Here is a 57,671-nt window from a genome sequence, read left to right on the forward strand (position 1 = left end):
CGGCGCCGGCGTCGTCACCAAGATCGTGAAGTGAGCGTGCGGACTGGCACCGAAGGTAGGAGATGTGGTATCATGGCAAAGAAAGCGAAGGCCGACCGGATCATCGTGACATTGGAGTGTACGGTCTGCCGAGAACGCAATTACGTGACCCAGAAAAATCGCCGGAACGATCCGGGCCGGCTGGAGCTTCGGAAGTTTTGCCCGCGATGCCGCCGACACCAGGTGCATCGCGAGACGCGGTGAGTAAGGGCCGGCCGGGGCGACATAGGGTCGTAGCTCAAGTGGCAGAGCAGCGGTCTCCAAAACCGCAGGTTGGGGGTTCGAGTCCCTCCGGCCCTGCCGAGCCACCTGGTGAGTCTTCCGCCCCGGCCGGTGTTGCTGAGGGGTCGAGTCAGGCGGCTCGCCCCTTTTCCATGTTGGAATGGGTGCCAGGTGTGATGACAGGACGGGCGAGATGACGACGAAAGCGCAGATCCCCGCCCGGGCAGGTGGAAAAGCTAAGGCCCAGGAACGTGCAGCTAGGCCGAAGTCTGGCAGACTGGCTGCGCTGCGGCGCTTGGTCGCTGATCTCCGATCGGAGTGGCGAAAGATTACCTGGCCCGATCGTGAGACGACGAGGAAGCTCACGCTTCTGGTGATCGGGCTGGCGACGGTGCTCGGTCTTATCCTTGGGGCGGTGGACGCACTCTTCGTTCGACTCTGGCATCTTCTTGGAGGGTTGTAAAGAATATGCCGCGGACACTTCGCGAACGACTGGCACAGAAGCGCGGTGCAGCACAGGAACCGGAGGCGCAAGGCGAGTGGTATGTGCTCCATACCTACTCGGGGTATGAGAACAAAGTGCGTCAGAACCTGCTGCACCGTGTTGAGACGATGGACGTCGCCGACAAGGTCTTCGAGGTGGTAATTCCTACTCAGGAGGAGATCGAGATCCGCGGCGGTCAACGGCATACCGTGCAGCGGAAGGTTTTCCCGGGGTATGTCCTGGTACGGATGATTCTCGACGACGAGTCCTGGCACGTTGTGCGGAATACTCCCGGCGTGACAGGTTTCGTCGGGGTTGGGAATCGCCCAGTGCCGTTGGATCGTGCCGAGGCAGAGACGATCATCCGTGGTACCAAGGTTGAACAGCCGAAGGTTCGGATGACGTTGCTGCCGGGAGACGTGGTGCGCATCATTGATGGTCCCTTTACGGATTTCCGTGGGGTTGTCGATGAAGTCGACAACGAGAAGGGGAAGGTTCGCGTCCTGGTGTCCTTCTTTGGGCGTGAGACGCCGGTGACGTTGGACTTCCTGCAGGTCGAGCGCGAAACGTGAAACTGAGCCGCAGCTCGAGCGCTATGCCGGCTGCGGTTCATTGTGTTCTGGACGTGGGAGGGTCGAGAGCGGTGGCAAAGAAGGTTAAAGCGGTGGTGAAACTCCAATTGCCGGCAGGGAAGGCAACCCCAGCTCCGCCAGTCGGACCGGCTCTCGGTCAGCATGGTGTGCCGATCATGAATTTTGTAAAGGAGTATAACGAGAAGACGGCGCATCTCGCGGGGCAGATTATTCCGGTCGTGGTGACGATTTACGAAGATCGTTCGTTCACGTTCGTCCTCAAGACACCGCCGGCTGCTGACCTCTTGCGCCGCGCGGCTGGTATCGAGAAGGGCGCCTCTGATCCGAAGCGACAAAAGGTTGGGCGGGTGACGCGCGAGCAGATTCGCGAGATCGCGCAGTTAAAGATGCCGGATCTCAACGCGCGAGATCTGGAAGCTGCGATGCGGATGATCGAGGGAACCGCGCGCAGCATGGGAATTGAAGTTGTTGGCTGAGTGGGAACAGTGGGAGGAGCTGATGCTCCGATAGGACCACGGGGGTTAGCGAGTATGCCGAAGCACGGAAAGAAATATCTCGAGGCACTGAAGCTCATTGATGTCACGCGACGGTATCCGCCGAAAGAGGCGGTTGCGTTGGTGAAACAGGTCGCACACGCTGACTTTGACGAGAGCATTGATCTTCATATCAAGCTCAACATCGATCCGCGACAGGCTGATCAGAATGTGCGTGGGACGGTGACACTGCCGCACGGGACCGGGCGGACGCCGCGTGTTCTGGTCTTTGCAGTTGGTGAGGCAGCGCGGATTGCGGCTGAAGCGGGTGCCGACTATGTAGGAGTCGACGATTTAATCCGGCAGATCGAAGGGGGATGGCTGGAGTTCGACGCGGCCATCGCGATGGCGGATCAGATGGGGAAGGTCGGCCCCTTAGGGCGTATCCTTGGGCGTCGGGGTCTCATGCCCAACCCTCGAACGGGAACCGTGGTGCGGAATCCTGAGGACCTTCCGGTCGTGATTCGAGAAATTAAAGGAGGACGCGTCGAATTCCGGAATGATCGTACCGGCAATATCCATATCCAGATCGGTCGGAAGAGCTTCACCGATCAACAACTCCTGGAAAACCTGTTTGTTGCCGCGGATGCGGTAGCGCGGGCCCGGCCCCCAGCCGTGAAGGGACAGTTCATTCGTACAATGACGCTTGCTCCAACGATGGGACCGGGTATTCCGCTGGATGTCGCGACGACGCTTGAGGAGGCACGTGCGTTTGTGAAGTGATACACTGTGAGGCAGTGAACGCCGCGCCGATGACCGCTGGGGCGCGCAGCGCTTAAAAATCCAGCCGAGGCGCGGGGAGGACGTGAGACGGCGAATAGTGCGGCCGTTTGCGCCCCCTGCGCATGCGCAGGGGGCGTTGCTGTGAAGGGAGGTGCTCGTGCCGACACCAGAAAAGGCTCGTCAAATCGAAGAAATTGGCGACATTCTGCGCACGGCAAGTGTCGCGATTCTCACTGATTATCGCGGTCTCAATGTGGCGGAGCTCGCGGCATTTCGTCGTCGGCTACAAGAGCAACAGGCCAACCTCCGCGTGGTCAAGAACACCTTAACGCGCATTGCGGCGGAGCGAACCGGCAATCAGGTCATCACGCCGCTGTTGGAGGGACCGACGGCACTGGTGTATACCACGGCGGATCCGGTCACCGCAGCGAAGCTTGCGGTCGAATTCGCACGCCAGTCGCGTATTTTGACAATTAAAGGGGCCTTGCTGGGTGGCCAACTGCTCGCTGCAGCGGACGTCGAGGCGTTGGCGACCTTGCCGCCGCGAGAAGAGTTGCTCGCGAAGGTGGTTGGCGGACTGCAGGCTCCCTTGTACGGTCTGGTCTCGGTCCTTAGTGGGCCGATTCGAGGGCTCCTCTACGTCCTTCAGGCACGGGCGCGGCAACTGGAGGGCGAAGGAGCAGCGGAAGCCGCTTGAGAGCGTGTGCGGTATACGTGGGTATCGATAGGAGGAAGGATCATCATGGCAGTTGGACAGGAAAAGCTTGAGGAAATTATCCAAGCGATTGAGCAGATGACAGTTCTCGAGTTGTCGCAGCTCGTGAAGGCGCTTGAGGAACGCTTCGGCGTCACGGCTGCACCGGTTGCCGTGGCCGCGGCTCCCGCGGGTGCTGCCGCTCCGGTTGCAGCAGCACCGGCCGAGGAAGAGAAGACGGAATTCGACGTCATCCTGAGTGACGTGGGACCGAACAAGATCCAAGTCATCAAAGTTGTACGCGAGCTGACGCAGCTTGGCCTGAAAGAGGCAAAGGATCTGGTGGAGGCAGCGCCGAAGCCTGTGAAACAAGGTGTCTCGAAGCAGGAAGCGGAGTCGATTAAGGCGAAGCTCGAGGCGGTGGGAGCCAAGGTCGAAATCAAGTAGATCCAGCCTTGGTAGAGGGCGTCAGTGCGAAGGCTGGCGCCCTCTTTGGCATCTGTGCTATACTCCGAGCGAACTTCGGGGCGTGGCGCAGCCCGGTAGCGCACCGGTATGGGGTACCGGAGGTCGGAGGTTCAAATCCTCTCGCCCCGACTCTCGGGGCCGCACCTCGAGGTGCGGCCCTCTCGCTACGGGGTACGATGGCGGTGTCATCGTCGACGCCAATTCGCATTTTGATCGCTGATGACGAGCCGATCATTCGGCTCGATCTGCGGGAACTCCTCACTTCCCTCGGCTATGACGTGGTTGGGGAGGCGGCCGATGGACGCACGGCCGTCGAGTTAGCCCGCAAGCTGAAGCCTGACCTCGTCATTCTTGACATTAAGATGCCCGAAGTCGATGGCATTGACGCTGCGGAGGCGCTACATCGCGAGCGTTTGGCTCCGGTCGTATTACTCACGGCGTACAGCGAGCGCGAGCTGGTCGAGCGTGCCCGCCGCGCTGGCGTCGCTGGTTATCTTGTCAAGCCGTTTCGGGAAAGTGAAATTATGCCGGTTATCGAACTGGCGCTCGCTCGTTTCCATGAAGTCCAGCGCCTTGAACGCCAAGTTGTAGAGCTCCAGGAAGCGCTTGAGGCTCGCAAGCTTATCGAGCGTGCAAAAGGGATTCTCATGCAAGTGCATGGTCTTAGCGAGGCCGAAGCGTTCCAGCGGATGCGGCGACTCAGCATGGACAGCCGAAAGTCGATGAGAGAGATCGCCGAGGCTATCCTTCTCGCGCATCAACTCGAAAGCGCTGGGCGTACGAACGAGCCGCGTTCCTAGTTGCCTCAACATGACTAGCTTGTGTCTCATTTGGTGATGCCCGGTTGTTGATCGTCGTACGCTGGCAAGTAGAAACCTGATCCCACACGAGCCATCAGCCAATAACAAGAAAACTAGCAACTGCTCAAATCCTGGCACCGATGGGTAGTGGGTAGATGTGCCGGTGGTGTCTCGCGTGGGTTCGGTACCGGCGAGACTCGACCGTTCCGCCTTTTGGATTTGCGCATGGTCGCTCGGTACCACGACTCAGTGTCCTCGACAAGAGGCTGGGGTTTCTCAGCTGCCTAAAATCTTTGGCGACGTTGCTCAAATCGCAATCAATAGCCACTTTCTCTTGCCGGACTGTACCTTCCCTGCCGATGATACTAACGGAAGCGGTGCGCAGTGGTCTACTACCAGCTTGTGCCGCTGGCTTCCTTGGCTCGTGTGAGCGTGTCAGGGGCTGTTCAGCGCGCGAGGTCTCATTGGACAGAACGGACGTGGCAGATCACCCGCTCCGTGTGGTTTTGAAGAAGCGATGAATGGGCTTGCGCAGGCACAAGGTGCAGAAGTCGATCCTCGGCGCCTTGGGGGATGAGTCATCAGCAGACGACGCTCATTCACTATCCGTTGCTGTGCGATCAGGTTGCTTAAACCGTGCGGAACACGGCTCAGGGAGTTGGAGATGGTACCGGTGTGGCAGGGGTACGAACCGTCACTTGGACGATCTCCGGTGTAACGCGTTCATATTGCACACCTGAGGGAAGCGTCACACGGACCGGCAACTGATAGATGCCAACGTCAGCATTCACCAGGTCGACAAATACAAGGATGTCACCAGGCTTCAGCGGCTCGAGGACTGTACTGGAGCCACGGAGTTCCAGGTCAGCAGTTGTTGGTGACAATTCGACGATGGTGCCTGGGCGCACATTGACTGCAAGGATCGGAATTCCTTGGAGTGTCCGTGTCTCTTCGGCACGACGGACCTGAATTGAGACGTTGACCGTTTTGGGATCGACAGTCACTCCAGCGGGGAGCCGCGAAGTATCGATTGGGATATCCCAAAGGATGCGTGACTCGCTCCAGCCTGTTACATCGATCGGGGTTGTGGTCAGGTACGGAATCGCTGCTAAGGCCGATTCGGGTCCCTCAACGACAATCTCGTCCGAAGGGAAGACGGTTGGCGGCCCCGCAAGTTCGTATCCTGCAGCCAAGCGATCTGCACCAACGATTGTCGGGATCACGCGACGAACTTGACCACGCACCCGGAGTTCCACGATGACGGTTGCAGTGGATGGCTCGACGGTGATGTCTGGTACGGCAATCCCGTTTGCGTCCACCGGGACGAGTGTCACAGTGTCTCGGAAGCTTTCGGTCTGGCCGCTAATCTGCACCGGTGCCGTCACTCGCGCCACCGTATTGACGCGCTGTTCCGGACCGCGGATCGTCACGGTCTGAGGCTCGGAGCGGCTCGAGAGAATCTGGAGATTGGGAGGAAGTTCGCTGGGGAGAATAATCTCGACGGGGACTCCAGAACGTTCCGCACGCCGATCGACCTGGATAGTTACCTCTGGAGGAATAACTTCACGAAGGCGGAGGCGGCTTGGGAGCTGGACCCGAACGCGCCGGCTGTAAATCCCGGGTGCGTCGACGTCGTGGAGATCCACAGTAGCCTGAATTGTACCGCTTTCCAACGCCTGCACCTGACTCTGAGCGCCCTGGATACGGACGGTCACTGTGGGCACATCGCTGGTGACGACCAGCGTCTCAGGGAGATTCTGAGGAATGACGGGAATATTGGAGATAGTCCGCTGAATTTCTGGATCGTTCGTCACTTCGACCCAGGCCCACAGACCGAAAGCCAGGGCGAGCGCGATCACAAAACGTGCCACGTTTTCGCGTCGCAGCGCCGGTCGGAGGCTATCCCAGGCGCGACGCAGACGCTCGCGCATCCTCGCGAGTCGAGCCACTCCCTGTCTCCTTGGTCGTTACCTCGATGGGCTCTGTTCGGCTTGGGACAGCCGGCAAACGCCGAGGCCCGGATTGATCGACGTGGAGCAGTGCCCGCAACGCACGGCGCAGACGTTCCGCATCGAGGTTCCGGTAGAGACGGCCGTTCACGGCGAGCGAAATCTGGCTAGTCTCTTCAGAGACAATGATCGCGATGGCATCCGACTCTTCTGTGATGCCGACCCCAGCACGGTGTCGTGTACCGAGTTGGAGATCGGTGAGGTTCTCGCTTAGCGGTAACACACAACCAGCAGCGAGGATGCGGTTCCCCCGGATAATGACTGCTCCGTCGTGCAGCGGCGAGTTGGGAAAGAAGATGTTGACAAGCAGCTGTTGCGTCAGCGTCGCATCGAGGGGTATGCCCCGATCAGCGTAATCTTGCAATCCTGTCTCGCGTTCGATCACAATCAAGGCACCGTAGCGGAGACGGGCGAGCTGAACGACAGCGCGAGTGATCTCCTCGATCGTCTCCTCGGTTTGCGGTTCGTGGCCACTGAGGGGTGTGCGCAACCAGGCCCCGGTATGTCCAAGTCGTTCCAGTGCGCGGCGAAGCTCCGGCTGGAAGACAACCGGAATCGCCACGATGAGCGCGGGAAGTGCCTGGCTGAGCAACCAGTTGAGTCCCTGCAGCTGCAAGAGGTGAGCAGCACCGACCACGGCAACAACGAAAATCGCAAGTCCACGGACGAGCTGGGCAGCGCGCGTTCCTTGAATTACCCATAAGAGCCAATAGAAAATTAAAGCGACCGACAGTATATCGACCATTGCCCGCAGGTCGATGCGGGTGAAGATCCATGGTAGTTCTGTCATGATGCCCGCCCCTGCAGCTCGCCACACAAGCGTGCTAGGTAAATTCTAACATTCCGCGCGGTTATGCCACTGTCAGAGTTCGGAGGACATTGTGGGGAGGGAGACCATCAGTTTGTCTCGGACGGGGTCATCACTGAACGCTGCTTTCCAATGTGGCGACGCAAAGCGCGTAGATCGTTGAGTTGTGCTGTAGCGGCCTCGTCATTCGGGTCGAGCGCTGCCAGCTGTTCAGCCGCTACGAGTGCCTCGTCTAATCGACGCTGCTCGAGAGCGAGTCGGATAGCTGCCCACAACTGGGCACGCGCGCGCTCTCCCTGACCGGCACGGAGCAAGGCAGTGGCTGCCGCCAAACGACGATCTACACTCCCCGCGTCGCTCTCTGCAAGCAATTCGGCAATCAACGCGAGTCGAGGGCGGTCATCAGCCAGTTCAGCGACTGTGGCAGCCCGCTCAAGCAATTCTCGCTGAAGCGATCGGTCACCGGTTTGTGCCGCGCGAGTTGCGCTAGCGAGCAAGGTGTCGATCGTTTGGGCGAATCGACCCGCGCGTGTGTCAGCACTTATCACGAACTCAAGCGCCGCACGTTCGCGTGGATCAAGTTGTACGAGCGCACGCAGGGCGCGCAAGAGACCAACGCGATCATGGCGTTGGCGACACTGCCGCGCGGCCATACGAAGAAGCTCGATCGCTGCTTCCGTCGAGCCAGCGATGTCCAACCGGGAAGCGAGGCTGAGGAATTCCGAAAGCGCTGGCTGGAGGTCGACAAGCACTGCGAGGGCTCGCTGGGTCAACAGTGGATTGCCAACGCGGAGAGCATATTCGCAAAGTGTCAGCGGGCGTACTCCCGTTTCCAGCTTCTGAACGACACGAGCGAACTCTTGACCGGCTTGGATACCTTTTAAAAGCTCCTCCAGCATCACTATAAGTGCTGGTGAAAGCTCGGCCGGATCGAGCCATCGGACTGCCAGTGCCGCGGCGAGGCCGCGTTCAACCGGTGACTCGAATGTTGAGAGTGAAAGGAGGTCCCACGTACGATTTGGTGCTTCGCCGAGTAGACCGGAAAGAAGAAGTGAGAGAAGAAGCGCCCTTGGATGCCGGAATACATCGGATGCGGAAACAGCCTGTTCGAGGAATGAACGCAGTTCTCGGGCGGAGAATCCTCCTTTCCGAACGTGGTCGATTACCTGATTGATGATGGTCCAGCAGTGTGGCTCTGGGGCACGCAGGGCGAGCTGGAGAGCGATTGTCCATTGCCACGTTGTTTCGGGCTCGTGCGGCAGAGATTGTGCGGTCACCAGTCGAGTAAGGAGCGCAAGGTCGTGAGTTTCGAGCGCGTGTGCGATGCCGCTCCACCAAGCGTCCGTTTCGGAGGGATACTCAGCAAGCCAGCGGACAACGAGATCGTGGGATGTGGCCGAGTGACCCGATACACGCAACTTTTGGAGAATGAGTGGCAAGAAGGCTCGTCGCAATGGGGCCGGGCCGGCAAGGAGCTCCTTCCCCAGTTCATCGAGCGGCGGAGCCTGATCCGAAGCGATCAACCACGCAAGCAAAGACGATTCCGTTTTGCTCATCCACGATGGATCAGTTGCTATTCGGCGTTCGATCGTCCTCCAGAGTAGACGCGCGTCAGCGTTTCGTTCTGCAAGGATGCTGAACTCGACGAGCGTCACATAAAGTGCCGGAAAATCCCGCAGTGTCGCAACGGTTTCCAACAGTGCATCGAGAACAGTTCCGTGTGCACCGCGGATCCCCAAGCTGTGAATCTCGGCCAGGGCCGGAAAGAGAGAGCGATCGAGTTCCCAGTGGCGGAGTATTGCCGATTTCAGTGGTGTCGCCATCTATCCATCCGCATCGCTCTTGTTCTCGACCAAGGGTTGGAGTGCTCTCGTGCACGCATCCTTCACTGAATAAAGAACGACAACAATGCCCTTGCGATCGAGGCCCTTCATGGCGAGAGTTTGGATCGTCGCAGGCGGTAGTCACTCGCGCGGATGAAGACAGCGCGGCAGATTGCACGGTCGCACAGACGGGAACGGATGCGTTCATCCAAATCATCGAGATCGCGGTTCGTGGTGATGACAGTCGGCTTGCGCTGATTGTAACGGTAATTGATGATCTGGAAGAGTTTCTCTGTGGCCCAGGGTGTTGTGTGCTCCGTGCCGAGATCGTCGAGTACAAGCAACCCTGCACTACGCACCTGTTCGAAACGATTATCGTAACTCTCTGTCCGGTCAGGAGCAAACGTCGCACGAAGATGGTCGAGGAGGTCTGGTACCACTGTGAACAGCGGGAAGAGACGCTGATGACGCAAAACGTAGTTCGCAATTGCGGCTGCAAGGTGCGTCTTCCCGCATCCGTACCCTCCCATTAGTAGTAACCATCCGTCCGGATTGCGCGCGTAATCGAGGGCGAGGCGATAAGCATCACCAACTCCGGGGACGGTTGGGTCAAAGGTCTCAAAGGTCCAATCCACAAGTTGCTCGAGGCCGCTCAACTCGAGGTATTGCCGCAACAGCTTTGCCTCACGTTCCCGAATCTTGCATTCACACGGAATAATGCGACCAAAATTGGGATGCCCCACCGGTACGTCGAGGCGAAGGTATCCTGCTCCCTTGCAAACGGGGCAAACGTCTCCCCTTCCCTGACCGAGCGCGGATCGAAGAGGTGTGTCATTCGGGGTTGCTGAAGAGCGGTGCATACTTTCCCCGGAGATATTTGTCTGGATCGAGTCGGCGAGCGCGTTGATCTCGCGGATGGGCTTCATGGTCCCGTCCTTCGGTCGCCCAACGCTCGAGGATCCGTTGGATGTATCGCCAATTCCGGCGCCCGTAGTGTACCGCTTCGACGATCGCAGCCTCAACCCAGCCCATGGGATACCGCTCGAGCGCCTCGGCCAACTGCTCGGCAATGAGTGGCGTCAGGGGGCCAATATTCTGCTCGTACAACGCGAAGATATTGGGGCGTTCGAGCGTGACCCGCTGCACCTGGCGCTGTGAGGCGGGAAAGAGCCCCATCGGATCACGCTGAGCCAGCGCGATCGTCTCCGGGGTCGCAAGGGCAACCCACTCAGTCATCGAACCAGAAGGCGCGGAGCTGCGAAGGCGAACAAGAAAGCCTCGCGCCACTGCAACATTGATTGCATGCGTAATCTCGTGCTCCGGATCCCGGTCTGTCCCGGCTGGACGCAGGCCATGTCGAAGTGCGGAATCGGCATACAACGCGGCGATTGGAACCGCCGTTGCGCCCTGCTGGCTGGCGAGCCGGGCGACGGTGAGCACAACTTTCACGGCGGGAAGGTCCCGTGCGTGGCTCACGAGCCTCTCAGCGAGATCGATGGGAAGACAGTACGGCAGGGCAGGTGCGCGTTCGCTCTCCATGCTGCTCCCTCGTTCAGGCACCTGGCTCGCGGTAGAGTTCAAGATCAGCGAAACGGGCTGTACGCTCGAAGAAGCGAAGATGAACTGTATCGGTTGGGCCGTTACGGTGCTTGGCGACGATGATTTCGGCAATACCGCGACGATCGGTGTCGGGATTGTAGATCTCGTCGCGATAAATGAAGATCACAACGTCCGCGTCTTGCTCGAGGCTCCCGCTTTCGCGAAGGTCACTGAGGAGTGGTCGGTGGTCAGTCCGTGTCTCCACCGCTCGAGAGAGCTGGGACAGAGCGAGAACTGGAACATTGAGCTCCCGAGCCAAGGCCTTGAGGCCACGCGAGATTTCCGAGATCTCCTGTACGCGATTCTCGGCGCGACGCGCATGCATCAGCTGTAAGTAGTCCACAATAACCAGGTCGAGGCCATGCTCGGCCATCAAGCGCCGTGCCTTGCTACGTAACTCCATGACACTGATACCTGGGGTGTCGTCGATGAAGATCTTTGCCTCGGCCAGCCGACCGAACGCGCGCGAGATAGCATCCCACTCCTGCTCATCGATGTAACCGAGGCGCAACCGGTGGGTATCCAAACCGGTTTCCATCGCGAGCAGCCGCTGGACCAGCTGCTCAGCCGACATCTCGAGACTGAAGATGGCGACGACCTTGCCGGCTTTGACCGCAGCATGGTGAGCGATACTAAGCTGGAAGGAGGTTTTGCCGACCGAAGGGCGAGCAGCCAGAATGATCAAATCGGATCGTTGGAGTCCTCCTGTGAGCTTGTCAAGGTCTGCAAACCCAGTCGGAACACCAATCACCTCGCCGCGGTGTTGCTGGATATAATCGAGTTTCTCGAAGAACTGCTCGAGAACCTGACCGACTGAAACGAAGTCGCGACTCGCCCGACGCTGTGAGACGTCGAAGATGAGGCGCTCGGCACGCTCGATTGCCTCCTCCGCATCGATCCGCTCGTCGAACCCGAGTCGGACAATCTCAGTACCAGCACCAATAAGGCGACGAAGCGTCGCGGTCCGTTCGACGATGCGGGCGTAGTACTCCACATGGACGGCACTTGGCACGACGCTTAAGAGCTCGGTGAGGTACGCAACCCCGCCCACATCGTCGAGTCGTCCATTGCGCTCGAGTTCGTCGACAACGGTCACGAAGTCGGCTGGTATGCGCCGATTGTAGAGATCGAGAATCGCTTGATAGAGAACACTATGGCTACCCCGATAAAAGTCGTCTGCCCGGAGAAACGATGCGACGCGGATAATCGCGTCGCGGTCAATTAATAAGCTTCCAAGCACGGCTTGCTCGGCCTCGATGTTGTGTGGCGGTAACCGTTCGATCGCCTCGGCAGCCGTGCTCGTCATCTTCCCCTCCGATTAGGCGGTAGTTTCGCCAGACCCCTCCGGGACGACCTCGACGATCACGGTTGGGCGCAGTCGCCCAACGAGGTGGACCGGAACGCGGTGCTCGCCCAGAGAGCGAATTGGTTCTTCGAGTTCCACCGCTCGACGGTCGATTTCTTGGCCCACAAGCTGGCTCAGCCGCTCGGCGATATCACGGCCGGTGATCGACCCGTAGAGGCGTCCACTCTCACCAACACGGGCTGGAATGACAACACGGAGCCCCTCCAGCCGCTGAGCGAGGTCCCGGAGTGCTTGTTCGGCCCGCTCCATCTTGCGCCGTTGCGCGGCAAGACGTGCTTCAGCAATCGCCAGGCGGTCGGGTGTCGCTGGCTCTGCCAGCCGCTGAGGGATCAGGTNCCGTGCGAACCCCTCCGAGACGACTTGAATCGTTCCTGCTTTCCCGAGATTGGGAACGTCGCGGAGCAGAATGACCTTCATCGCTTCTCCCCTGTGTCTCGATTCCAATCACGTGGGTGTCCGTACACCCAGTGTATCACGTCGTCGTCAACTATACCGAGCGGCGCACGGTCATCGCAATTTTGACGCACCGGCACAGGTACTGCCTCAGTACCGAACTGTGCTTTTCTGAACGCGAAGGGCGGCTCCATGCGAGGGGTTGCGGCGAGGGTGATTGTCGGTGCAGGAAAAGGGCGTTCTGGTACAGAGAGTGTATGCAGACCGGCAATTGTCTCAACGGCGTGGATCAGCTCCCTCATCGGTCGGAACGGCGAGCGTCGCTCCTACCGGTGCTGGTGTGCAATGGTGGAGTTACCGTCGAGATTTCGTTTTTTCACCTTCTTTTTCCTACAACAGCGCGCGTGGCGAGTGAGAACCGGGACAGAGGGGCACGATCAACTCAGACAAGCAGTGTGTAGGCAGATCGGCTGACCGCGGTTTGGAATCCGATGAGTTGACAGGTGTAGGAGGGACTGGTAGGATGGGCGACCACAGGTTACAAAGGGCGGTGCGGCGGCGTTCGGAAAGGAGGAGAGTCATCGCGAGCACGATGCTTCGACTCACTGAGCACGCCCAGCGGCGGTGTGCTGAACGTGCGATTCGCCGTGAATACCTGGAATTTGCCGTGACACACGGGCGCTTCTATCAAGGCCCGGGCTGCTTCGTAGTATTTTTTCGGTAGACACGAGGTCGCTAGGTATCGCCGTTTAGGAAGTTGGGTCGAGCATCTTCATGGACTCGTGATTGTCCTGGACCGCGATGGAACTCGGGTCCTCACCTCGTTCAAGAACCGGCGAGGACCGCGACGCGCCGGACGAAAGCGAGACTCGCTGCTCGACGAGGCTGCCTGATTCGATCGCCTTGAGGATGGGAAGCTGCACCGCCCTTTACCCTGTGCGTCTTTCTTCGCCGGACAATAGCCGTCGCACGACCTCGTACAGAGCGATCGAGCCTGCGACTGCTGCATTGAGCGAAGTGATACGTCCGAACATCGGAATGACGACTTGGACATCTGCCCGACGGACGAGAATCGGCGAAAGCCCACGTCCTTCTGAACCGACCAAGAGCACGAGCGGCGTTGGAAGGGGTGCGACAAAGAGTGACTGCGCGGCTGCACCGGGCTCCAGGGCGATGATCCAGTAGCCTCGTTCGCGGAGTTCATCGACGGTGCGAGCCAGATTCGTGACCAGGGCAATTTGAAGGTGCTCAACGGCGCCCGCAGAGGCGTTGACAACTGCAGGTGTTATACCCGCTGCTCGCCGTTCCGGCAGTACTACGCCGCGCACTCCAACAGCCTCTGCAGTTCGGAGCAGTGTTGCGACGTTCTGTGGGTCCTCTAAATGATCGAGCACAAGCACGATACTCTCTGGGGAGGGATCAGCGAGGGCATTGAGGTCGACATATGGATAAGGGCTCGTCTCGAGGACAACACCTTGGTGATTGACGGAACCGACCATCCGATCTAATTGGTCACGTGGGACAATGCTGACCGGAAGTCTGCTTTCGCGTGCGGCTTGAATGATCGCTGCCACACGGGCATGTTCTTCAATCCCTGCAGCCGCATAGAGGCGTCGATGACGGCGCCGACCGCGCAGTGCTTCGCTGACAGCATTGCGTCCGTAGAGATACTCGCTGATTCGACCACGCTGCAGCGACCTCATGCCCACCGCCAGGTGGTACCGGATGGCGTATCCTCGACGATGACACCGAGGTCACCCAATCGTCCGCGAATGAGGTCAGCTAACTCCCAGTTCCGTTCGGCACGGAGACGTGCACGAACTTCGAGGAGGAGTTCAATGAACGGTTCAGCGGCGCGTTGCTCCGTTCCTCCCTCATCGAAGCGAAAGCCGAGAACCGTTGTCAGTTCAAGCAACGTGGCCTGTGCATACCGAAGAGCAGCGGCTGGCTCCCCCGCGGCCCGCGCACGATTAATCGCTCGAGCGAGCTCGAAGAGGCGTGCTAAGGCTACCGGGGTATTGAAGTCATCATCCATCGCCTCGCGGAAGCTGTGGCGGGTGCTGTCGGCGAGTGCTGCCAGGTCGTGTTCGGGCCGAGGAGGAACGGTATCGATCTCTGCGCCGCGTACGGCTTGACGGAGACGATCAAAACCGCGCGACGCAGCCGCAAAAGCTTCCTCCGTGAAGGTGAGAGGACTTCGGTAGTGCGAACTCAGTACGAGGAGGCGGAAAGGTCCAGCTCCGTTGCGTTCCAGCAGCTCGCGGATCGTGATGAGATTGCCAATCGATTTGCTCATTTTCTCCCCACCGAGCTGCAGAAGACCGTTGTGCAGCCAGTAACGGACAAACGGCTTTTTGCCGATGAAAGCCTCGGACTGTGCAATCTCGTTCTCGTGGTGGGGGAAGATCAGGTCGGCTCCACCGCCGTGGATATCAATTTGCTCTCCGAGGTGCCGATAGATCATTGCGCTGCACTCGATATGCCAACCAGGACGGCCGGGCCCCCAGGGGCTGTCCCAAGCTGGTTCCCCGGGTTTCGCAGCCTTCCAGAGGGCGAAGTCCATCGGGTGCTCCTTGCGGGGGTCAATCTCGACCCGTGCACCGGCCAGCATCTCGTCGAGCGTGCGATGCGAGAGCTTGCCGTATTCTGGGAAGGATACGACGCGATAGTACACGTCACCGTCGATGACGTAGGCATGGCCTTTCGCGATCAATCCGCGAACCATCTCGATGATCGTGGGGATTTCCTGCGTGGCACGAGGGTAGATCGTGGCGGGTTTAATGTTCAGCGCGGCGGTTTCGTCGAGCCACGCATCGATGAGCTGTTCGGCGAGTTCGTTGGGAGGAATACCAAGCGTAGCAGCACGCTGAATGATTTTGTCATCAACATCGGTGAAATTCATCGCGAAGGTGACTCGGTACCCCAAGTATTCCAGGTAACGGCGGATCATATCGAAAACGATAGCTGACATAGCATGCCCGATGTGGGCATCCGAGTAGACGGTGGGACCGCAGACATACATCCGAACGTGGCCTGGTTCGAGAGTTTCGAAGGGCTCCTTTTCGCGAGTGAGCGTATTTGTCACACGCAATCCCATCAAGGCTGTCCTCTCTCGCGTCCACCCGCTCTCTTCAGCTCATTCGAGGATACCCGAAGAGGCCGAAAGGAGAAAAAACGCGGGCGATTGGAACGTCGCCCGCGTCCCACAGTGATCTCGCTCAGTCGTTCTTCGATGCGGACGAGGTCGTTTCAGACTTGGTCTCGCTCTTCCCGTTTGAGGAATTATTGCGCTTGTAATCAGTGATGTAGAAACCGGAACCCTTGAAGATGATTCCGGCCGGATAGAGTAATCGCCGAACTAAATTCCCACATTCTGGACAAGACGCCACTGGTTCATCGGAGAAACGTTGCTTTATTTCAAATCGGTGGCCACAACTCGTGCACTCATACTCGTAGATCGGCATCGACCACCCCTCCTGTGCGAACCGTCGTCAATTATCCGGGCGGAATTGTAGTCGATCTTCTGAGGTTGAGCAAGTTCTAGTGGGAGAGTTTTACACGGATCGGCTCAAGGTCGGCCCAGTTTGGTCCGGCCTTCGCTTCCACCTCGAGCGGAACCGTCAAAGCGACGACACTACTCATCAAGGATGTGACGAGTTCAGCTACCGAAGTCAACTCCGATTCGGGAACTTCCAAAACGAGTTCGTCGTGTACTTGGAGGAGCATGCGGGCGCGGAAGTGGCGCTCGGCAAGCGCTCGGTGGACACGGATCATTGCCAACTTCATGATATCGGCAGCAGTGCCCTGCAACGGCATATTGACAGCCATCCGCTCGGCTGCCTGACGGCGAGCGGGGTTGGAGGAATTGATCTCAGGAATGTAGCGGCGACGGCCGAAGAGCGTTTCAACGTAGCCCATTTCTGCCGCACGTCGCTTGGTCTCCTCAAGGTATCGTGCGACACCAGGAAAGCGGCGAAAGTAGGCATCGATGAACCGTTGGGCTTCTTGCCTACTCATGCCGGTATCGCGGGCGAGTCCATACGCCTGCATACCGTACATAATTCCGAAGTTGACCACCTTCGCGATGCGGCGCATCTCTGGCGTGACTGCATCGAGGGGGACACCGAAGACTTCAGATGCCGTGGCAGCGTGAATGTCCTTCCCTTCAGCGAAAGCGCGAAGAAGCGCAGGATCTTGGCTGAAATGGGCCATCAGCCGCAGCTCAATCTGCGAGTAATCAGCAGAGAGAAGGAGAATCGGCTCGTCGGCAATGCGGTAACCCGGACGATTGTCGGCAACAAACGCGCGGCGGACCGCAAGACCCAGTTCGCCACGGACAGGTATGTTCTGAAGGTTCGGGTCGGAGGAACTCAGTCGCCCGGTTGCTGCGACTGTTTGATGAAAAATGGTGTGTACGCGTCCAGTTTCAGGATGCACTTGGCGTGGTAGCGCATCGACGTATGTGGACTTGAGTTTCAAGAGTTGGCGATACTCAAGGATTGCGTCGACGATCGGGTGGGCGTCGCGGAGGTTCTCCAAGACCTCCTGTGAAACGGAGTAGCCGGTCTTGGTCCGTTTCCCACGGGGAAGGCGAAGTTCCTCGAAGAGGATTTCGCTCAACTGTTGAGGCGAGTTGATATTAAAAGGATGACCAGCAAGGTTGTAAATGCGGCGTTCGAGCGTCCGGAGCTGACTATCCAGCTCAGTCGAAAGGCGCTGCAAATAGGAGACGTCGATTGCAATACCCGCACGCTCCATGTCAATGAGCACGTCAATGAGGGGAAGCTCAATATCACGAAAGAGGCGCATCTGGTTCTGTGCTTCGAGTTGCGGACGCAGGACATCGACCAGCCGATAGGTCGCCTCGACATCAGCGCAAGCATACGCAGTGACACGGGCGATCTCGGCACGGTCCATTGTGAGCTGCTTCTTCCCGCGTCCAATAAGTTCAGTGATGGCTTCCATCTCCCAACCGAGCTTGGTGAAGGCGAGTTCTTTGAGTCCCACTGCGTTCTCGCCGAGTAGGTACGCAGCGATCATCGTGTCAAAATCGATGCGTGGCCGGGGAAAGCCCGCTCGTTCCAGAACAAGGGCATCGTACTTGCCGTTGTGCGTGTACCGTTGCACGCGTTCTGTCTGGAAAAAGTGGGCGAGAGCGCGCGCGACTGCATCTCGTCGGAGTTGCACATCCCCGGTGGTATGGCCCAGCGGAATGTAGTAGCTCCGAACTGGACTCGTTGCAATGGCGAGGCCCACGAGCTCGGCATACATTGGGTGCAAGGCAGTCGTCTCGACATCAAGTGCGAATGCGGGGGATTGTTCGAGTTCGCGAACGAGTTCCTCGAGCTCCTCCTCAGTGAGAATGGCGCGTCGCTGCGACGGAATCGGTTTGCTCAAAGTAACCGGTTTCCGCGGTTGGGGTAGGCGCGGCACAAGGCTGCGGAACTCCAACTCGCGAAAGAGGGCGAGCACCTCGTCACGGTCGAAATACCCGAACTGTGCCCGGTCAAGATCAAGTTCGACCTCCGCGTCTCGCACAATGCTGGCGAGCTGTCGGCTGGTCAACACGGTCTCTCGTGCCGTACGCAAGGCCTCGCGAATTCGGGGCGGATCGATCTCATCCAGCCGCTCTAACATCGCTTCAAGCGAGGGGAACTGTTGGATGAGCCGTGTCGCCGTTTTCTCGCCAATTCCTGGAACTCCGGGAATATTGTCAGAAGGATCCCCGACGAGAGCTTTGAATTCCGGCAAGCGTTCCGGCGGGAAGCCGTAGCGGTCGAGCACGGCTTGACGATCGTAGACGCGATACTCGCCGAAGCGTTGACGACCTGGGAGGATGACCCGCACGTGGTCATCGACGAGCTGAAGCAGATCGGTGTCACCGGTGACTACCAAAACTTCAAGCTCACGCTCGATCGCTTGCTTTGCCAACGTTCCGATGAGATCATCCGCCTCGTATCCCTCACGGACAACGATCGGAATCCGGAACGCAGCGAGGAGTTGGCGGATTCGCTCGAGCTGATGGCGGAGGTCATCGGGGGTTTCCGGTCGATGGGCCTTGTATTGCTCGTATAGCTCATGTCGAAAACTTTTCCCACTGTCGAAACAGACAATGACGTAGTCTGGTTCGAAATCGTTCAAAACTTCGAGCAGCATGCTGGTAAAACCGAAAACAACGGCAGTCGGCTCACCACTGCTCGTGGCTAAGGTCGGAGGGAGGGCATGATAGGCACGATAAGCAAGACCATGACCGTCGACCAAAACAAGACGCGGGCGAGTGGATCGGCTCGGCATAGCGTCCTCTCCTTATTGCGGCGATTATAGAACGGTAAGGTCGCGTTGTCTCAGAGAACTCTCAGGGAGGCTGGGTAGTCTCAAGGGTGGGGGTTGGCACATGGTCCAGCTGACAGTTGCTATAATACGCGTGCTTCCGTGGGCTGGCGGAGTGGGGCGCACGACATTTCGATGCACGGACAGTGGTTCCTACCGCTTCACAACCATCAGAGGCCTGACCGGACGTTAGGACGGGACAATCATGACGACGGTGCAAATGGTACAGATGTTTGCGGAGCGAATCGCGGAGAATGTCGAACGCGTGATCGTTGGGAAGAGCCGTGAAGTTCGGATGGTACTCGTCGCTCTGCTCTGCCGGGGCCACGTGCTGATTGAGGACGTCCCCGGGGTGGGCAAAACGGTACTCGCGAAGGCGATCGCGCGGAGTATCGGCTCAACATTCAAACGGATTCAGTTCACGCCAGATCTCCTGCCATCGGATATCACAGGTGTGAATGTGTTCAACCAACAGACGGGACGCTTTGAATATCGCCCAGGGCCGGTCGTCGCGCACATCGTCTTGGCTGATGAGATCAACCGTGCCACGCCGAAGACTCAGTCGGCCTTGCTCGAGGCGATGGAAGAAGGACAGGTGACGGTGGATGGGGCGACCCATCCGTTACCGGATCCCTTCGTCGTGTTGGCGACGGAGAATCCGATCGAGTATGAGGGCACTTTCCCCCTTCCCGAAGCGCAACTGGACCGCTTTTTGATTCGGATCTCCTTGGGATATCCAAGCCGACGTGGAGAAATCGAAATGTTGAGTCGCCAGCACTACGAGCACCCACTCGAGCGACTTGGGCAGGTTGCAACCCTCGACGAGCTGCGCGCTGCGCAGGAGCAGATTCGACACGTGTACGTGGACGATCTACTCAAGGAGTACATTGTCTCGCTTGTCGAGGCGACGCGGCGACACGAGGACGTCTACCTTGGGGCTGGTCCGCGAGGGTCACTCGCACTCTACAACGCCTCCCGCGCCTGGGCAGCAATGCAGGGGCGCGACTATGTTATCCCTGACGATGTGAAGGAACTCGCTGAACCAACGCTTGCGCACCGCATCATTGTGAATCCAGCTGCCCGGATGCGGAACGTCGATGCCCGAGCGATCGTCCGTGAGGTGCTTGGTGTTGTGCCGGTTCCCGGCGCACGGCCGCTCGGCGGGGCTAGTGCTGAATCGACGACGCGCCGACGCTTACCGTTCGGTGGATCATGATGGGTTGGATACGAGTCGCAGTACTCGCCGGTGTCATTGTCTTCCTGTCACAACTGAATCGGTGGGTTGTATTCGATAAGCTCTTCTTTGTTCTCCTCGGCCTGCTCGTCCTCGCCTTCGCCTGGAGTCGGGCAGCGCTTTCTGGTCTGGTTGTCACCCGGCGGACAGCGAGCGACCGCGCGCATGTGGGAGACCTCCTGATCGAGCAGGTTGAACTCGAGAACCGAAGCAGGTTCAACAAGTTGTGGGTTGAAGTCATCGATTATTCGGATCTCCCCGGGCATTGTTTAAGTCGCGTCGTCAGTCTTCCCGGACATACAGTGATTCGCTGGCGGGCCAAGACCTGGTGCACCCGTCGGGGGCGGTTCCGTCTCGGACCGATGGTTCTTCGTGCCAGCGACCCGTTCGGTCTCTTTGAGCGGCGCCTCGTGATACCGGCAACACACGAACTTGTGGTGTACCCTGCCCTAGTTGATTTGACGACTGTGCGTCTGCCCGCGGGTGAATTGCCGGGCGGTAATGCACTGCAGAAGCGAACTCCAAATGTCACACCAAACGTTGCGGGTGTCCGTCAATACCAACCGGGTGACAGCTTCAATCGGATTGCGTGGAGCGTGTCGGCACGCACCGGACAGCTGATGGTCAAAGAGTTTGAACTCGATCCGAGTACAGATGTGTGGTTGGTGCTTGATGGAGAAGGCCGACATCATGTCCGTGGTGGTGAGCGCTTGGCGGACACTGCAGCAGCAAGCAAGCCAGAGGTCTTCCTAGACTCGACGGAAGAGTACGCGGTGACGATCACTGCCTCGCTTGCACGCTATTTTCTCGATCAAAATCGCGCAGTTGGACTGATCGCGCAGGGAGCGACCCCGGTCGTGCTGCCCGCAGATCGTGGTGCACGACATCTCCTGAAGATTCTGGAATTTCTTGCCGTTTTCCGAGCTGATGGAACGACGTCGTTACAAGCGGTTCTTCTTGGTGAACAGGCACGATTTGGTCGCCAGAGTGCGCTTATTGTGGTCACGCCATCAACCGATGAAGCGTGGGTGCGGGCGCTTGCGGAGCTCATGGCTCGTTCGATTCGCAGCCTTGCGGTTGTTGTGGAGCCGAGTACGTTCGGCGGTGAGGCCAGTTCCTTGATCGTGGTGAGTGAACTGACAGCGCTCGGCGTCCCCTTCGTACTTGTCAAGAATGGGGATGATCTTCGTCGTGTTTTGGCGATGCCCACAGGCCTGATGGCGCCGAGTCGCTAGGAGCGCACAATGCTGCGAGTCCTTGGAAAACGCTTGACTCCGGACGTTGGTTGGTTCGCCCTTGGTTCTCTCGTCGCGTTGAACCTTTTGGCGGGCTTTTCGACCTATCGGGCCGATTGGTCCGATGGGCTTATCGTTGCGGTACGAGCGGTTCTCCTTGGCACCCTTGTCGCCTATGTGCTGGCGCGGCCGATCAAACTTCCGGATTGGGCTGCCCACCCCATGGCGCTCGTGCTCGGCGGGATAGGCGTTCTGTGGCTCTTGCAGGGACTTTTAAGCGATCAGCTCGGGGGATGGCGAGAGAAGCTCGCATTTCTCTGGATACGGTGGGAACGCTGGTATCTCGCTATCCGTCAGGGAGAAAGGGCTGAAGATTTCTATCTCTTTTTACTCCTAATTGCAGTGACACACTTGGCGATTGGCTATATCGCAACGTGGCTCGTCGTTCGACACGACCACGCGTGGGTCAGCGTTCTTCTCCCAACGACAGTTGTCCTCATTAACGCAGGTTACTCACGGAATGTGTCAGTTCTCCTCGTTGCTCTGGCCGTGTTGCTGAGTCTCCTGATCGTGGGACGGGTCTCGTTTGCCCAGCGAATGCAGCGGTGGCGACGGGGTGGCTTGACTGTCGGTTCCGGGGTGGCGTGGGAGTCTTTGTGGGTCCTCTCGTGGCTCTCAGTGGCAGTGCTACTCTTTGGCTGGATCATCCCGTTCAGTACACACTCCAGTCGTGCTGCGGCTGCCCTCCAGCCGACGAATCGTCCGTGGATTGAGTTGCGGGATACCCTGGCGCAGTGGTTTCCGTCAGTGCGCGGCCCCGGGGGAGGACGAGGCGGAGTTGGCGGGTTTGCCACATTCGGCGACCGTTTCGATATTGGTGGCCCGCTTCGCCTGAGCGATGAGCCGGTGCTCTTGGCCGTCGCCAACAATGCTGCATACTTGACCGTTCGTACCTATGACACCTATACCGGACGTGGATGGCGGTCGAGTGCGGTACCCGACAGTGCAACCAATACGGAGCAAGCACCATCCACTCCAGTTGAGAATTCTCCCAATACGGAGCCTGTGCCCTTGGTGGAGTTCGCCGATGATGAAGAGCTTCCCAAGGCCGACTCAGTTACGAAGGAGCGCGAGACCGTTCGCTATCATGTCGAAGTGTTGCAGTCGCGTGGCGCTGCGTTGGCGTATACAGGTGATCCGATTTCCTTCAGTATCCCGGTGCGGGCACTGTATGGCTGGACCAACAGCACGGAGTGGCAGACAGTCGATCTTGAGAGCACTGCACCGGAGCAAGTACCGCTCGAGCTGAGGCCGCTGGTCGAGCTCTTGCGCGACGTCGAATTCACACCAGCCGAGGCGCGGTCGCCGCGCGAACCGACTCCGACGCCAGATCCGTATGCTGGGCGACCGTGGTTCTGGTGGTTTATGGCTGGTTCTCCTGTACTTCCGCAGCTCGACACGCAAATTAGCCACCTTGCTGCTCGAGGCATCGAGGTGACATTCTGGTGGGAGACGACTGGTCAGGGAGGATTCCGGATTACTCGCCTGGCGTATCGTGGTCGTTTACCAGACTACGCTGACTTGGAAGCGGTCTATCCCGCAAATGGGATGAGTCGCGGCCTGGCGTACGATTTCGTCACCGCAGTGAGTCGTGCAACGCCAGAGCAGCTACGGGCAGCGGGCGAGGAGAGCGCTCAGTCATCCGACGGCGCTGATGTCGTGACGACACTTTATGGCGTCTATCCACGTGATGTGTATCAGCGCTACACGCAGCTCCCGGAGACTGTGACAGACCGCACGCGACAGCTCGCCGACGCGCTCGCGGCAGGAAAGTCGAATGCGTACGATGTCGCCAGCACCATAGAAGCGTTCGTGCGTGAGCGCATCTCCTACAACGAGGCAGCACCCTACCCTGGTGGGGTTGACGCTGTTGATACAGTGCTCTTTGTGCGACCTGAGGGGTATTGCACCTTCTACGCCTCCGCAATGGCGGTCTTGTTGCGTGCGGTAGGAATACCGGCTCGCGTGGCGGTCGGATACTACCCTGCTGACTTCGATAGCGATTTGGGGGGCTTCCTGTATAGAGATCGTAATGCTCACGCCTGGGTCGAGGTGTTCTTCCCCGGATACGGCTGGATTTCATTCGAACCAACCGCCTCGCGGCCGCCGATACCCCGTGGTGCGATTCCGGGGCAAAGCGATCTCTTGCCGCTGGATTCGATTCTGGGCGCAAACCTCCCGACTGATGAGCGGTTTGGTCTGCGTCTTCCAGAGTTGGATCGACCAGAAGGAGCAGGTGCAGTAGGGAGTGCGGCGACTGCTTCGCCTGCGAGGCCGAGTTGGGCGAAGACGACGCTCATTGGATTTCTGGTGTTGCTCACCGGTGCGAGTGCGATTGCGACGGCATGGTGGCTGTGGGGTACCTGGAGAATATCTCCTGCTGCGCGTCTCTTTGTTCGTCTCCAGCGTTTGGCAAGAATCGCCGGTCTCCGACCAGCGCCGTCGCTGACACCGCTGGAATTTGCCTGGGAGGTCGGACGTCTCGTGCCGGGAACGCGTCGAGCTGCCGAAACTATTGCGCAGCTGTACGGTCGCGAACAGTATGGCCGACGCCCTGTGCGCGAGGAAGAGCTCCGTCTGGCATGGCGGTTGTGGCGCGAGATTCTTCGTCCCCGGCTTTTACGAGCCGTGTTGCGTCTGCGCTTGCGGCAGGAAGCGGAGTTCATAGATGCCAGGTCGCTGCCTGGTCGTCGGCAGCGTGAACACTGACATTCTGCTCATGGTGCCTCGCTTCGCTGAGCCTGGTGAAACCCTGCTAGCGACTGGGATGAGCGTGATCGGAGGCGGCAAGGGGGCCAACCAGGCGGTTGCTGCGGCTCGGCTGGGGGCACCTGTTCTGTTCATCGCTGCCATTGGGAACGATCCGTTCAGCGAGCAGCGCTACTCCGAACTCGAGCGAGAAGGGATCGACCTTCGCTTCCTCGCACGTGTTGCCGGGCAAGGCGGGTTGGCGTTCATTGAGTGCAATGCCGAGGGTGAGAACCGTATCATTGTGGCCGCCGGAGCAAATGGAGCGCTTGAGGGCGAAGGTGTGCAACGAGCGATGCGGGAGCTGGAGCTCTGTTCAAAGGATGTGGTTCTCACGCAGCTGGAAATTCCGCTCCCGGCAGTCGAGGCGGCGCTTTCTATCGCCCGGGAAACTGGGGCACGTTGCGTACTCAATGCGACCCCGTGGGCCGACGATGCTGCGGATCTTCTGCGATTGTGCGATGTCCTGGTGGTGAATGCACTCGAGGCGCGCCAAGCCGCAGGCGTAGACCGCGAGGAGCCAATCGAACGAGTGGCTACTCGACTCGTAGAACATGTGCCTCTCGTAGTTGTGACGTTGGGTGGTGAGGGAGCTCTCCTCGTGACGAAGAGCGAGCGTCTCCGGTGTCGCGCCCCTCACGTACCTGTGGTCGACACAACTGCTGCAGGTGATGCCTTCACGGCGGCGCTCGCGGTTTCTCTCCTTGAGGGTGAATCCTGGGAGGGAACCATCGCACGAGCGGTCTGGGCGGGGGCACTGACCGTACAGCGCCCGGGGGCGCAACCGTCTCTGCCGTTTCGCAGTGAACTCGAACAGACCATTGCTGCGTTTCCGTTGGTTACGAAACGGTGGTGAACGAGAAAGCGTGGCCGCTTCCGGCATCATTTCCGGAAGCGGCCCAATGTCGGAATCTTGGTTCGTCAGCCCCAGCCAAACGCCTTGACAATGAGCAGCGCAACGATGTTGACCACCTTGATCATGGGGTTAATAGCTGGTCCAGCTGTGTCTTTGTACGGATCACCGACCGTGTCCCCGGTAACGGCCGCTTGGTGAGCAAAGCTTCCTTTGCCGCCGTGGGCACCCGATTCAATGAACTTCTTCGCGTTATCCCAAGCGGCGCCACCCGTCGTCATAGAAATGGCTACGAAGAGGCCAGTCACAATAGAGCCGATCAGGAGCCCACCAAGAGCCTCCTTGCCGAGCATCGCAGCGATGACGATCGGGGTCAATACTGCGATGAGGACGGGGGCGAGCATCTGCCGAAGCGCTTCGCGCGTCACGATGTCCACGGCCCGCCCGTACTCTGGTCGGGCACGTCCCTCAAGCAGCCCCGGAATTTCGCGGAACTGGCGACGGACCTCCTGAACGACGGCACCACCCGCCTTCCCGACCGCTTCCATGAGGAAGCTCGCGAAGAAGTACGGGAGGGCAGCGCCAATGAAAATCCCTATGACAACACGGGGATTGGACAGTTCGAAAACGAGTTGCTGAGAGAGTTCAAGGTAGTAGGATGCAAAGAGAACGAGTGCGGCCAACCCAGCAGAACCAATCGCATAAGCCTTCGTCACCGCTTTGGTGGTATTGCCGACCGCGTCAAGCGGATCGGTGACGGACCGGACCTCATCAGGGAGCTCCGCCATCTCGGCAATACCGCCAGCGTTGTCGGTAATTGGCCCAAACGAGTCGACCGCGACAATCATGCCGGTCATCGAGAGCATCGCCATGGCGGCAACGGCGAGACCGTAGAGGCCGCTGTAAGCAGAAGTGGAGCTTGTCGTGAGGTTGTAGGCGACGTAAATCGCGAGAGCGATCAAGACGATCGGTGGGAAGGTTGCCTGCATCGAGACCGCCAAGCCGCTGATAATGTTGGTCGCATGCCCGGTCTCCGAGGCTGCGGCGATGCGTTTCACCGGACTGTACTTCTCTGAGGTGAAGTATTCAGTGAAAACGACCATACCAATGGTCACTACGAGTCCGACGAGTGCGCTGAGCCACAGCTTTGCGGTCGCCGTGAGTGTGAACGTCACTCCAAAAAGTGAGACAGGTCCTTCAGTAATAACTGGATTGTCGCCCATGAGCCAGGCGGTAACCGGGAAGAACAGGATGGCCGCGAGCAACATGGCAGCGATAACACCCTTGTAGAGGGCACGCATGATCGAGCGGCTCGCGTCAAGCCGTACGAAGAACGTTCCGATGATGGACGTAAGGATTGAGACAGCACCGAGCGCCAACGGATAGACGATGGCAACCTCGGTTCCAAAGACCAGATGGCCAAGGAGCATGGCAGCGATAGCAGTCACCGCATAGGTCTCGAACAGGTCGGCGGCCATTCCGGCGCAGTCGCCAACATTGTCACCGACGTTGTCCGCGATAACGGCCGGATTACGGGGATCATCTTCAGGGATCCCGGCCTCAACTTTCCCAACCAGGTCGGCTCCGACATCGGCTGCCTTGGTGTAAATGCCACCGCCAATCCGCGCGAAGACTGAGATCAAGCTACCGCCGAATCCGAGGCCAACGAGGCCTGTGACGCTGCGCGTCACGAGATAGAAAGCGGTGACTGCGAGCAGACCCAGGCCCGCTACGAGGAGACCGGTGACAGCGCCGCCTCGAAAGGCCACTGCCAATGCACGCTCAAGCCCGCGCTTTGCAGCTTCAGCAGTGCGCACGTTGGCCCGGACAGCGATCGACATACCAATGAAGCCAGCCAGACCCGAGGCGATGGCACCGACGAGGAAGCCGATCGCAGTTGTCCAATCGACCGCGAGGCCAAGGATCAAAGCCACAACCACTGCCACGATAGCGACAAGGCTATACTGGCGCCGCATATAGGCTTGGGCGCCTTCCTGGATGGCGAGCGCAATAGCTTGCATACGCTCGTCGCCGCGTGGTTGTGCCAAGACCCAGCGGATTAAAGCGGCACCATAAAGAACCGCAAGAATTGCTGCACCGAGGGCGAGATACAGTGCAGTGTTCTCCATCGTCCTGTCACCCCTCCCTCACTCGTATCGTCGTCGCTCGTATACTGCGTCGCGCCTACAACGGACGAGATCGGATCAAGCGTAGTGGACAAGAACGCCCGCACACACGATACTCCGGCCAGATAGTGCCATCGTGGCCGGAGTCTGACAAGGGACTTGACATCGTGCAGTCGCTACGGGGTCAGTAGGGGCTGCCCGTAGATGTGGTAGATTGCTGCCATCGCAGCGAAGATGCTGATCGCGATGAGCATGCCCCATGCAAATATGCCTGTCAATATCCGATTATCAAACTTGAGGTGCATGTAATAGGCAACAACGAGCACGAACTTGACGGCGGCGAAGATCATGAGGATTGGGGCGGTAAGGACGCCGAGCGTCGACTCGAAAACGTATGTAAGCACCTCAAGAATAGTCGCGATAGTCAAGAGAATGAGGACTCGAACCCACGTCGCTGGCCCGGGTTGGGCGTGTGCAGTCGGGTGTTCGTGCATCACCTGCTCCTTTCGCCGGTATGGTCGCCTCACCAAGCTGTAACGAGAACTAGCTAGTACGGCATAAGGTACACAAGCATGAAGATGATAATCCACACGATGTCGACGAAGTGCCAGTAGAGTGTCGTGACGAAGAAACGCTCAACGTGGGCCGGTGTTAACTTTCCGAAAAGAGAGAGCAACCACTGAACCAAGAGCCAGACGATGCCGATGAACACGTGAGTACCGTGGAAGCCGGTCAGAACGAAGAACGTTGTGCCAAAGAGGTTGGATGTGAGGGTAAGACCCTCGTGATAGAACGTGGTGAACTCGTAATACTGTCCGCCGAGGAAGAGGGCGCCGAGGAGAATTGTTCCCAGTAGCCAACCGCGGAAGCCCCGCATGTCGGCCCGCTCAAGTGCTGTCAACGCCATGACGATCGCAAAGCTGGAGAGAAGCAGTACGGCTGCGGAGACCGACGTATACGGAATATCGAGTACTTCCCGGGGGTACGGTCCTTCAAAGTAGCGCCCGCGATAGGCGAAGTAGACCCAGATGAGCGACCCGAAGAACATGCAGTCGCTTGCAAGGAAGGTCCACATGAGCAACCGGTTATGGGAGATTCCGGTTACCGTGTGCTCTCCGGCCGGAAGTGTGTGGCCAGTTGCGTGGCTCACTCCGTAACCCCTCCCTTTCTGCTCATGATATCCACCTCGTGTTACGAACCTTGTTGGGCAGGCAGGGTTCACCTCCCACCCCCGAAGACTCCTGTACTTGCATCAGGCGACGTGTGCTTCTTCATGCTCGATCGCTGGCTCAAAGTGCCAACCGAGCAGGCCGAAGAAGACGACAAAAGTACCAAGGCCGACGATCGGGAAGCCGAGCGGCCCAAGTGTTTCGGTTCCGTACATGATCATCCCGGCCGCCATGGCCGTCAGACCCGCTGAGACAATAAGCGGCCACCAGGATGGCTTGGGCAGGTGCACACCAGGTGGCAATGTACCGTGTCCGGGATTGTCGTGGTGTGGCTCGTGCACCTCACGGCGTTGCGTCGTGTCAGTCGCGGCTGGTGCGTGGTGGCCATCGCCATACTTTTCGATCCAGTACGCATCGCGTCCACGAACCGTCGGAATGACCGCAAAGTTATAGACCGGTGGCGGCGAGGGGATCGTCCACTCCAATGTTCGGCCGTCCCAGGGATCGGCGGATGCCGTAGCTGGCTGGCGCAATGTCTTCACGACATTGATCAGGAGGAGAACCTGAGCCAAGCCCAAAATGAAGGCGCCGATCGTGATGACGAGATTCCACGTACCCCAGCCCGTTTCGGCGGAATAGGTGAAGTAGCGACGTGGCATTCCATCAAGCCCGACGAAGTGCATCGGGAAGAATGTGAGATTCGTACCGATGAAGGTCAGCCAGAAGTGCCACGTGCCGAGACGCTCGTCAAGAAGACGGCCGTACATCTTGGGGAACCAGTAATAGGTTCCAGCGAGCAAAGCACTCACGATCACGCCGAAGATGACATAGTGGAAGTGTGCCACAATGAAGTACGAGTCTTGCTGCTGGTAATCGAGTGGAACGGTCGCGTGCATAACGCCGGTGACCCCACCCATCATGAGCATCCAGACGGCGGCCGCGGCGAACTTCATTGGTGTCTTAAAGTCGAGGGAACCGCCCCACATGGTGGCGAGCCAGTTAAAGACCTTTACTCCTGTGGGGATCCCAATGAGCATTGTTGAAGCGGCGAAGAGGGCATTCGGCACCGGGCCCAGCCCGACGGTGAACATGTGGTGCGCCCACACGAAGAAGCTGAGGAAGGCGATGGCAATTCCAGCGAAGATGACGAAGGGTGCACCGAAGAGGGGCTTACGCGAGAACGTCGGAAGCACCTCTGAGATAATCCCCATTGGCGGGAGGACAAGGATGTAGACCTCAGGGTGTCCGAAGATCCAGAAGAGATGCTGCCAGATAACCGGGTCGCCCCCGTGCAGCGGGTTGAAGAAGTTTGTATTGAAGTAGCGATCGAACATGATCATAAAGAGTCCAACAGTAAGGGAGGGGAAAGCGAGCAGAATGAGAATCGCAGTAATAAGGACCATCCAGACGTAAACCGGCATGCGCATGAGCGACATACCGGGTGCACGCATGTTCACGATGGTGACGAAGAAGTTGAGTGCACCCGCGATCGAGCTGATACCCAAGACCTGCAGACCGAGGTCCCAGAAGTCAAGACCTGGTCCAGCCGAGTAGAGGCGGCTGCTGGAGAGGTTGGCATACCCGAACCAACCAGCGTCCGGGGCGTGTCCGAAGAGGAAACTCGACCACATCAGAAGGGAGCCAAAGAGGAAAGACCAATAAGAGAAGGCGTTAAGGCGAGGAAACGCAACGTCACGAGCTCCAATCATTAACGGGACAGCGATATTGAAAAAGGCTGCGTTGAGTGGCATCGCCACTGCGAAGATCATCATAGTACCGTGCATAGTCATAACTTCGTTATAAGTCTTGGGACCGAGGAAGTGCATATCTGGCTGCGCGAGCTGAATACGCATGAGGAGCCCAAGAAAGCCTGCGAGCAACAGGTAGACAATCGACGTCCAATAGTAGAGAATGCCGATCTTCTTGTGGTCAACCGTCGTGAGCCACTCGACAAGTGCCGAGCGCCGGTATTCTGCTTGTTCCAGTCGAATCGCCGCCTCCGCCATTAGAGTCCTCCTGCACCATGTCGGTTATGAGCTCGCCGACTGCGGTTAAGTGTACTACTGGACTTATCCATTGGCTGCCGCTCCTCTCTAACAACAACACTGATGCGTGATACTTACTGTTGGGACCGCAGGTACTCAACGATGGCATTCACTTGCTCGTCGGTCAGTAACTGGTTCTGTTGCGCGCGGATCTTCCACCACTTTTCTGCCATGATCGAGTACGGCTTGACCTGTTCCGAGTTGGCAATCCACTGATGGAGATTCTCCACGGTGTTCGGGAGGAATGCGGCGAGCGTCTGCCGTTCAGCAAAGTAGGCAAGGTTCGGGCCAACCATGAGAGTCTTGTTGATCGGCGTAGATGGATCGTACGTCGGGTTCACGCTGTGGCAGCCAGCGCATCCAGCTGGGCCCTCAAAGAGTTCCTTTCCGGTGGCGGCGAGTGTCCCTGGAGCCGGGTCCGGAGCTGGCTGGCGGTGCTTTTGCACCCAGGCATCGAACTCTTGCTGTGTCTGTACAACGACACGGAACTGCATGTGCGCGTGCTGTGCGCCGCAGAGTTCTGCGCACTGCCCGTAAAAGACTCCTGCTTCTTCCGGAGTGAAGACCATCGTATTCTCACGTCCAGGCACCGCATCGACTTTGCCCGCCAGACGAGGCGGCCAGAACGAATGGATGACATCCTGCGACGTAATCGTGAGAACGACAGGGCGATCTACTACAAGATGCAAGTCTCCCGCGGTCACTATGCCGTATTCGGGATAGCGGAACTCCCACCACCACTGATGGCCGATCACCTGCACCCGTAGTGCGTTAGTGTCAGCTCCGGGATCGCGGTTCAGTTGGAAAATGAGGCGAGTAGAAGGAATCGCAATGAGGGCCAAGATAACTGCTGGGATGAGTGTCCAGGCGATTTCGAGGCGTGGGTGACCGTGTACCTGGGGTGGAATGCGAGTGTCCCCCGGCTTCCGACGGAATCGGACAATGTTGACCAGAAGCCAGCCGGTTACGAGAATGAAAACGGCCACGGTCAACCACCAGACTGGCACCATGAAAAGGTCCCATATAAGGCGCGCCTGGTCACCAGCTGGATCCGACGTCGAGGCGATTTTACCGCCGATGACGCCGCAGCCGCTGGTGAGCCACGCGAGCCCGGCGAGCGGAAGGACAAAGATCCACCGTCGCCGGCCACCAATCGGACGCAAGTCCTTCACTCGTTCCGCCCCTTCCCCGCAGCACATCGCACGACACCCCGGCCCGAGGGCCGACAGCTCTCGAGTATTCTACTCACCTTAGTGAAACATGTCACGAGCACTGGCGACCCATGCGGCATGTCGTTATCCGACATAATAGCACCAGTTGCCGCCCGCTTCAATGATCATGCGCTGGATGGTACCGGTTCCACGGAAAGGCGTCAAGAGGCTTGTTCACTGCTGATCAGCTGATTACACTAAAGAGTAAACCCAGCGAGCAGCACGGTGGCTCCTTGGAGCGGCTCGAAGAAGGGAGGCGCAAATGCCGGACGAAGTTGGGATGAGGGCAGCTGGAGCCATCGAGGGTTTGTTAGTTGAGACGCGGCGTTTCCCTCCGCCTGCGGAGTTTGTTGCCCAGGCCAATATGCGGGATCCGAGCGTGTATGAACGTGCTCGTCGCGATCCTGAAGGGTTCTGGGCTTCGATCGCTCGAGAGCTCCAATGGGACGAGCCTTGGCACACCGTCATGGAGTGGAATCCGCCGTGGGTCAAATGGTTTGTCGGCGGTCGTCTCAATGCCTCGGTCAACTGCGTGGATCGGCATGTAGCAGCGGGCCGACGAACCAAGGCGGCAATTATTTGGGAAGGTGAGCCAGGCGACGAACGTGTTCTAACCTATCAAGATCTCTACCGCGAGGTGAATCGGGTCGCCTTGGCGCTGCGGCAGCTGGGTATAGAGAAGGGTGATCGGGTTGCGATTTACCTCCCGATGATCCCAGAACTGCCGGTTGTGATGTTGGCATGTGCTCGCATCGGTGCCCCACATTCGGTTGTCTTCGGTGGATTCAGTGCGGAGGCGCTTGCCGATCGGATTAATGACTGCCAGGCGAAGCTCTTGATCACGGCCGACGGTGGTTATCGTCGTGGACGGGTGGTGCCGCTTAAGGAAACAGCCGACCGTGCTCTCGAGCGCTGCCCCTCGATCGAAAAAGTGCTCGTGGTCCGTCGCATCGGCGAATCGCAGCCAGTCTCGATGCAGCCTGGGCGTGATCTTTGGTGGCATGAAGTGTTGGCTGGCGTGCGAGAACGCTACTGTCCTCCCGAGTCCGTCGACAGCGAACATCCGCTCTACATCTTGTACACCTCAGGCACCACAGGGAAGCCCAAGGGCCAACTCCATACGACCGGCGGTTACCTCACGGGTGTCTACATTACGACAAAGTGGATCTTTGATATCAAGGATGACGACATTTACTGGTGCACGGCCGACATTGGGTGGGTCACCGGCCATAGCTACATTGTTTACGGCCCGCTCGCAAACGGTGCGACGGTCGTGATGTACGAGGGGTCTCCCGATTGGCCGGAAAAGGATCGCTTCTGGGATATCGTCGAGCGACGGCACGTGACTATTCTTTACACCTCGCCGACTGCAATCCGGCAGTTCATGCGCTGGGGGCCGGAGTATCCGGCACGCCACGATCTCTCCAGTCTGCGCTTGCTGGGGACGGTCGGTGAGCCGATCAACCCCGAGGCCTGGATGTGGTACCACGAACACATCGGCGGTGGGCGCTGCCCAATCGTCGATACCTGGTGGCAGACCGAGACGGGGATGATCTTGATCACGCCGCTACCTGGACTGACGACGACGAAGCCTGGCTCCGCGACGTTGCCATTCCCTGGTATCGAACCCGATATCCTTGACGATGCCGGGAATCCAGTGCCAACAGGGCAGGGTGGGTATTTGGTAATCCGCCGCCCGTGGCCGGCGATTTCCCGCACACTCTGGGGTGATCCCGAGCGCTACGTGAACACCTACTTCTCGAAGTACGGGCCGTCGATCTACGTCACTGGAGACGGAGCGAAGCGCGACGAGGACGGGTATTACTGGATCCTTGGGCGTGTTGACGATGTCCTCAATGTCGCTGGTCATCGCCTGGGGACGATGGAGTTGGAGAGTGCCCTTGTCGCGCACCCGGCTGTCGCTGAGGCGGCAGTGATCGGTGTGAGTCATGAGATTAAAGGCCAGGTTCCTGTCGCCTTCGTGAGCGTGCGTGCGGGGTACACCCCGAGTGACGAGCTCGCTGCAGAGCTGCGACGCCATGTTGCCGAGACGATCGGTGCAATTGCCCGACCAGAGCGCGTGATCTTCGTGGCGGACCTACCGAAGACGCGAAGTGCGAAGATCATGCGGCGACTCTTGCGTGACATCGCCGAGGGGCGTGTGCTCGGTGACACCACAACGCTGACTGACCCAACGGTGGTTGAGGAGATCAAGCGGACGTGGATTGCCGAGCACGGCGAGCAAGCGTAGGGACCTGACCAGGATGAGAAAATTGGCGGCGGGGTCGTTCGACCCTGCCGCTCTCGTTTTCGCTCGCGGGAAGCGAGGTGGAAGATGCCGACCCCAGTGATCGTCAGTGCAGTGCGAACACCGATTGGGCGGTTTGGCGGAGGATTGAAAGACGTTCCTGCTTGGCGACTTGGAGCAATCGTCATCGCTGAGGCGGTGCGTCGTGCGGTGCTCGAACCATCAGCCGTCGACGAAGTGCTCATGGGGAATGTGTTACAAGCTGGGCAGGGAATGAACCCGGCTCGGCGAGCAGCAATCACGGCTGGACTGCCGGATGCAGTCCCCGCAATGACCATCAACATGGTCTGCGGTTCTGGGCTCCGTGCGGTCGCCATGGCAGCTCAAGCGATCGCACTTGGTGAAGCAGAAGTGGTGGTTGCGGGTGGCATAGAGAGTATGTCACAAGCGCCGTATCTCCTCACTGGAGCCCGCTTCGGCTATCGGCTTGGGCACGGAACGCTTTATGACTCGATGCTCGCTGACGGCCTCACGGATGCCTTTCACGACTGCCACATGGGGATCACCGCAGAGAACATCGCGCGGGAATATGGTATCGGTCGTGAGGAGCAGGATCGCTTTGCGCTCGAAAGCCAGCGGCGCGCTGCTCGTGCGTGGGAGGCTGGAGCTTTTGCTGAGGAAGTGGTTCCGGTCGAGGTGGAAAGCAAGCAGGGAATCGAGCGGATCGAACGCGACGAACACCTCCGACCCGATACAACGCTTGAGACACTGGCCCGGTTGCGGCCAGCATTCGATCCCGAGGGTACTGTAACAGCAGGCAATGCCTCGGGAATCAATGATGGTGCAGCGGCACTTGTTGTGATGTCGGAAGAGCGCGCACGCAGGAGTGGTCTCCAGCCGCTTGCCATTATTCGTTCCTGGGCGTGGGCGGGGGTACCTCCTCGAGTCATGGGACTCGGCCCCATCCCGGCCCTGCGCCGTGCACTGGCTCAACTGGATCTTCGCGTTCGTGATTTGGATCTGTACGAGATCAACGAAGCGTTCGCGGTGCAGGTGCTTGCTGTGCAACGAGAGCTTGGACTCGATCCAGCGAAGTTAAACATCCATGGTGGTGCGATCGCGCTGGGTCACCCAATCGGGGCGAGTGGCGCACGGATTCTCGTCACGCTCGTGCATGCCCTCCGCCGCACGGGTGGTCGTTTTGGTGCAGCAGCACTCTGTATTGGCGGTGGAATGGGAATTGCAATGATCGTGGAACGGCCGACCACTGGTTAGATCAGGCGTCGTGTTCATCTGGGGCGAGCTCTTCGAAAGTCATCGTACCATCGACGAGACGGACAAGCGGCAATGAGTCAATCGTTGGATGTCGGAGGGTGGATGGCTCGGCTGCAGTGAGAACCTTTTGCGCTGGCAGCGTTGCGAGAACAGCCAGTAGTCGGTTGCGATGCTCGCCATCGAGTTCTGAGAGTGCGTCATCGAGCAGGAGGACGGGCCAGTCCTCGGTGGCTCGATAGATGGCGGCGATCTCGGCAAGTTTCGCAGCGATCACAGCGAGTCGTTGGATGCCACGCGAGCCGACGGCGGCGAGCAGCTCTCCATCGAGCATCCATTGGACATCATCCCGGTGCGGGCCGAAGATTGTATTGCCGCGTCGGAGTTCGTCATTCCGACTACGTGCCAGAACCTGCCGATAGCGCAGGCTGACTGATGCCTGTGCCTCGGCAAGCGGGAGCTGCGACAGTTCGTCGGCGATCGGGTCGGGTAGTGAAATCGTAGAAACGTATCGCGTTGTCAAGGTGAGCGTTCGAGCGCTGAGACGGGCGAAGCTCTCGGTGAGATCGTTCGACCAACCAAGGAGGAAGCGGATGCGGGCGACAATGAGATAGGTTCCGTAGGTGACAAGTTGATCATCCCAGAACGCGAGCTGTTCCTCAATGGTATGGTCATCGTGCCCGCTCAGTTGCTTGAGCAGGCTGTTGCGTTGCTCGAGGATCCGTGTGTACTGCGCCAACGCGCGGAGGTACGTGGAGTCGATTGTTGACAGCACGATGTCTAAGAAACGTCGGCGTACCTGAGGACTACCGGTGATGAGTTCAATGTCCTCTGGCGAGAAAAGAACAACGCGGAATGTGCCAACAAAATCCATTGCTCGAACTGGGCGGCCGTCACGGCGATAGCGCTTACTGACAGTAGAGTTGGTTGCATCGAAGAGAAGCGCAATCTCCAATGTATGGCGTCCCGTTCGCGTCTCTATTTGACCGGCGATCCGTGCATACGGCGGAACGCCGAGGTCTTGACCGCTCGCGCGGTGGATCAGATACCGGTCCGAGGGCGTTCGAAACGACTTGGTGGTTGCCAAGAGATAGAGTGCCTCGACGAGGCTTGTTTTTCCGGAGCCGTTTGCCCCAACAACTCGGAGACCAGCTGGAACCCACGCGAGCTCCAGATGCCGGAAGCAACGGAACTCTTCCAGCTCCAGCTTCGTCAAGAGCATGACCGTGAACCTCGCCGGTGTCGTCGTGTGCGAGTCGCAACAAAGAATTGGGTTTCCACCAACGATGCAGCCGTCACGCAGTACCGATGACCATCGGCATAACGACGTGGACGAACGAATCGTCGCCTACCGGCCGGAAGACCCCTGCGGCGTTGGGTGAGGTCATCTCGATGGCGATCTCCGTTGCTTTGGCCACGGACAGCACGTCGGTCAGATAGCGCCCGTTGAACGCGATGGTCGCTTCCGGGCCATCGACCCGGGCGGGTAGCACGTCCTCGGTATCTCCGGCATCGGCCGCTTGAGCGGAGACAACCATCGATCCGGGATCGAGTTCAGAATCTCCGGGAAGGAACTGAAGCTTGACGACCTCATTGTTTGACTGGGCGAAGATCTTCGCCCGGCGGGCAGCAGCGAGGAACGCCTCTCGATCCACGGTCACACGTGTCCGCCACTGTTTGGGGATGATCTGCCGGAATTCAGGGAAGCTGCCGTCGATTAAGCGGGAGAGGAACTCGAGCCGTCCGCTCCGGGCGAGGACCTGGCTCCGGTTTGGGGTCACAAGGAGGTGAACCGTCTCTTCTCCATCTGCCACAACTCGCGCCAGTTCACCAAGTGCCTTCGCTGGGACGATGATGGCGAGATCGGTCGCTGCTGGTTGAGGGAGTGAAAGCGTTCGCACAGAGAGACGGAAGCCATCGGCCGCAGCCAGTGTCAGCTCCTGTCCCCGAAATTCGAGAAGAACACCGGCCAGTACTGGGCGACTGTCGTCGGTCGCTGCTGCGAAGACCACTTGACCAATTGCCTCACGGAGTACCTCGGTACTCACTGCGGCGGTAGGTGGCTGGTCGCCAATTCGTGCAATGGTCGGAAAGTCCTCGGCCGGAATGCCAGGGATGCGCGCCTTGGATGTGCCACATGTAACACGCAGATCGGTATTGCCCGGAGAGACCGTGAGGGTTACTTCTTGTCGCGGCAGGCTGCCAATAAAGTCACTGAAGACGTCGGCCCGCACACTCAGTTGCCCAGGTTCCAGCACATCAGCGGGGAGCGTGACACTGAGGGCGATCTCGAGATTGGTGGCTGTCACTCGCAGAGCTCCCTCATCGGCGACGAGGAGAACATTGCTCAGCACTGGTAGTGTCGACCGGCGGGCGACAGCACGAGAGACCTGATGCAACGCTCGTTCGAGTTCGGCCTGCTGGCACCTCAACTGCACGGAAAGCTCCTCCCCGGGTGTTCGTACACCAGTCGCGGCCAATTATAACAGGGCGCTGGGCGTTTCCAGAGCAAGGGTCCGCAGAATCCCTCTTTCTTTCTCGTAGCTTTGCTCGTCTTGGTATCGCTCGAGTTGTACTCCGCGCATGGAAGACGACGTCCACAAGGAGCGTATTTGTGTTGAGCAGAAGACCATGGATTCGTTCGCTCACGTGCGATCGTTCGTTTGCCAGCGTGGCGACACCGGTGCGTTGCCCACAGCGCGGACCAAGGACGGCGCGGTATTTGACACCGGCATCTTGTGGGTGTAACATTAGCACAGATGTTCGTGTTTCTGGAGAGGATCGCGGTATGGCCAGCGAACGGACCGAACGACAAGGATTCGACCCCTCGAAGTTCTTGACGAAAGTCAACGGCAATGACTACCTTGAGGTCAAGTGGCGATTGTTGTGGTTCCGAACAGACCACCCCGACGGAGAAATTGAGACGGAACTTGTGGAGCATCGTGACGGCGTTGCCGTTTTCCGAGCCCGGGTCAAGGTGCCGGGCGGCGGTTCGGCCACGGGCTGGGGTAGTGAGTCGGCTGAGGATTTTACAGATTATTTGGAGAAAGCCGAGACGAAGGCGCTGGGTCGAGCTCTGGCGGCATTGGGGTATGGCACGCAGTTCTGCCCCGACTTCGAGTTTGGTGCGGTGGAGCAGCGTGTCGTTGACGCGCCAGTCGATGCCGCGCGCTTGAGTGGACGCCGAGCACTCGGTGGACGAGCTACTCCTCGGCAGCTCGAGTATCTGCGCGATATGGCGCGGCGCCTTGGTATGACGGAAGAGGAACTTGAGGCGCAGGCTCGCGAACAGTTCGGGGCGGGACTCGAGGAGCTCGCGCGGCAAGATGCCTCGGCGCTCATTGAAACGCTGCGTCAGCGCCGGAGTGCTCACGAAGCAGCCTAAGTGACGACGCAGACTACTTGCAGAAATGGCTGGCTCGTGCTTCGTTACCCCTGGGCCACGTGGCCCAGGGGTTTCCGTTCCGAGTGGGGGATCGGATGTAACATGTATGACCTCGCGTCCGTTCGCGCCCAGCTTCCAACATTGAGATCGTTCACATACCTGAATACAGGGACGCTCGGGATCATGGCGGAGCCGGTTCTCGCGCGGTACCGCGAAGCAGTAGAGCGCGCACAACGCTTCGGTCATCTGGTCCTGGAGGAGTTTCAAGAGGCGAGCGAGCGTGTGCGTGTAGAGTTCGCCGAACTCCTCGGTGTGCGCAGCGAGGAGCTCGCATTCACGGGGAACACGACCGACGGTATCGCGCTTGTGCTGGCGAGTTTTCCCTTTGCAGCTGGTGACCGCATCTTGACGAGCGATCAGGAGCATCCAGCCGTGCTCCTGCCACTGACTTTAGCCTGCCGGCGTCGCGGCGTCGTTCTCGAGCAGTTTCGAGTGAGCACCGAGAAGGAAGAGACACGAGAAGCGTTTGCCGCAGCGCTCGTGCGCACTCGTCCGCGTCTTGTCGTTGTCAGCCATGTTTCCTGCGAGACAGGTGTACGGTTGCCGATCGAAGACATGACGCGGTTGGCACATGCAGAGGGAGCGCGTGTCCTGCTCGATACGGCGCAGTCAATCGGACAGTTTCCAGTGAATCTCGCAACCCTGGGAGTCGACTTCGCGGCGGGGAACGGGCACAAATGGCTCCATGGCCCGCAGGGGACGGGTTTTCTGTACGTCAGACAGGACAACCTTGATCTTCTTGAGCCACCTCTGGTCGGCGACGGTTCGGTGGTTACTCCGTTTGACCGTCACTCGTTCCAATTCGACGGGACGAACTGGTCCTTCCGGGGTGATGCTCGTCGGTTTGAGTATGGCACACGTGACGTGGCGCGTGTCATAGGGCTGGGGGCTGCCATTGAGTATCTTGGGAGCCTGGGTTGGGAGGCCATTGCACGGCACCAACTGCGGCTGGTCGCTTGGCTTCGGGAGCGTCTCCAACACCATCCTGCCATTTGCTGGTATTCGGCGACTCGCGCAGAGGACGGTTCTGGACTTGTGACACTCGGAGTCACCGGCTGGGATGGCGAGCGCTTGAGTCGTGTGCTTTGGGAAGCGTATCGAATCGTGCAAAGACGGGTGCAGGTTCCCAATGGCGTGCGAGTGTCCTGTGCTTACTTCACCTCAGAGGATGATCTGGACAGACTTGTTGCGGCGCTCGAGGAGCTGGCTGGGTATCACCAGTTATCATAAGATGAGCATCGCATCGCCGAAGCTATAGAAACGGTAGCGCTGTCGAATGGCTTCACGGTAAGCCTCGAGGATGAATTCGCGGCCCGCAAAGCTCGCAACGAGGAGGATCAGCGTGCTCCGGGGCAGATGGAAATTCGTGATCAGCGCGTTGACGACGCGCCAGCGATAGCCGGGATAGATGTACAAGTCAGTCCATCCGGTAAGCTCGCTGACTGCCCCCTGATCAAGTGATTCCGCGATCGATTCCAACGTGCGAGCGGCGGTGGTGCCGACCGCAACGACGCGGCGGCCGGTTCGGCGTGCTTCTTGAATGAGTGCAACTGTTTCGGCCGGGACGCGGTACCATTCAGCGTGCATCTTGTGCTGACGAACGTCCTCGACCTCGATCGGCTTAAAAGTTCCGATGCCAACGTGCAGAGTAAGTGGCGCGACAGTGATTCCGCGTTGGCGCAATTCAGCGAGTAGGCGATCGGTGAAATGAAGACCAGCAGTCGGAGCTGCAACCGAGCCTGGATGCATCGCATAGACCGTCTGATAGCGTTCCGGATCGCGGAGTGGGGCACGAATATATGGAGGAAGCGGCACATGCCCGAAACGTTCAAGGTGCTCGGCAACTGCTGGGCTGAGTTCCACCACAACCTGTCCTCTTGCCCTTTGCTCCAGGATCCGGAGTGGTTGCGGATCGAAGGATTCTTCATGCGGTAAAACGAGGATAATTTCTCCTGGTCGCAGCTTGCGTGCGGGACGGCCCAGCGCGAGCCAGAGTGTCGTTCCTTCCAGCGGCTGGACGAGAAGGATTTCCACTTTTCCTCCGGTCCGCCGTTGAGCCAGGAGTCGAGCGGGAAGAACTCGCGAGTCATTGACTACTAAGAGGTCACCGGGATCGAGTAGCGAGGGGAGTTCACGAAAGATTCGATGCTCAAGAGTCCGCGTCGCACGTCGGAGAACCATGAGCCGCGCGGCATCGCGTGGCTCGATCGGTTCCTGCGCGATCAGTTCTTCAGGAAGTTCGTAATCGAACTCGTGGAGTGAGAGTGAAATCTCCTCAGGCATCGGGCTCAACGAAGTCTCCCTCGTTCAGTCCCTGCAGTGGCACCTGGAGAATGGCTTGTTCGGCGGGATAGGGCACGCCGAGGTGTTCGTAGGCGCGCCGCGTCGCCACCCGCCCCCGTGCGGTTCGCTGGAGGAAGCCGAGTTGAATGAGATACGGTTCGTAGACGCTTTCGATCGTATCTGGTTCCTCACTCGTTGCCGCTGCGAGCGTTTGGATGCCAACCGGCCCGCCATCGAACTTTTCGACGATCGTTCTCAAAAGCAGCCGATCGACATCGTCGAGTCCGAGTTCATCAATCGCCATGCGGTCCAGCGCCAGTCGAGCGAGTTCGGCCGTGATGGTTCCATCGCTCATTACTTGCGCATAGTCGCGAACGCGCTTGAGGAGGCGGATCGCAATGCGTGGTGTGCCTCGCCCTCGTCGGGCGATTTCAGCTGCTCCGTCCGGTGTGATGGGTACATGGAGGATGCGTGCTGCTCGCTCGACGATCGCACGCAGGGCCGGGAGATCATAAAAATCAAGGCGATACGTCGCGCCAAACCGGTCGCGAAGCGGTGAGGTCAGCAACGCCAAGCGGGTGGTGGCGCCGACAAGGGTGAACGGCGGGAGAGCGAGGCGGACGCTGCGAGCGGCCGGGCCCTTTCCAATCACCAAGTCGACTGCGAAGTCTTCCATCGCCGGATACAGCACTTCCTCGACGAGACGATTCAGGCGGTGGATTTCGTCGATAAACAACACGTCTCCCGGACGGAGGTTCGTCAAGATGGAAACGAGATCACCCGGACGCTCGATCGCTGGACCACTGGTGATACGGAGATTCACGCCCATTTCCGCGGCAATGATGCCAGCGAGAGTCGTCTTCCCGAGACCCGGTGGACCATAGAAGAGTAAGTGGTCGAGCGGCTCACCGCGCTCCTGCGCGGCGCGGATCGCGATCGTGAGACTTTCCTTTACGCGATCTTGGCCGATGTACTCGGCCAAACGCCGCGGTCGCAGCGTCTCCTCAAGATGCTGCTCACTCGCGTTCGGTCGCGGTGAAACGATCCGCGGCTCGCTCATCGTACCCACCTCATTCGGACAGAGTATACCATAGTGCGAACACGTGTTCGCATCACCGACCGGGTTCGGGTGGCGGTTCTGCTTCGTCGACGAGCAAGATCGGAATACCGTCCTCGATTCGGTAACGGCGACCACAGCCAGTGCAGATCAAACGATCGCCATGGAGTTCCAAGCTGGCATGGCACGCCGGACAGGCGAGGATCTCGAGGAATTCAGGATCGATGAGTGGTTGCTGCTCACCCATGGAGACCATTCGACTCCTTTCTGGCGACGATCTTACCAGTCTTATGGACTAGGCAGGGCGGATAAACGCTCGCGAGCGAGTCGTGCGTATGAATGGTCGCCGGCGGCGGCTTTCTCCTACCACGCACGGGCAGTCTCGTAGTCAGGAGGAGTACTTTGTTCTGCTGCCTGGCCGAGCAAGAACAGAATTTGTGGATGGTTCGGAGCGAGGGCGAGTGCAGCGTGGGGTTGAGCGATTGCATCTGCGGTATATCCATCAGCGAGAAGTGCCTGGGCGAAACTCAGCCGGGCAGTAACATCGGCAGGTGCAGCTGCCACGACGCGTTGGAAGAGTGGTATGGCCTCCGAAAGGCGAGCAGTGTGAGCGTAGAGGTCAGCGAGGGCGAGGAGCGCCGTGCGGTCGTCTGGAGAGGCGGTGAGTGTCGCCTGGAGCTCCGCTTCAAGTGGAATGCGTCTCGGGACAGCTTCCACCGTGTTGCTCTCAGCGCCTGACCGGACGCAAGTGCGGCTGAACACAGTTGCGATGCCGGCGACGAGCAGGCTGAGAAGGAGTAGTGGGCTCCACCACCAAGAGATCCTCGTGCGGTTTCTCATATCTCCCTTGAAGAAAAACCCCGGTCTTTGACCGGGGAGTGGGGGTGCCTCACGGGGCTCGAACCCGTAACCACTGGATCCACAGTCCAGCGCTCTGCCAATTGAGCTAGAGGCACCACAAGAAAAATGGAGAGATGAGCGATGCCGGGCGAGTAAGCCGAGTTCTGTTCTTGACGGTCATCTCTCTCGCCCGTGGATCACCACGGACGGTCGCTTCGTCACCTCCGCGACTGCTCTCAACCTCGGGCCTCGGCGAGCAACCTCGTAACGGCCCGTTCGGAGATTGCTGCGGGGAGGATTGCCCTTTTCACCCCGGGCCGAACCCGGTCATCGTCTCTGTTGCTCTCACGTCGACGATTGATCGACGTGCCGATCTGGACTGTCAGCGGCGCCGGTCACCGCTGCCCTGGTTTGACACCAGGCACCCCGCTCTCTGCAGCTCGGACTTTCCTCTGGCGTCTTGCTGGACGCCAGCGACCGCCCTGCCCGACATCGCTCGCGGTGATGGTCACCCATCACCGGACCGGCGGTGCCGAAGGGGAGATTTGAACTCCCACGGGGTTGCCCCCACTACGCCCTGAACGTAGCGCGTCTGCCAGTTCCGCCACTTCGGCCCGTACGAGTCCACGTGGACTCGCACTGCCTAGTATACCAATGCTGCGGACCGCTCGACAAGGTATCAGCCACACGTGGGACGACCTGGGTTACCGTGCTTGCAGTATGATTCGGCGAGGCACGTTTTTGGAGTCGTACCTCCGACCGGCTTCTCAGGGTATGGCACTCAGTCAGCAATCCGCCGCTCTTCTTCATAGTAGTCGACTCGGCGGGCCGTGAGAATGGCCTGGATTTCCTGAAGGCTCATACCGAAGCGATGAAGCGTGTGGCGCACCAATTCGAGGCCTGCCTCAAAGCTTGGATGGACCACCTCACTGGCGCCTGCGTCGATCAGGCGTGTCACGAAGTTTCGGCGATCAGCGCGAGCGATAATATCCAGAGTCGGATTCAGCGCGCGTGCTAAGCGCACTGCTGTTTCCGCGGCGAAGGCGTCTGGTACAGCGACCACGAAGACACGAGCCGTTGGGATCCCAGCTGCCAGGAGTACTTGCTCATTCGCCACGTCACCATACACCACGGTCAATCCCTCATGACGAAGTTCTCGCACCAATACTGGGTCACGATCAATCACCACGAAACGAAACCGTCGGCGCTGGAGAACCCGTCCCACCTCCCGACCAGCTCGTCCATATCCGGCAATGACCACATGCCCGCGGAGTTTGGCTCGCTGGGGGTGGGACTCTTCTCTCTCGTCTTCCATGCGCGGTGCCGTCCCCAAGCGCTCAAGCGGGGCAGCAAGTAGCCGACCGAGCGGTCTTGACGCGCTCAGGAGAAGCGAGTTCAAGAGAAGGGAGGCAATCGCAGCCCCGATTAAGGCATTGTAAACCGTTTCGTCGATCACACCGCCGCGGAGTGCAACGAGACCGAGAACGAAGGAGAACTCACCAATCTGTCCAAGAAAAATGCCCGAGCGTACTGCAACGTCTGCCGGAAAGCCGACGAATCGGACGACAACCGCGGTGATCGTGGTTTTTAGGAGAGTTACGGTCAACAATATCGTGAGTGTCAGCGGCCACGCATCCAGAAGGCCACCAAGGTCGGTAAGAAGTCCGAGTCCAGCAAAGAACATAACCCCAAACACGTCACGGAGTGGAAGAATTCCCCCGAGCGCTTGGTAGGAAAATTCCGATTCTGAAATCACGACTCCCGCAAGAAAAGCTCCCAGCGCGAGTGAGAGGCCTAGTCGCTCGCTGCCGATTGCGGTGCCAAATGCAAGGAGCACAACGGTCAAGAGAAAGAGCTCGCGACTCCCGCGCCGAGCAACATGGAAGAGGAGCCAAGGTACGACCCGTACGCCAAGGATTGTGATCACGAGCAAGGCGATCAGCGCGTTCGCAACTGCCACGACGAGACCGCGACCTACCTCTGCGATGCTTGATCCAGTCAGCGCTGGTAAGAGTGCGACCAAGGGCACCACGGCGACATCCTGTGAGAGTGCGATCGCAACGGTTGGGCGAGCTGCTGGTTGTGCCAGCGTGCCGCGGTGCTCCATCAGCGTCAGTGCCACAATCGAGCTGGACATTGCTGACGCGAACGCGAGCACAAAGCATGTGGCCAGGGGCAGGCCAGTTGCAACATAAATGACAAAGGCCGTGACGGCTGTCAGCAGAATCTGTGGGAAGCCGGCGCGAACCACAAGGCGACGCATTTCAACAAGTTCCCGGAAGGAAAATTGCACGCCGAGCGCGAACATAAGAAAGGTAACGCCAAAATCAGCGAAGGCCTGAATAATTTCCGTATCAACTGACCAGCGATCGACAATGCGACCGGCTGCAAGACCGGCAATGAGGAAGCCAACCACGACCGGTTGGCGGAGTTGCGCGGCCGCCAGACCAAATCCGATTGCCGCGGCTGACACGATAAGAAACAGCAGAGAGATCGTTTCTCTTTCCACCCTCTCGACCGCCTCACACGTTCGCGTGCGACATTCCAGGACATACCGCGTCAACGGTACACGGTCTTGTGCTCCGCGTGGAGGAGAACCGCTGGGTGGCCAGTCTCGGAAGAGCGTGAGGTGCAACGCCTCCAGAGACCCAGGTGACTTCGCTGTCGGGTAGGGCCCAACCGTGACACGTACTTGCAGTCGCTGAGGCTCGCTAAGAACCGTGGAACCAAGCGATGAAACGAAAAGTCCTACTGACGGCTCGGAGGAGCAACGAAGACTCAGCCTGTAGTGGGTACCGTCTACTGATCAACTCGCTAACCTCCTGACGAGCGCAGTCGGTTCGCCTTCGTCCTTGAGACAGGGTTGGCAGTGTCCGATGTGTCGCCATCCTTGACGGGCTGGACTGTACGGACTATCATTGTGTACGTACACTCTCCGAATGGAGGCGGGCGCTGCTCTCCGGTAGAATCGGGTTGCTCGAGCGAGCATCGGGGCAAGGACGACAGAATCGGCTTACAGGGAGCCGCAGGGTAGGGAGTTCGATCGAGATGAAGAGCAGCGAAATCCGCCGGGCGTTCATCGAATTCTTTGCCGAGCGCGGACACGTACAAGTTCCGAGCTCGTCGCTGATCCCTACTGATCCGACGGTGCTACTGACCACCGCCGGTATGCAACAGATGGTGCCGTACTTCTTGGGCCTGGAGCGTCCCCCTCATACCCGGTTGACGTCGATCCAGAAGTGTTTCCGGACCGTCGACATCGATGAAGTTGGCGACGAGAGTCATCTCACTTTCTTCGAGATGCTGGGAAACTTTTCTATCGGGGACTACTTCAAAGCGGAAGCGATTAGCTGGGCTTGGGAGTTCCTCACGAAGTGGCTCGGGGTACCAGCTGAGCGGTGGTATCCGACCGTCCATCCGGAAGACGACTTCTCGTATCGATACTGGCGTGACGAGATCGGCGTGCCAGAGGAGCGGATCTTCAAGCTTGAGGATAACTGGTGGGGGCCGGTTGGTGCGACCGGGCCCAACGGCCCCGATTCGGAGATTCATTACGACCGGGGACCGGAGCATGGCTGCGGAAAGCCAACTTGTGGTCCAGGATGTGACTGCGGGCGTTTTTTGGAAACCTGGAATCTCGTGTTCATGGAGTTCTATAAGGAACTCGACGAAACACAACGCCCGCTTCCACGGAAGAACATTGACACGGGGATGGGGTTGGAGCGGATCTCGCTCATTCTGCAGGGGGTCGGTTCGGTGTTTGAGACCGACCTCTTCTACCCGATCTTGACCCAAGCAGCGACGATCGCTGGTGTCCGATACAAGGAAGATGCACGAATTGACCGATCGTTGCGGGTCATCGCTGATCACGCGCGGGGGGTGACGTTCCTCGTTGGAGATGGAGTTTTTCCGAGTAACGAGGGACGCGGATACGTGCTGCGGCGCGTCCTGCGCCGAGCGGTTCGCCATGGGCGCCTCCTTGGGATCGAGCGCCCCTTCCTTGGTCAATTGGCCGACGTCGTTATCGAGCTGTTCTCCCCGTACTATCCGAATCTCGTCGAACAGCGAGAGCGTATTCACCGGGTGATTGACCACGAGGAGGAGCACTTCCAGCGAACTCTTGCGACGGGCCTGGCTCGCTTTGAAGCACTGGTGGATCAACTCCAGCGCTCAGGGGAGCGAATCATCCCGGGTGACGAGGCCTTCCGTTTGTACGACACCTACGGCTTCCCGCTTGAGTTAACGGAGGAATTAGCCCGGGAGGCAGGCTTGGCGGTCGACCGTGTAGGGTTCGAGCGAGCGCTCGAACGCCAGCGAGAGCTGAGCCGGGCGAGCGTGGGACGCTTCGCGGATACCCAGCGGCAGCGTGCTGATCTCTACGCGCGCTTCTCAGAGCGGCCAACGGAGTTTCTGGGGTATGAGCAGCTTCAGGCCGAAGCGACGGTCGTCGGCATTCTCGGAATTGACCAGACACGTGAGGAAGCAGAGGCGGGGGACCAGGTCGAGATTGTCCTTGATCGGACCCCGTTCTACGGCGAGGCAGGAGGACAGGTCGGTGATACCGGCGAGCTTCGGACCGATACCGGCGTTTTCGTTGTCGAGGATACCCAACGCCCAACTCCTGAGTTGATTGTGCACCGAGGGCAGGTGCGAGAAGGTTATCTCCGCGTTGGTCAGCGAGTCGTCGCACTGGTCGATGCAGAGCGGCGAGCGGCGATCCGGCGAAATCACACCGCTACGCATCTGCTTCACGCGGCGCTGCGCCGCGTCCTTGGGGAGCATGCACTGCAAGCAGGATCACTTGTTGCTCCCGACCGACTGCGCTTCGACTTTGCACACCATGAGGCCGTGCAGCCGGTCCAGCTCCGCACCATTGAGGAACTTGTCAATGAACAGATCGTGCGGAACTTGCCGGTGGAGGTGCGCTACCAACCACTACGAGAGGCACTCTCAGAAGGGGCAATTGCGCTCTTCGGTGAAAAGTACGGCGAGATTGTCCGTGTGGTGTCAATCGACGCTTTCAGCAAGGAACTCTGCGGAGGAACCCATGTGAGCCGCACCGGTGAAATCGGGTATTTCCTCATTTCAGATGAGACGAGCGTGGCAAGCGGTATACGCCGCATCGAAGCGCTCACCGGGCCGGCTGCAGTGCGTGCTGCGCGGCAGATTGTCAATGTGGCGTCCCAGACCGCACAGCTGCTTCATGTTCCGGTCGAGCGTCTTCCGGAGCAGGTCGAGCGTCTGCAGCAGCAACTTCGCGACCAAGAACGGGAGATAGCACGGTTGTCTGCGGATCTGGCTCTGGAGCGGGCTGCCCCGCTCGTCGAGCATGCCCATCGGGTCGATGGTTTTCGCGTCGTGAGTGCTCGGATTGAGGTGCCTTCGCTCGATGTACTGCGCCGCTTGGGCGACCGGTTGCGCGAGCGTATCGGATCCGGTGTGATCATCCTCGGTACTGCGATCGAAAACCGACCAACCATTTTGGCGATGGCGACACGTGACGCGGTGCAGCGTGGTGTCCATGCAGGGCGCGTCGTACAGGTTGTTGCTCCGCTTCTGGGCGGTCGAGGCGGAGGTCGCGCTGATATGGCACAAGGCGGAGGAGCTGACGCGTCACGCCTCGATGAAGCACTTGCAGCGGCTCGTGCTGAGGTCGAGCGACAGCTCCGCGGTGAGGCGGCAAGCTGACGGAGGCTCCCCAGCGGCCCGTCGCTCGCCGCACCTCAAAAAGCAGGTTTAGCTTTGGAGGGAAAATGGTGTGGCGAGCGACGAGTGGAGCGGGTGGGGAGCAGGTGGAGCAGATGCGTCGGGAGCGTGCGCCCGCGGCTGTGGACGGGTCCCTGGAATCCATGCCGGGTAAAGCGACGCGGCATTTCGACCAGACGGCTGACCTTGCGACGTACGCGCCGACTTTGCACGCGGTTCGTGGGCCACAGCAACTCCTGCGGCGGCTCGCATCGCCGCGAGCGCAGGGAGAGCAGCACCTGCATGGATTCACGGAGGAACTCCGTACCTCGACTTACGTCGACGTTCGCCTTTCTCGACGGCGCAGACCACAATTGAACGGTTCAAGACGCGCATTTTGGCTGGTGGTGGCGACCAGTCTCATTCTTGCGGGAATCGCCGTGCTTGCCGGTGCTGTGATTGCGTTGCCCTCGGCAACGATCCGAATTGCGCCGGTTGTCGAAGAGCGCAGCTTGGTGCTCACCTACGGGATTATCGCTGGAGACGCCGTTGATTGGGTCGCGCCGACCCGGGTTGTTCGTGTTGTCGTGCAAGCGGAGGCAGAATTGCCAGCGAGCGGCGAAAAGCAAGTGCCGGAGGGATTCGCGAGTGGCAAGGTGCGTGCCGTCAATGCAACGATCGAATCGGTGCGAATACCAGCTGGCACTGAACTCGTAGGAACAAATGGCATACGCTATCGAATTACGACGGATGTCACGGTTCCGGCAGCCGATCCATTCGGCAGTCAAGCCTTCGGGGTGGCTGATCTCCCGGTCGTCGCGACTACTCCGGGTCCTGACGGGAACGCTGCTGCAGGAGTTGTGAGTGGTCAGCTGGGGACAGGACTGCTCTATCGCAATGTTGAGCCGATCAGCGGTGGAACGATGCGCACCGTGCACTTCGTGACAGAGGAGGATCTCGCCCGCCTGCGCGCAGCGGTCGAGCAATCACTCGTCCGTCAAGGGTCCGAGGAGCTGCACGCTGCATTGCAAGAGGGAGAGGTGCTCGTCGATGAAACGATCCAAAGCGCCCCACCGGTAGTGGAATTTTCCCATCAAGTCAACGCAGAGACCGAACGCGTTTCGGCACGTGGGAGTTTGAGGGTGAGTGCCTTCGCCTACAATCCGGCGACTGTCCACCAAGCAGCGCAAGAAGAGGCAGCGCGACGGCTAGCGCAGGCGACGAGCCCAGATGAGGTGATTCTCGGGAACACGTTGACGTTTGGCGAACCGGAGTCACTCGGATTGAATCGCTGGCGTGTAAGGGCCGCCGCGAAGATACAGATTGTCCCCTCTGAGCGCGAGCTCGAGATTGTGCGGAACGAACTTGCTGGGAAGAGTGTTGAAGATGCGATTGCGCGAGTACGAGCGATACCGGGGGTCGCTGCGGTGAGTATCGAACTCCGACCGTCTTGGTGGCCGAGTCGCATGCCGGATCGCTCGTCGCGGATTTCGGTGGTGTTTGGTGAATGAAGCAGGTAGCCGTCCAGGCCGCGCGCTTGGACTCGACATTGGTGGACGACGCGTTGGCGTCGCGATCAGCGATGAATTGGGTCTCATCGCCAGCCCATTGATGACAATTGACTTAGACCGTGAGGGTGTAGAGGGACTGGTTGCCATCATTAAGCGATATACTCCGTCGGTGATCGTGGTCGGTTTACCGGTGACGATGCGCGGGCAGGAGGGAACGCAGGCTGCGGAGACACGCCGGTTCGTGGAATCACTCCGGCCACATGTCCAGTGCCCGATTGTGTTCTGGGATGAGCGTCTGACGAGTTCAGCAGCCGAACGTCTTCTGACCGAAGCGGGAGTACGCCGCGGTCGGCGGCGGCAGCTGGTGGATGCGGTCGCAGCAGCATTACTGCTGCAAAGTTATCTCGACGCACAGCGGGCAGGGCACCCGCCACGGAAGCAGTCGCGGCGAAGGATGGACAACGAACCTTGACACCCTTGGATCTCTGCTCTGGCTCCGTAGTAAGGTTCAACAGCGTAATCGAGCCTAAACCGACATTACGGTCGAATAGGTTTCATGGTCGATCTCTATCCTTGGAGTATTGCCCCTGGGAGCTACTGCGAACCTGAGTTGATCAGTCATTGCGGTGCAGTTGCGTGTGCTCAAGCGGATCGCTGCCCAAGGGGGACGCTATCGTGGATCACAAGCGAGCTCTTGAGCACCAGTGTTCACCTGGGCAGTAGGAGGAACTGCGATCGTTTTGCCTCGTTATCGCGGAACGTGGTGCTCGCCGGGGACGAGGGCGAAGAAGATGGATGAAAGCACCACTCTTTCGCTATCTCGGGTGATCGTGTAACCGGAGATCTTCCTTAGAATTTAAGGAGAATTAGGGACCGCGCGGTCCGCGACAAGGCGAGAGGGGTTCCCTGATTGAAACTGGGGAGCGTGCTCGTTATACTGCCGTCGACTATGTGATACGGGAAGAAGGCCGGTAAGCAGAATGAAGCTGATCATTGCGGTGGTTCAGAACGAAGACGCGGATGCTATTCTTGAGGGACTGTTGGAGCGTCAGTTCCGCGCCACCCGCTTGGCAAGCACTGGCGGTTTTCTGCGGCGGGGAAATACGACGCTGCTTATCGGTGTTGAGGATGCGGATGTTGACGCCGTCATGGAGGTCATTCGTGCGCATGCCCGGACCCGGGCCCGGCAAGAATCCCCTGCGGGTCAGGTGCAGAGTGCGGCTGCGACCGTGTTCGTGATTCCTCTCGAGGATTACCAGCGTTTGTAATCCCGCACAGCTCACCGGAACTGTGTCCAGCGGCGGGTGTAGGTGCCCCGTCTGATCCGTTGTGTTGCTCGCCGCATTGCGAGAAGCGTCAGCGCCGCAAGGACGAACCCCGCAACAAAGAGGAGTTCAACCGGTAGATCTCCTGTTTGCCAAGCGACGAAGCGGGCGGACAGCAGCCCAAGGAGTGTCGGATAGAGGAGGAGGCCGCAGAGTGCGAAGATTGCACTCTCGATGACAGCGAGTCGGTTGTCAGCCCCGGTCAACCGGCTCACAAGGAAGGGCGCAAACGTCCCTCCTGGAAGCCAAAGGAGAAAGGCTCTGAGCAACTCCGCTGTTGCCGCATCCATGGTTTGGTGTCCAGCTCCTTGACTTGCGTTCTCGAGAGATGCGGATGCTCCTCGAATAATGTGACTCGCATGGCCAAAGCGACCGCGCTCGCGTAAGGTCCTGGTTAATCAGGATACAAATCCCACGCGCGGAATGCGACGCCGCAAAGATCCAGCTTTCCAAGACATGGACACGCCGGAGAACCGCGTTTGTGATGGAGAGGAACAACCAAGACCGGCTTGCGCAACGGGGCAGGTGATCTTCACGCCACCCTTTGTCCCAGGCGGCCCGATACGGTGCGGTGTGGGGTGATAAGACAGACGGATTGGGAATGAGAGTGCCGAGACTCGACGAAGGCGAGTCTCGGTATTACTTGGGTGGAGTGCCAGTGGCCCGAGTCAGAATAACTGTTCTTCTGGCCAGAGACCAGCAAGGCGAAGGAGATTACAGGCCAAGACAGCTGTGGTCACTGGGCCCGTCCCTCCAGGCACGGGGGTGAGCGCACTCGCGACCTCGGCGACTGCCGGGTCGACATCGCCGACCAAGCGCCCGTCGATAACGCTCACGCCAAAGTCAACAACGACGGCGCCTGGCTTCACCATATCGGCAGTGACGAGACCGGGGCGTCCAGCCGCAGCGAAAAGGAGGTCGGCTTGCCGCGTGAATCTCGCGAGATCAAGGGTACGAGTGTGGCAGATCGTGACCGTCGCATCTGCCATGAGGAGCAAGAGTGCCAGCGGACGTCCAACAATGGGGCTCCGACCGATCACGACGGCGTGGCGACCCGTTACAGTGATCCCGTAGTGCCGAAGTAGGAGCATCCCTCCAAGCGGCGTGCTTGGCGCGATAGTGGGGGTTCCGAGGGCAAGCCGTCCTTGTTGCTCGTAGGACACCCCATCGACGTCCTTGGCTGGAGGCATCGCTTCCGAGAGCGTGCTTCTGGAAATGCGCGGTGGCAGTGGTTGGAGGGCGAGGATACCCGTGACGCTCGTGTCCGAGTCGAGTTGCTTGAGCAATCGGAGGAAATCGGATTCCTCCAGCTGATCCTCCAGTGCAAAAGCACGCACCTCGAGGAGAAGATTGGAGAATTGCTTGCGTATAGCACGAGCGTAGGCCTGTGCGGAAGGGTCGCGTGGAACAAGAAGTGCCAGCGTCGGGCGGGGAGCATCAAGCGGCAAATTTTGGAGGATGGAACGGATCCGGGCATGCAGTTGCTCGACAACGGGTGTGCCGGTCAGCAGTTGGGCAGGCATAAGGGCCTCCTCGCATTTCTACTCGTCTCACACCAATGGAGGTGGTTCATTCCACAGCTCTCGCTCATTGGAGTTGGTCAAGAGAGCGGGCACTTTAACGAGTTGACTCTTGGAGAATAGCTGCTCGCCGCTCAATCTCCTGTTCTAATTCCGCTGCGCGTGGTGCGGTGAGCAAGGGCAAATTCGCGCGGGCCATTGCGAGTGCGGCTTGGATGCCTGAGCGGCACAGTGCTCGTGCTGCCTCAAGATCTGATGCGGCAAAGGCAGGGACCGCCGGTGCGAGGCGTGCGAGCATCTCCAGGAGCTCGAGGCCGAGGTCAGCTGTCCCAAGAGGGACGAGTGTAGCGTGCTCGATAACCGGCTGAGATTCGGAGCTCGCCGCGTCTGAACGCAGCGTCGAAAGCAACTCGTGCAACGCGGCACGATCGAGGTCGGCTCGGGCAAGCGCACGTTCTGCGATCGAACCAAAAACGTGAGCCATCTCTTGTTCTAGTCCATTGTCGAGAGAGCGACGGACCGCACGCCGTACCAGGTCTGCGAGTGCCGCAGCCTGGGCCAGGGCAACGCACGCCGCCACGCCTCCGCCACAGCGATAGCGCGGGCGACGCATGCGGTCGATGAGCTCCTGTACGCTCCAGCTCGCGATTCGATCGTCGACTTCGAGCATCCTCACGCTCCTCCCAGGTGTCGGTGGCCAACGACCGTTCGCTTGACCGCAGCGAGTATAGCGATGAAGTTTGTGTCGATTCGGTGTCGCTTCACTGTTACTTCAGCAGGTTGCTTTCCAGCGCTCCACCCTGGTTGTGCCTCATGGGCACGGACATGTGGACAAGGTGGAAAGGGGTTGACGAGGAGGCACGGCTACGCTAGGATGGAAGTGTCTGAGAGGCATTGTTCGCTGGCAGCGAATTCGCTCGGAGCAGAAAGGTGGGGTGCGATGGCAACCGAACCGGTGACGTTCTTTGGGCAGCTGCTGAAGCGGTACCGGGAGGCGGCACGGCTCTCACAGAGCCGCCTCGCGCAACGCGCGGGCTTCGATCATAGCTACGTCTCGCGCTTGGAGAGCGGGCGTCGTGCTCCGACACGAGAAGCGATCGTGCGGTTGGCGGAGGCGCTCGAACTCTCGCCGGCTGATCGTGACTCTCTCCTCGCTGCTGCTGGTTTTCTTCCTGAGCAAGCGGAGCATCTGTTCGGGCACGAACCCGTTTTGAGCGAGGTGGTGGAACTGCTGCAGCGTCAGGACGTGCCCGACGCGATACGGGAAGATCTTCGCCAGTTGCTTGCGCTGGTCGTGCGGCAGGTCAAGAGAGCGTTGGTTGGGATTGGATCTGACCAGGACGTGTCGAGTGGGTATCCGAGCGATACGGGGTGGGGCACCCGGTGGTCGGGGCAGACTGCGCCAGGTGGTGCCTGGTAACAGAAGCGGATCGGGCGTAAGAGAACGAGTCTGTTCCCTGTCGGGTACCCTTGATGGTAGACAAGGACCGTCCGGGGACGGTCTCGGCGGCGGTGATCGGCGAGACGAGTACCGGCAAGAGAGTCAGGCGAGGGGGGCGCGTGTCACGGCCGTTCGTGCATCTTCACCTCCATACAGAGTTTTCGTTGCTTGACGGATTGGGACGAATTCCGGAGTACGTCGCGCGTGCACGCAAATTTGGTATGGAACACATTGCTATTTCTGATCACGGCGTACTCTACGGGATCATTGATTGGTACAAGGCAGCTAAGGCCGAGGGGCTTCACCCGATCATTGGGATGGAGGCCTATTTCGCTCCACGCACGGTGCAAGATCGTGATAAGACGATCTACCACCTGTTGCTTCTCGCGGAAAACGAACGAGGATACAAGAACCTTTTGAAATTGGCAACGCGCGCGAGCCTGGAGGGCTTCTATTACAAGCCGCGGATTGATCTGGCGATGCTTGCCGATCATGCAGAGGGGTTGATCGTCACCTCCGCCTGTCTGGGAGGGCCGCTGGCACAGAATCTTCTCGCCGGCGACTGGGACGCGGCACGAGACTGGGCCTATCGGTTACGCGACCTATTTGGAACTGACCGGTTCTTTGTTGAGCTACAGGATCACGGATTGCCAGAGCAGCGCCGCGTTAACGCCGAACTTGTCAAGTTGGCTCGCGAACTTGAGCTTCCCCTCGTCGTGACGAATGATGTGCATTACCTGGACCGAGAAGATGCGGCTATTCAGGATCTGCTTATCTGCATTCAGACGAACTCGACGCTGAGCGATCCGAAGCGGATGCGTGTGCAATCGGATCAGCTCTACTTCAAGAGCGCTGAGGAGATGTGGCAACTTTTTGGTGGAGAAGTTCCGGAAGCGCTCTGGAATACCGTCCGCATTGCGGAACGCTGCCAAGTTGAACTTGAGTTTGGGCGCCTCCATCTTCCGGATCCGGGTATTCCTGATGGGATGACAGCGGACGAATATCTCGCGGGACTCTGCTGGGAAGGAATCCGGCAGCGATACCCGGTCGTGACCGATGAGATTCAGCGGCGTCTCGAGTATGAACTGGATGTCATCCGGCAAACAGGGTTCTCAAGTTACATGCTTATTGTCCGTGACTTCGCGGAGTTTGCCAAGGAGCGCGGTATCCTCTATGGGGTTCGTGGCAGTGCTGCAGCGAGCATTGTCCTGTATGCACTCGGCATCACCGATGTCGATCCGCTCGCCAATCGTCTGGTGTTTGAGCGGTTCCTCAATCCGGAGCGGCGAGAGATGCCGGACATCGATATGGACTTTGCCGATGATCGGCGCCACGAGGTGATCGAGTATGTTGCCCGGAAGTACGGACCTGAGCATGTCGCGCAGATCATCACCTTTGGGACGATGGGGGCGAAGGCGGCAATCCGCGACGTTGGACGTGCGATGGGTTGGCCACATGCCGAGGTCGATCGGATTGCTCGCCTCATCCCGAATGGGGTCAATATGACCCTCGACCGGGCACTGCAGGAGAACCCCGAACTCCGGCAACTCTACGAGAGCGACCCACGGTCGCGGGAACTGATCGACAACGCTCGCAAGTTAGAAGGAATCGCGCGCCATGCTGGGACGCATGCGGCAGGCGTCGTTATCTCGGCGTCGCCACTCGTTGAGCATGTGCCGTTACAGCGACCGGCTCGTGCGGAGGAAGGGGCACTACCGACGACCCAGTTTCCGATGGAGACCGTTGCGGAGATTGGTCTCCTGAAGATGGATTTTCTCGGCCTGGCGAATCTGACGATCCTGGCAGACGCGGTCGAGCTGATTCGCCAGACGCAGGGGATCAACATCGATCTGAAACGGATTCCCATGGACGATCCCCAAACGTTCCAGCTGCTCAGTGAAGGGCAGACGTTCGGTGTCTTCCAGCTGGAAAGTGCCGGAATGCGGCGCTACATCCGAGAATTGCGCCCAGCGTCAGTGGCCGAGCTTGCAGCGATGATCGCGCTCTATCGTCCCGGCCCGATGCAACATATCCCCACATACTGCCGGGCGAAGCATGGTTTGGAGCCAATCCAGTATCCGCATCCGGACCTTGCGGAAATTTTGGACGAGACCTACGGGGTGATTGTTTATCAAGATCAAGTGCTGCTGATCGCGCGCAAGTTCGCCGGCTACACGCTTGGTGAAGCCGACATCATGCGGAAGGCGATGGGGAAGAAGATCCCCGAGAAGATGCGTGCCGAGCGTGAGCGCTTTATCGCTGGAGCGAAGGCGAATGGATACAGCGAAGCGGATGCTGAGCGGATCTTTAACCTGATTGAGCCCTTTGCTGGGTACGCCTTCAATAAGGCGCATGCTACCTGTTATGCGGTCGTCTCCTATCAGACAGCGTATTTGAAGGCGAATTACCCAGTGGAGTACATGACGGCCGTCTTGCGGAACGCTCCCAGTCATCCGTCTGGCACGGTGAAGCGAATTGCCGCAGCACTTGCAGAGTGTCAGAAACTGGGGATCCCGGTTCTTCAGCCAGACATCAACAAGAGTGAAGCGACCTTCACCGTTGAGACCATGGCAGATGGACGCCGAGGAATCCGGTTTGGGCTTGCCATGGTGAAGCATGTGGGTGAGGCAGCAATCGAGGCCATCTTGGCCGCCCGAGCGCAGCAGCCCGAGAGACGATTCCAGAGCTTTGAGCACTTCTGTGAAACTGTTGACTGGTCGGTGGTGAATCGGCGAGCAGTCGAAAGCCTGATCAAGTGTGGCGCTCTTGATTGTCTTGGTGACCGAAAAATTTTGCTCACGCAGCTGGACGGCGCCATCCAAGCTGCTCAGGCGCGGCAGAAGGCGCTCAAGCGTGGACAAATGGATCTGTTCTCGGTGGTTGGGGCGGAGCAGCTCGCACCGCTGCAGTTCGCGCGACCTGATGTTGAGCCACCGGACATTCCCCAGCGGACGCTCTTGGGATGGGAACGGGAACTCCTGGGGGTCTACTTGAGTGCCCACCCCTTGGATGAGTTTCTGCCGCTTGTCCGCGAGCGGGGGATCGTGCAGATTGCAGAACTCGACGAAGAATCGGTTGGGCAAACTGTGGAACTGCTGGTGCTCGTAAGCAGTTTTCGAAAACTCCCGACGCGCACCGGGCGGATCATGGCAGTTCTGCAGGTCGAGGATCGATCCGGCACAATCGAGGTCGTTGTATTCCCTGATTTGTTCGAGGCGCATCGCGACCTGATTTCAGACGAAGCTGTCCTAGCGATCCAAGCGAAGGTGGAGGAACGGAACGACGAGCTCCAATTGGTTGCTCAGGCTATCCAGGATCCCCGCGAGTTCTTCCGGACCATCAGCAGCCCGACACGGATTGTCCATCTGCGATTTCCTGTAAGTACCAATGCGGACCAGGATATCGCGCGGATGCACGAGTTGCGCGAGCTTTTGGCTCAGTTCCCAGGCGAAGATGAGCTGCGGATTCATCTTCCAGTG

At 59.1% G+C, this 57,671-nt stretch carries 48 protein-coding genes, 4 tRNA genes and 1 other RNA gene (1 of these 53 running past the window's edge); 24 read left to right on the top strand and 29 right to left on the bottom strand.

The window, feature by feature from the left end; translation table 11 throughout:
- Nucleotides 1–72: 72 nt before the first annotated feature.
- From rpmG to NET03_RS08640, 10 genes are all read left to right on the top strand, one after another.
- Complete coding sequence (gene rpmG / locus NET03_RS08595) at nt 73–243, top strand: 50S ribosomal protein L33 (protein ID WP_252128513.1); 171 nt, start codon at nt 73–75, stop codon at nt 241–243.
- Between the two features lie 23 nt (nt 244–266).
- Nucleotides 267–339: transfer RNA gene (locus NET03_RS08600), tRNA-Trp, on the top strand.
- A 115-nt stretch (nt 340–454) separates the two neighbouring features.
- Nucleotides 455–724 carry a preprotein translocase subunit SecE gene (gene secE, locus NET03_RS08605; RefSeq protein ID WP_252128514.1) on the top strand — a complete coding sequence of 90 codons (270 nt, stop codon included), beginning with the start codon at nt 455–457 and terminating at the stop codon, nt 722–724.
- Nucleotides 725–729: 5 nt separating this feature from the next.
- Complete coding sequence (nusG, locus tag NET03_RS08610; protein ID WP_252128515.1) at nt 730–1,317, top strand: transcription termination/antitermination protein NusG; 588 nt, start codon at nt 730–732, stop codon at nt 1,315–1,317.
- A gap of 71 nt (nt 1,318–1,388) precedes the next feature.
- A complete protein-coding gene (gene rplK, locus NET03_RS08615; RefSeq protein ID WP_252128516.1) occupies nt 1,389–1,814 on the top strand; it encodes a 50S ribosomal protein L11 in 426 nt (141 codons plus the stop codon).
- A 54-nt stretch (nt 1,815–1,868) separates the two neighbouring features.
- Nucleotides 1,869–2,594 carry a 50S ribosomal protein L1 gene (rplA, locus tag NET03_RS08620; RefSeq protein ID WP_252128517.1) on the top strand — a complete coding sequence of 242 codons (726 nt, stop codon included), beginning with the start codon at nt 1,869–1,871 and terminating at the stop codon, nt 2,592–2,594.
- Nucleotides 2,595–2,751: 157 nt separating this feature from the next.
- Nucleotides 2,752–3,291 carry a 50S ribosomal protein L10 gene (gene rplJ, locus NET03_RS08625; protein ID WP_252128518.1) on the top strand — a complete coding sequence of 180 codons (540 nt, stop codon included), beginning with the start codon at nt 2,752–2,754 and terminating at the stop codon, nt 3,289–3,291.
- A 45-nt stretch (nt 3,292–3,336) separates the two neighbouring features.
- The gene (gene rplL, locus NET03_RS08630) at nt 3,337–3,735 is read left to right on the top strand and encodes a 50S ribosomal protein L7/L12 (RefSeq protein ID WP_252128519.1); all 399 of its coding nucleotides are present in this window, start codon (nt 3,337–3,339) and stop codon (nt 3,733–3,735) included.
- Nucleotides 3,736–3,811: 76 nt separating this feature from the next.
- Nucleotides 3,812–3,885: transfer RNA gene (locus tag NET03_RS08635), tRNA-Pro, on the top strand.
- A gap of 47 nt (nt 3,886–3,932) precedes the next feature.
- Nucleotides 3,933–4,556: an ANTAR domain-containing response regulator gene (locus NET03_RS08640; RefSeq protein ID WP_252128520.1), complete on the top strand. Its 624-nt coding sequence runs from the start codon at nt 3,933–3,935 to the stop codon at nt 4,554–4,556.
- A gap of 650 nt (nt 4,557–5,206) precedes the next feature.
- Here NET03_RS08640 and NET03_RS08645 read toward each other — a convergent pair.
- The 11 genes from NET03_RS08645 to polA all read right to left on the bottom strand — a co-directional run bounded on the left by NET03_RS08645 (nt 5,207) and on the right by polA (nt 18,848).
- The gene (locus NET03_RS08645) at nt 5,207–6,505 is read right to left on the bottom strand and encodes a CdaR family protein (RefSeq protein ID WP_252128521.1); all 1,299 of its coding nucleotides are present in this window, start codon (nt 6,503–6,505) and stop codon (nt 5,207–5,209) included.
- Nucleotides 6,456–7,355: a diadenylate cyclase CdaA gene (gene cdaA, locus NET03_RS08650; RefSeq protein WP_252128522.1), complete on the bottom strand. Its 900-nt coding sequence runs from the start codon at nt 7,353–7,355 to the stop codon at nt 6,456–6,458. The genes NET03_RS08645 and cdaA overlap by 50 nt, the downstream gene beginning before the upstream one ends.
- Before the next feature lie 107 nt (nt 7,356–7,462).
- Nucleotides 7,463–9,196: a hypothetical protein gene (locus NET03_RS08655; RefSeq protein WP_252128523.1), complete on the bottom strand. Its 1,734-nt coding sequence runs from the start codon at nt 9,194–9,196 to the stop codon at nt 7,463–7,465.
- A gap of 107 nt (nt 9,197–9,303) precedes the next feature.
- Entirely contained in the window at nt 9,304–9,939 is a 636-nt protein-coding gene (locus NET03_RS08660; protein ID WP_252128524.1) for an ATP-binding protein, read from the bottom strand.
- A gap of 88 nt (nt 9,940–10,027) precedes the next feature.
- Entirely contained in the window at nt 10,028–10,735 is a 708-nt protein-coding gene (locus NET03_RS08665; protein WP_252128525.1) for a DnaD domain-containing protein, read from the bottom strand.
- A 13-nt stretch (nt 10,736–10,748) separates the two neighbouring features.
- Entirely contained in the window at nt 10,749–12,101 is a 1,353-nt protein-coding gene (dnaB, locus tag NET03_RS08670) for a replicative DNA helicase (RefSeq protein ID WP_252128526.1), read from the bottom strand.
- A 12-nt stretch (nt 12,102–12,113) separates the two neighbouring features.
- Nucleotides 12,114–12,578, bottom strand: coding sequence for a 50S ribosomal protein L9 (rplI, locus tag NET03_RS08675; RefSeq protein WP_252128527.1), 465 nt, complete (start codon nt 12,576–12,578; stop codon nt 12,114–12,116).
- A 905-nt stretch (nt 12,579–13,483) separates the two neighbouring features.
- Nucleotides 13,484–14,257 carry a 23S rRNA (guanosine(2251)-2'-O)-methyltransferase RlmB gene (gene rlmB, locus NET03_RS08680; protein WP_252128528.1) on the bottom strand — a complete coding sequence of 258 codons (774 nt, stop codon included), beginning with the start codon at nt 14,255–14,257 and terminating at the stop codon, nt 13,484–13,486.
- Nucleotides 14,254–15,651: a cysteine--tRNA ligase gene (gene cysS, locus NET03_RS08685; protein ID WP_252128529.1), complete on the bottom strand. Its 1,398-nt coding sequence runs from the start codon at nt 15,649–15,651 to the stop codon at nt 14,254–14,256. The genes rlmB and cysS overlap by 4 nt, the downstream gene beginning before the upstream one ends.
- Nucleotides 15,652–15,772: 121 nt before the next feature.
- On the bottom strand, nt 15,773–16,018 hold the full coding sequence (locus NET03_RS08690) for an FmdB family zinc ribbon protein (RefSeq protein WP_252128530.1): 246 nt from the start codon (nt 16,016–16,018) through the stop codon (nt 15,773–15,775).
- Between the two features lie 76 nt (nt 16,019–16,094).
- Nucleotides 16,095–18,848 carry a DNA polymerase I gene (gene polA, locus NET03_RS08695; RefSeq protein WP_252128531.1) on the bottom strand — a complete coding sequence of 918 codons (2,754 nt, stop codon included), beginning with the start codon at nt 18,846–18,848 and terminating at the stop codon, nt 16,095–16,097.
- Between the two features lie 241 nt (nt 18,849–19,089).
- Between polA and NET03_RS08700 the strand changes: the two genes are divergently transcribed.
- The 4 genes from NET03_RS08700 to NET03_RS08715 are packed head-to-tail and all read left to right on the top strand — an operon-like array spanning nt 19,090 to nt 25,017.
- Nucleotides 19,090–20,100 (top strand): AAA family ATPase, encoded by a 1,011-nt coding sequence (locus NET03_RS08700; protein ID WP_252128532.1) that lies wholly within the window; start codon nt 19,090–19,092, stop codon nt 20,098–20,100.
- Complete coding sequence (locus NET03_RS08705; protein ID WP_252128533.1) at nt 20,100–21,353, top strand: DUF58 domain-containing protein; 1,254 nt, start codon at nt 20,100–20,102, stop codon at nt 21,351–21,353. The genes NET03_RS08700 and NET03_RS08705 overlap by 1 nt, the downstream gene beginning before the upstream one ends.
- Nucleotides 21,354–21,362: 9 nt before the next feature.
- Entirely contained in the window at nt 21,363–24,122 is a 2,760-nt protein-coding gene (locus tag NET03_RS08710; RefSeq protein WP_252128534.1) for a DUF4129 domain-containing transglutaminase family protein, read from the top strand.
- Nucleotides 24,082–25,017, top strand: a complete 936-nt coding sequence (locus NET03_RS08715) for a ribokinase (RefSeq protein ID WP_252128535.1) — start codon at nt 24,082–24,084, stop codon at nt 25,015–25,017. The genes NET03_RS08710 and NET03_RS08715 overlap by 41 nt, the downstream gene beginning before the upstream one ends.
- A gap of 65 nt (nt 25,018–25,082) precedes the next feature.
- On the opposite strand, the gene NET03_RS08720 is transcribed toward NET03_RS08715, so the two are convergent.
- The 5 genes from NET03_RS08720 to coxB form a co-directional block, all read right to left on the bottom strand.
- Nucleotides 25,083–27,143, bottom strand: coding sequence for a sodium-translocating pyrophosphatase (locus NET03_RS08720; protein ID WP_252128536.1), 2,061 nt, complete (start codon nt 27,141–27,143; stop codon nt 25,083–25,085).
- A 173-nt stretch (nt 27,144–27,316) separates the two neighbouring features.
- A complete protein-coding gene (locus NET03_RS08725; protein WP_252128537.1) occupies nt 27,317–27,634 on the bottom strand; it encodes a cytochrome C oxidase subunit IV family protein in 318 nt (105 codons plus the stop codon).
- 53 nt (nt 27,635–27,687) lie between these two features.
- Entirely contained in the window at nt 27,688–28,290 is a 603-nt protein-coding gene (locus tag NET03_RS08730; RefSeq protein WP_252128538.1) for a cytochrome c oxidase subunit 3, read from the bottom strand.
- Nucleotides 28,291–28,392: 102 nt separating this feature from the next.
- Nucleotides 28,393–30,315: a cytochrome c oxidase subunit I gene (gene ctaD, locus NET03_RS08735; RefSeq protein ID WP_252128539.1), complete on the bottom strand. Its 1,923-nt coding sequence runs from the start codon at nt 30,313–30,315 to the stop codon at nt 28,393–28,395.
- Between the two features lie 113 nt (nt 30,316–30,428).
- Nucleotides 30,429–31,526 (bottom strand): cytochrome c oxidase subunit II, encoded by a 1,098-nt coding sequence (gene coxB, locus NET03_RS08740; RefSeq protein ID WP_252128540.1) that lies wholly within the window; start codon nt 31,524–31,526, stop codon nt 30,429–30,431.
- Nucleotides 31,527–31,827: 301 nt separating this feature from the next.
- On the opposite strand from coxB, the gene acs reads away from it, so the two are divergent.
- Nucleotides 31,828–33,816 carry an acetate--CoA ligase gene (gene acs, locus NET03_RS08745; RefSeq protein WP_252128541.1) on the top strand — a complete coding sequence of 663 codons (1,989 nt, stop codon included), beginning with the start codon at nt 31,828–31,830 and terminating at the stop codon, nt 33,814–33,816.
- Between the two features lie 84 nt (nt 33,817–33,900).
- A complete protein-coding gene (locus tag NET03_RS08750) occupies nt 33,901–35,088 on the top strand; it encodes an acetyl-CoA C-acetyltransferase (protein WP_252128542.1) in 1,188 nt (395 codons plus the stop codon).
- Between the two features lies 1 nt (nt 35,089).
- On the opposite strand, the gene recF is transcribed toward NET03_RS08750, so the two are convergent.
- Together recF and dnaN are read right to left on the bottom strand one after the other, a co-directional pair.
- Nucleotides 35,090–36,307, bottom strand: a complete 1,218-nt coding sequence (gene recF / locus NET03_RS08755; protein WP_252128543.1) for a DNA replication/repair protein RecF — start codon at nt 36,305–36,307, stop codon at nt 35,090–35,092.
- A 73-nt stretch (nt 36,308–36,380) separates the two neighbouring features.
- Nucleotides 36,381–37,523 carry a DNA polymerase III subunit beta gene (gene dnaN, locus NET03_RS08760; protein WP_252128544.1) on the bottom strand — a complete coding sequence of 381 codons (1,143 nt, stop codon included), beginning with the start codon at nt 37,521–37,523 and terminating at the stop codon, nt 36,381–36,383.
- A 350-nt stretch (nt 37,524–37,873) separates the two neighbouring features.
- Here dnaN and NET03_RS08765 point away from each other — a divergent pair, with 350 nt between their 5' ends.
- Together NET03_RS08765 and NET03_RS08770 are read left to right on the top strand one after the other, a co-directional pair.
- Nucleotides 37,874–38,470 (top strand): hypothetical protein, encoded by a 597-nt coding sequence (locus NET03_RS08765; protein WP_252128545.1) that lies wholly within the window; start codon nt 37,874–37,876, stop codon nt 38,468–38,470.
- 183 nt (nt 38,471–38,653) lie between these two features.
- Complete coding sequence (locus tag NET03_RS08770; protein ID WP_252128546.1) at nt 38,654–39,760, top strand: aminotransferase class V-fold PLP-dependent enzyme; 1,107 nt, start codon at nt 38,654–38,656, stop codon at nt 39,758–39,760.
- Here the strand turns inward: NET03_RS08770 and queA are convergent.
- The 8 genes from queA to NET03_RS08810 all read right to left on the bottom strand — a co-directional run bounded on the left by queA (nt 39,755) and on the right by NET03_RS08810 (nt 45,219).
- The gene (gene queA, locus NET03_RS08775) at nt 39,755–40,813 is read right to left on the bottom strand and encodes a tRNA preQ1(34) S-adenosylmethionine ribosyltransferase-isomerase QueA (protein ID WP_252128705.1); all 1,059 of its coding nucleotides are present in this window, start codon (nt 40,811–40,813) and stop codon (nt 39,755–39,757) included. The two genes, NET03_RS08770 and queA, sit on opposite strands and share 6 nt — an antisense overlap.
- A complete protein-coding gene (gene ruvB / locus NET03_RS08780; protein WP_252128547.1) occupies nt 40,806–41,873 on the bottom strand; it encodes a Holliday junction branch migration DNA helicase RuvB in 1,068 nt (355 codons plus the stop codon). Before ruvB ends, queA begins: the two co-directional genes overlap by 8 nt.
- A gap of 52 nt (nt 41,874–41,925) precedes the next feature.
- A complete protein-coding gene (locus tag NET03_RS08785; protein WP_252128548.1) occupies nt 41,926–42,117 on the bottom strand; it encodes a Trm112 family protein in 192 nt (63 codons plus the stop codon).
- 116 nt (nt 42,118–42,233) lie between these two features.
- Nucleotides 42,234–42,587, bottom strand: a complete 354-nt coding sequence (locus NET03_RS08790) for a tetratricopeptide repeat protein (protein ID WP_252128549.1) — start codon at nt 42,585–42,587, stop codon at nt 42,234–42,236.
- Nucleotides 42,588–42,749: 162 nt separating this feature from the next.
- A tRNA-His gene (locus NET03_RS08795) sits at nt 42,750–42,827 on the bottom strand.
- A gap of 20 nt (nt 42,828–42,847) precedes the next feature.
- Nucleotides 42,848–43,203: RNase P RNA component class A (gene rnpB / locus NET03_RS08800), an RNA gene on the bottom strand.
- 37 nt (nt 43,204–43,240) lie between these two features.
- Nucleotides 43,241–43,324: transfer RNA gene (locus NET03_RS08805), tRNA-Leu, on the bottom strand.
- Between the two features lie 167 nt (nt 43,325–43,491).
- Complete coding sequence (locus NET03_RS08810) at nt 43,492–45,219, bottom strand: cation:proton antiporter (protein WP_252128550.1); 1,728 nt, start codon at nt 45,217–45,219, stop codon at nt 43,492–43,494.
- A gap of 539 nt (nt 45,220–45,758) precedes the next feature.
- On the opposite strand from NET03_RS08810, the gene alaS reads away from it, so the two are divergent.
- From alaS to NET03_RS08830, 4 genes are all read left to right on the top strand, one after another.
- Nucleotides 45,759–48,398 carry an alanine--tRNA ligase gene (alaS, locus tag NET03_RS08815; protein WP_252128551.1) on the top strand — a complete coding sequence of 880 codons (2,640 nt, stop codon included), beginning with the start codon at nt 45,759–45,761 and terminating at the stop codon, nt 48,396–48,398.
- Between the two features lie 65 nt (nt 48,399–48,463).
- Nucleotides 48,464–49,906 carry a baseplate J/gp47 family protein gene (locus NET03_RS08820; RefSeq protein WP_252128552.1) on the top strand — a complete coding sequence of 481 codons (1,443 nt, stop codon included), beginning with the start codon at nt 48,464–48,466 and terminating at the stop codon, nt 49,904–49,906.
- On the top strand, nt 49,899–50,378 hold the full coding sequence (gene ruvX, locus NET03_RS08825; RefSeq protein ID WP_252128553.1) for a Holliday junction resolvase RuvX: 480 nt from the start codon (nt 49,899–49,901) through the stop codon (nt 50,376–50,378). Before NET03_RS08820 ends, ruvX begins: the two co-directional genes overlap by 8 nt.
- 508 nt (nt 50,379–50,886) lie before the next feature.
- The gene (locus tag NET03_RS08830) at nt 50,887–51,174 is read left to right on the top strand and encodes a cyclic-di-AMP receptor (RefSeq protein ID WP_252128554.1); all 288 of its coding nucleotides are present in this window, start codon (nt 50,887–50,889) and stop codon (nt 51,172–51,174) included.
- 11 nt (nt 51,175–51,185) lie between these two features.
- Here the strand turns inward: NET03_RS08830 and NET03_RS08835 are convergent, their stop codons facing one another.
- The 3 genes from NET03_RS08835 to NET03_RS08845 all read right to left on the bottom strand — a co-directional run bounded on the left by NET03_RS08835 (nt 51,186) and on the right by NET03_RS08845 (nt 53,421).
- Nucleotides 51,186–51,521, bottom strand: coding sequence for a hypothetical protein (locus NET03_RS08835; RefSeq protein ID WP_252128555.1), 336 nt, complete (start codon nt 51,519–51,521; stop codon nt 51,186–51,188).
- A gap of 378 nt (nt 51,522–51,899) precedes the next feature.
- Nucleotides 51,900–52,754 carry a bifunctional 5,10-methylenetetrahydrofolate dehydrogenase/5,10-methenyltetrahydrofolate cyclohydrolase gene (locus NET03_RS08840; RefSeq protein WP_252128556.1) on the bottom strand — a complete coding sequence of 285 codons (855 nt, stop codon included), beginning with the start codon at nt 52,752–52,754 and terminating at the stop codon, nt 51,900–51,902.
- Between the two features lie 94 nt (nt 52,755–52,848).
- On the bottom strand, nt 52,849–53,421 hold the full coding sequence (locus NET03_RS08845) for a cyclodeaminase/cyclohydrolase family protein (RefSeq protein WP_252128557.1): 573 nt from the start codon (nt 53,419–53,421) through the stop codon (nt 52,849–52,851).
- A 270-nt stretch (nt 53,422–53,691) separates the two neighbouring features.
- On the opposite strand from NET03_RS08845, the gene NET03_RS08850 reads away from it, so the two are divergent.
- Nucleotides 53,692–54,171: a helix-turn-helix domain-containing protein gene (locus NET03_RS08850; RefSeq protein ID WP_252128558.1), complete on the top strand. Its 480-nt coding sequence runs from the start codon at nt 53,692–53,694 to the stop codon at nt 54,169–54,171.
- Nucleotides 54,172–54,311: 140 nt separating this feature from the next.
- Nucleotides 54,312–57,671, top strand: partial view of a DNA polymerase III subunit alpha gene (locus NET03_RS08855; protein WP_252128559.1) — the 5' portion only. 141 nt of this gene lie beyond the right edge of the window; 3,360 of the gene's 3,501 nt are visible here — the first part of the coding sequence; it begins with the start codon at nt 54,312–54,314; its stop codon lies off the right edge, out of view.

Origin of the sequence: Thermomicrobium sp. CFH 73360 (assembly GCF_023806465.1) — a bacterium.
GTDB lineage: Bacteria > Chloroflexota > Chloroflexia > Thermomicrobiales > Thermomicrobiaceae > Thermomicrobium.

Bases quoted from the DNA above. Each gene is read 5' to 3' on its own strand.
- NET03_RS08705 (WP_252128533.1), top strand. From the start codon at position 20,100: ATGGGTTGGATACGAGTCGCAGTACTCGCCGGTGTCATTGTCTTCCTG.
- NET03_RS08665 (WP_252128525.1), bottom strand. From the start codon at position 10,735: ATGGAGAGCGAACGCGCACCTGCCCTGCCGTACTGTCTTCCCATCGAT.
- rlmB (WP_252128528.1), bottom strand. From the start codon at position 14,257: ATGAGGTCGCTGCAGCGTGGTCGAATCAGCGAGTATCTCTACGGACGC.
- NET03_RS08725 (WP_252128537.1), bottom strand. From the start codon at position 27,634: ATGCACGAACACCCGACTGCACACGCCCAACCCGGGCCAGCGACGTGG.
- NET03_RS08850 (WP_252128558.1), top strand. From the start codon at position 53,692: ATGGCAACCGAACCGGTGACGTTCTTTGGGCAGCTGCTGAAGCGGTAC.
- NET03_RS08785 (WP_252128548.1), bottom strand. From the start codon at position 42,117: ATGGGTGAGCAGCAACCACTCATCGATCCTGAATTCCTCGAGATCCTC.
- dnaB (WP_252128526.1), bottom strand. From the start codon at position 12,101: ATGACGAGCACGGCTGCCGAGGCGATCGAACGGTTACCGCCACACAAC.
- secE (WP_252128514.1), top strand. From the start codon at position 455: ATGACGACGAAAGCGCAGATCCCCGCCCGGGCAGGTGGAAAAGCTAAG.
- NET03_RS08640 (WP_252128520.1), top strand. From the start codon at position 3,933: ATGGCGGTGTCATCGTCGACGCCAATTCGCATTTTGATCGCTGATGAC.
- NET03_RS08840 (WP_252128556.1), bottom strand. From the start codon at position 52,754: ATGCCTGCCCAACTGCTGACCGGCACACCCGTTGTCGAGCAACTGCAT.
- NET03_RS08765 (WP_252128545.1), top strand. From the start codon at position 37,874: ATGGCCAGCGAACGGACCGAACGACAAGGATTCGACCCCTCGAAGTTC.
- cysS (WP_252128529.1), bottom strand. From the start codon at position 15,651: ATGGGATTGCGTGTGACAAATACGCTCACTCGCGAAAAGGAGCCCTTC.
- rplL (WP_252128519.1), top strand. From the start codon at position 3,337: ATGGCAGTTGGACAGGAAAAGCTTGAGGAAATTATCCAAGCGATTGAG.
- NET03_RS08715 (WP_252128535.1), top strand. From the start codon at position 24,082: ATGCCAGGTCGCTGCCTGGTCGTCGGCAGCGTGAACACTGACATTCTG.
- NET03_RS08820 (WP_252128552.1), top strand. From the start codon at position 48,464: ATGGTGTGGCGAGCGACGAGTGGAGCGGGTGGGGAGCAGGTGGAGCAG.
- ctaD (WP_252128539.1), bottom strand. From the start codon at position 30,315: ATGGCGGAGGCGGCGATTCGACTGGAACAAGCAGAATACCGGCGCTCG.
- ruvB (WP_252128547.1), bottom strand. From the start codon at position 41,873: ATGAGCGAGCCGCGGATCGTTTCACCGCGACCGAACGCGAGTGAGCAG.
- NET03_RS08655 (WP_252128523.1), bottom strand. From the start codon at position 9,196: ATGGCGACACCACTGAAATCGGCAATACTCCGCCACTGGGAACTCGAT.
- rplA (WP_252128517.1), top strand. From the start codon at position 1,869: ATGCCGAAGCACGGAAAGAAATATCTCGAGGCACTGAAGCTCATTGAT.
- NET03_RS08700 (WP_252128532.1), top strand. From the start codon at position 19,090: ATGACGACGGTGCAAATGGTACAGATGTTTGCGGAGCGAATCGCGGAG.
- NET03_RS08720 (WP_252128536.1), bottom strand. From the start codon at position 27,143: ATGGAGAACACTGCACTGTATCTCGCCCTCGGTGCAGCAATTCTTGCG.
- alaS (WP_252128551.1), top strand. From the start codon at position 45,759: ATGAAGAGCAGCGAAATCCGCCGGGCGTTCATCGAATTCTTTGCCGAG.
- NET03_RS08710 (WP_252128534.1), top strand. From the start codon at position 21,363: ATGCTGCGAGTCCTTGGAAAACGCTTGACTCCGGACGTTGGTTGGTTC.
- recF (WP_252128543.1), bottom strand. From the start codon at position 36,307: ATGCTCTTGACGAAGCTGGAGCTGGAAGAGTTCCGTTGCTTCCGGCAT.
- queA (WP_252128705.1), bottom strand. From the start codon at position 40,813: ATGCCTGAGGAGATTTCACTCTCACTCCACGAGTTCGATTACGAACTT.
- polA (WP_252128531.1), bottom strand. From the start codon at position 18,848: ATGCCGAGCCGATCCACTCGCCCGCGTCTTGTTTTGGTCGACGGTCAT.
- NET03_RS08835 (WP_252128555.1), bottom strand. From the start codon at position 51,521: ATGGATGCGGCAACAGCGGAGTTGCTCAGAGCCTTTCTCCTTTGGCTT.
- NET03_RS08845 (WP_252128557.1), bottom strand. From the start codon at position 53,421: ATGCTCGAAGTCGACGATCGAATCGCGAGCTGGAGCGTACAGGAGCTC.
- acs (WP_252128541.1), top strand. From the start codon at position 31,828: ATGCCGGACGAAGTTGGGATGAGGGCAGCTGGAGCCATCGAGGGTTTG.
- rpmG (WP_252128513.1), top strand. From the start codon at position 73: ATGGCAAAGAAAGCGAAGGCCGACCGGATCATCGTGACATTGGAGTGT.
- cdaA (WP_252128522.1), bottom strand. From the start codon at position 7,355: ATGACAGAACTACCATGGATCTTCACCCGCATCGACCTGCGGGCAATG.
- NET03_RS08770 (WP_252128546.1), top strand. From the start codon at position 38,654: ATGGCGGAGCCGGTTCTCGCGCGGTACCGCGAAGCAGTAGAGCGCGCA.
- NET03_RS08690 (WP_252128530.1), bottom strand. From the start codon at position 16,018: ATGCCGATCTACGAGTATGAGTGCACGAGTTGTGGCCACCGATTTGAA.
- NET03_RS08830 (WP_252128554.1), top strand. From the start codon at position 50,887: ATGAAGCTGATCATTGCGGTGGTTCAGAACGAAGACGCGGATGCTATT.
- nusG (WP_252128515.1), top strand. From the start codon at position 730: ATGCCGCGGACACTTCGCGAACGACTGGCACAGAAGCGCGGTGCAGCA.
- NET03_RS08750 (WP_252128542.1), top strand. From the start codon at position 33,901: ATGCCGACCCCAGTGATCGTCAGTGCAGTGCGAACACCGATTGGGCGG.